Origin of the sequence: Microbaculum marinum (assembly GCF_037855135.1) — a bacterium.
Classification (GTDB): domain Bacteria; phylum Pseudomonadota; class Alphaproteobacteria; order Rhizobiales; family Tepidamorphaceae; genus Microbaculum; species Microbaculum marinum.
In genome coordinates, this window is the sequence record NZ_JAZHOF010000004.1 from 172,288 (window position 1) to 228,928 (window position 56,641).

At 66.0% G+C, this 56,641-nt stretch carries 54 protein-coding genes (1 of these 54 cut by a window edge); 29 read left to right on the forward strand and 25 right to left on the reverse strand.

Annotated elements, in window-relative coordinates:
- The first annotated feature begins 498 nt into the window (after positions 1-498).
- The 5 genes from V3328_RS10840 (at position 499) to V3328_RS10860 (ending at position 5,261) form a co-directional block, all read left to right on the forward strand.
- On the forward strand, positions 499-1,206 hold the full coding sequence (locus V3328_RS10840; RefSeq protein ID WP_340329672.1) for a GntR family transcriptional regulator: 708 nt from the start codon (positions 499-501) through the stop codon (positions 1,204-1,206).
- Positions 1,207-1,297: 91 nt separating this feature from the next.
- Positions 1,298-2,284: a Bug family tripartite tricarboxylate transporter substrate binding protein gene (locus V3328_RS10845; RefSeq protein WP_340329673.1), complete on the forward strand. Its 987-nt coding sequence runs from the start codon at positions 1,298-1,300 to the stop codon at positions 2,282-2,284.
- 67 nt (positions 2,285-2,351) lie between these two features.
- Positions 2,352-2,804 (forward strand): tripartite tricarboxylate transporter TctB family protein, encoded by a 453-nt coding sequence (locus tag V3328_RS10850; RefSeq protein ID WP_340329674.1) that lies wholly within the window; start codon positions 2,352-2,354, stop codon positions 2,802-2,804.
- Positions 2,804-4,294, forward strand: a complete 1,491-nt coding sequence (locus V3328_RS10855; RefSeq protein WP_340329675.1) for a tripartite tricarboxylate transporter permease — start codon at positions 2,804-2,806, stop codon at positions 4,292-4,294. The genes V3328_RS10850 and V3328_RS10855 overlap by 1 nt, the downstream gene beginning before the upstream one ends.
- Before the next feature lie 61 nt (positions 4,295-4,355).
- Entirely contained in the window at positions 4,356-5,261 is a 906-nt protein-coding gene (locus V3328_RS10860) for a cupin domain-containing protein (protein WP_340329676.1), read from the forward strand.
- A 119-nt stretch (positions 5,262-5,380) separates the two neighbouring features.
- On the opposite strand, the gene V3328_RS10865 is transcribed toward V3328_RS10860, so the two are convergent.
- Entirely contained in the window at positions 5,381-6,172 is a 792-nt protein-coding gene (locus V3328_RS10865) for an SDR family NAD(P)-dependent oxidoreductase (RefSeq protein WP_340329677.1), read from the reverse strand.
- A 222-nt stretch (positions 6,173-6,394) separates the two neighbouring features.
- On the opposite strand from V3328_RS10865, the gene V3328_RS10870 reads away from it, so the two are divergent.
- Together V3328_RS10870 and V3328_RS10875 are read left to right on the forward strand one after the other, a co-directional pair.
- Positions 6,395-7,180 (forward strand): alpha/beta fold hydrolase, encoded by a 786-nt coding sequence (locus V3328_RS10870; RefSeq protein WP_340329678.1) that lies wholly within the window; start codon positions 6,395-6,397, stop codon positions 7,178-7,180.
- Positions 7,177-8,346 (forward strand): LLM class flavin-dependent oxidoreductase, encoded by a 1,170-nt coding sequence (locus V3328_RS10875; protein WP_340329679.1) that lies wholly within the window; start codon positions 7,177-7,179, stop codon positions 8,344-8,346. Before V3328_RS10870 ends, V3328_RS10875 begins: the two co-directional genes overlap by 4 nt.
- Before the next feature lie 74 nt (positions 8,347-8,420).
- Here V3328_RS10875 and V3328_RS10880 read toward each other — a convergent pair whose 3' ends face one another.
- Entirely contained in the window at positions 8,421-9,125 is a 705-nt protein-coding gene (locus V3328_RS10880) for a GntR family transcriptional regulator (protein WP_340329680.1), read from the reverse strand.
- A 264-nt stretch (positions 9,126-9,389) separates the two neighbouring features.
- Here V3328_RS10880 and V3328_RS10885 point away from each other — a divergent pair, with 264 nt between their 5' ends.
- The 6 genes from V3328_RS10885 to V3328_RS10910 all read left to right on the forward strand — a co-directional run bounded on the left by V3328_RS10885 (position 9,390) and on the right by V3328_RS10910 (position 15,737).
- Positions 9,390-10,259, forward strand: a complete 870-nt coding sequence (locus tag V3328_RS10885; protein ID WP_340329681.1) for an SDR family NAD(P)-dependent oxidoreductase — start codon at positions 9,390-9,392, stop codon at positions 10,257-10,259.
- Positions 10,256-10,879: an NADPH-dependent FMN reductase gene (locus V3328_RS10890; protein WP_340329682.1), complete on the forward strand. Its 624-nt coding sequence runs from the start codon at positions 10,256-10,258 to the stop codon at positions 10,877-10,879. Before V3328_RS10885 ends, V3328_RS10890 begins: the two co-directional genes overlap by 4 nt.
- Positions 10,880-10,959: 80 nt before the next feature.
- Positions 10,960-11,934, forward strand: coding sequence for a TAXI family TRAP transporter solute-binding subunit (locus tag V3328_RS10895; RefSeq protein WP_340329683.1), 975 nt, complete (start codon positions 10,960-10,962; stop codon positions 11,932-11,934).
- A 43-nt stretch (positions 11,935-11,977) separates the two neighbouring features.
- Positions 11,978-13,939 carry a TRAP transporter permease gene (locus tag V3328_RS10900; protein ID WP_340329684.1) on the forward strand — a complete coding sequence of 654 codons (1,962 nt, stop codon included), beginning with the start codon at positions 11,978-11,980 and terminating at the stop codon, positions 13,937-13,939.
- A 22-nt stretch (positions 13,940-13,961) separates the two neighbouring features.
- Positions 13,962-14,678, forward strand: a complete 717-nt coding sequence (locus tag V3328_RS10905) for an alpha/beta fold hydrolase (RefSeq protein ID WP_340329685.1) — start codon at positions 13,962-13,964, stop codon at positions 14,676-14,678.
- Between the two features lie 18 nt (positions 14,679-14,696).
- Positions 14,697-15,737 (forward strand): uroporphyrinogen decarboxylase family protein, encoded by a 1,041-nt coding sequence (locus tag V3328_RS10910; RefSeq protein WP_340329686.1) that lies wholly within the window; start codon positions 14,697-14,699, stop codon positions 15,735-15,737.
- A gap of 113 nt (positions 15,738-15,850) precedes the next feature.
- On the opposite strand, the gene V3328_RS10915 is transcribed toward V3328_RS10910, so the two are convergent.
- The 3 genes from V3328_RS10915 to gtdA all read right to left on the reverse strand — a co-directional run bounded on the left by V3328_RS10915 (position 15,851) and on the right by gtdA (position 18,432).
- Positions 15,851-16,351, reverse strand: a complete 501-nt coding sequence (locus V3328_RS10915; RefSeq protein ID WP_340329687.1) for a MarR family winged helix-turn-helix transcriptional regulator — start codon at positions 16,349-16,351, stop codon at positions 15,851-15,853.
- A complete protein-coding gene (locus V3328_RS10920; protein WP_340329688.1) occupies positions 16,348-17,205 on the reverse strand; it encodes a fumarylacetoacetate hydrolase family protein in 858 nt (285 codons plus the stop codon). The genes V3328_RS10915 and V3328_RS10920 overlap by 4 nt, the downstream gene beginning before the upstream one ends.
- Positions 17,206-17,376: 171 nt before the next feature.
- Entirely contained in the window at positions 17,377-18,432 is a 1,056-nt protein-coding gene (gtdA, locus tag V3328_RS10925) for a gentisate 1,2-dioxygenase (protein ID WP_340329689.1), read from the reverse strand.
- A 189-nt stretch (positions 18,433-18,621) separates the two neighbouring features.
- On the opposite strand from gtdA, the gene V3328_RS10930 reads away from it, so the two are divergent.
- Positions 18,622-19,830, forward strand: a complete 1,209-nt coding sequence (locus V3328_RS10930; protein WP_340329690.1) for an FAD-dependent oxidoreductase — start codon at positions 18,622-18,624, stop codon at positions 19,828-19,830.
- Positions 19,831-19,862: 32 nt separating this feature from the next.
- On the opposite strand, the gene V3328_RS10935 is transcribed toward V3328_RS10930, so the two are convergent.
- Positions 19,863-20,732, reverse strand: a complete 870-nt coding sequence (locus tag V3328_RS10935) for an amidohydrolase family protein (protein ID WP_340329691.1) — start codon at positions 20,730-20,732, stop codon at positions 19,863-19,865.
- Between the two features lie 155 nt (positions 20,733-20,887).
- On the opposite strand from V3328_RS10935, the gene V3328_RS10940 reads away from it, so the two are divergent.
- The gene (locus V3328_RS10940; RefSeq protein ID WP_340329692.1) at positions 20,888-21,778 is read left to right on the forward strand and encodes an NAD(P)-dependent oxidoreductase; all 891 of its coding nucleotides are present in this window, start codon (positions 20,888-20,890) and stop codon (positions 21,776-21,778) included.
- Positions 21,779-21,805: 27 nt separating this feature from the next.
- On the opposite strand, the gene V3328_RS10945 is transcribed toward V3328_RS10940, so the two are convergent.
- The 4 genes from V3328_RS10945 to V3328_RS10960 form a co-directional block, all read right to left on the reverse strand.
- Positions 21,806-22,870 (reverse strand): 4-oxalomesaconate tautomerase, encoded by a 1,065-nt coding sequence (locus V3328_RS10945; protein WP_340329693.1) that lies wholly within the window; start codon positions 22,868-22,870, stop codon positions 21,806-21,808.
- 17 nt (positions 22,871-22,887) lie between these two features.
- Positions 22,888-23,562 (reverse strand): 4-carboxy-4-hydroxy-2-oxoadipate aldolase/oxaloacetate decarboxylase, encoded by a 675-nt coding sequence (locus V3328_RS10950; protein ID WP_340329694.1) that lies wholly within the window; start codon positions 23,560-23,562, stop codon positions 22,888-22,890.
- Positions 23,562-24,293: a PIG-L deacetylase family protein gene (locus tag V3328_RS10955; protein ID WP_340329695.1), complete on the reverse strand. Its 732-nt coding sequence runs from the start codon at positions 24,291-24,293 to the stop codon at positions 23,562-23,564. Before V3328_RS10955 ends, V3328_RS10950 begins: the two co-directional genes overlap by 1 nt.
- 161 nt (positions 24,294-24,454) lie before the next feature.
- On the reverse strand, positions 24,455-25,426 hold the full coding sequence (locus V3328_RS10960) for a catechol 2,3-dioxygenase (RefSeq protein ID WP_340329696.1): 972 nt from the start codon (positions 25,424-25,426) through the stop codon (positions 24,455-24,457).
- Between the two features lie 216 nt (positions 25,427-25,642).
- Between V3328_RS10960 and V3328_RS10965 the strand changes: the two genes are divergently transcribed.
- Positions 25,643-26,113 (forward strand): DUF1801 domain-containing protein, encoded by a 471-nt coding sequence (locus tag V3328_RS10965; protein ID WP_340329697.1) that lies wholly within the window; start codon positions 25,643-25,645, stop codon positions 26,111-26,113.
- Here V3328_RS10965 and araD read toward each other — a convergent pair.
- The 3 genes from araD to V3328_RS10980 all read right to left on the reverse strand — a co-directional run bounded on the left by araD (position 26,110) and on the right by V3328_RS10980 (position 29,594).
- Positions 26,110-27,831: an L-arabinonate dehydratase gene (araD, locus tag V3328_RS10970; protein WP_340329698.1), complete on the reverse strand. Its 1,722-nt coding sequence runs from the start codon at positions 27,829-27,831 to the stop codon at positions 26,110-26,112. The two genes, V3328_RS10965 and araD, sit on opposite strands and share 4 nt — an antisense overlap.
- Before the next feature lie 223 nt (positions 27,832-28,054).
- Positions 28,055-28,864, reverse strand: coding sequence for an MBL fold metallo-hydrolase (locus tag V3328_RS10975; RefSeq protein WP_340329699.1), 810 nt, complete (start codon positions 28,862-28,864; stop codon positions 28,055-28,057).
- Between the two features lie 4 nt (positions 28,865-28,868).
- Positions 28,869-29,594, reverse strand: a complete 726-nt coding sequence (locus V3328_RS10980; protein WP_340329700.1) for a ribonuclease activity regulator RraA — start codon at positions 29,592-29,594, stop codon at positions 28,869-28,871.
- 442 nt (positions 29,595-30,036) lie between these two features.
- Here V3328_RS10980 and V3328_RS10985 point away from each other — a divergent pair, with 442 nt between their 5' ends.
- The 3 genes from V3328_RS10985 (at position 30,037) to V3328_RS10995 (ending at position 33,033) form a co-directional block, all read left to right on the forward strand.
- Positions 30,037-31,017, forward strand: a complete 981-nt coding sequence (locus V3328_RS10985) for a C4-dicarboxylate TRAP transporter substrate-binding protein (RefSeq protein WP_340329701.1) — start codon at positions 30,037-30,039, stop codon at positions 31,015-31,017.
- A 235-nt stretch (positions 31,018-31,252) separates the two neighbouring features.
- Entirely contained in the window at positions 31,253-31,753 is a 501-nt protein-coding gene (locus V3328_RS10990) for a TRAP transporter small permease (RefSeq protein WP_340329702.1), read from the forward strand.
- Positions 31,753-33,033 (forward strand): TRAP transporter large permease, encoded by a 1,281-nt coding sequence (locus tag V3328_RS10995; RefSeq protein ID WP_340329703.1) that lies wholly within the window; start codon positions 31,753-31,755, stop codon positions 33,031-33,033. The genes V3328_RS10990 and V3328_RS10995 overlap by 1 nt, the downstream gene beginning before the upstream one ends.
- Before the next feature lie 366 nt (positions 33,034-33,399).
- Here the strand turns inward: V3328_RS10995 and V3328_RS11000 are convergent, their stop codons facing one another.
- The 4 genes from V3328_RS11000 to V3328_RS11015 form a co-directional block, all read right to left on the reverse strand.
- Complete coding sequence (locus V3328_RS11000; protein WP_340329704.1) at positions 33,400-34,149, reverse strand: GntR family transcriptional regulator; 750 nt, start codon at positions 34,147-34,149, stop codon at positions 33,400-33,402.
- Positions 34,150-34,340: 191 nt separating this feature from the next.
- Positions 34,341-35,294 (reverse strand): methylenetetrahydrofolate reductase, encoded by a 954-nt coding sequence (locus tag V3328_RS11005; protein ID WP_340329705.1) that lies wholly within the window; start codon positions 35,292-35,294, stop codon positions 34,341-34,343.
- Between the two features lie 96 nt (positions 35,295-35,390).
- On the reverse strand, positions 35,391-35,981 hold the full coding sequence (locus tag V3328_RS11010) for a carboxymuconolactone decarboxylase family protein (protein WP_340329706.1): 591 nt from the start codon (positions 35,979-35,981) through the stop codon (positions 35,391-35,393).
- Between the two features lie 42 nt (positions 35,982-36,023).
- Positions 36,024-38,054: an oxidoreductase gene (locus V3328_RS11015; protein ID WP_340329707.1), complete on the reverse strand. Its 2,031-nt coding sequence runs from the start codon at positions 38,052-38,054 to the stop codon at positions 36,024-36,026.
- 207 nt (positions 38,055-38,261) lie between these two features.
- Between V3328_RS11015 and V3328_RS11020 the strand changes: the two genes are divergently transcribed.
- Positions 38,262-39,437: a fumarylacetoacetate hydrolase family protein gene (locus tag V3328_RS11020; RefSeq protein WP_340329708.1), complete on the forward strand. Its 1,176-nt coding sequence runs from the start codon at positions 38,262-38,264 to the stop codon at positions 39,435-39,437.
- A gap of 188 nt (positions 39,438-39,625) precedes the next feature.
- On the opposite strand, the gene V3328_RS11025 is transcribed toward V3328_RS11020, so the two are convergent.
- The 8 genes from V3328_RS11025 to V3328_RS11060 all read right to left on the reverse strand — a co-directional run bounded on the left by V3328_RS11025 (position 39,626) and on the right by V3328_RS11060 (position 48,285).
- The gene (locus V3328_RS11025) at positions 39,626-40,606 is read right to left on the reverse strand and encodes a 2-dehydropantoate 2-reductase (RefSeq protein WP_340329709.1); all 981 of its coding nucleotides are present in this window, start codon (positions 40,604-40,606) and stop codon (positions 39,626-39,628) included.
- A 252-nt stretch (positions 40,607-40,858) separates the two neighbouring features.
- Entirely contained in the window at positions 40,859-42,385 is a 1,527-nt protein-coding gene (locus tag V3328_RS11030; protein ID WP_340329710.1) for an acyl--CoA ligase, read from the reverse strand.
- 143 nt (positions 42,386-42,528) lie between these two features.
- Complete coding sequence (locus V3328_RS11035; RefSeq protein WP_340329711.1) at positions 42,529-43,311, reverse strand: SDR family NAD(P)-dependent oxidoreductase; 783 nt, start codon at positions 43,309-43,311, stop codon at positions 42,529-42,531.
- Positions 43,312-43,338: 27 nt separating this feature from the next.
- A complete protein-coding gene (locus tag V3328_RS11040; protein WP_340329712.1) occupies positions 43,339-43,914 on the reverse strand; it encodes a methylated-DNA--[protein]-cysteine S-methyltransferase in 576 nt (191 codons plus the stop codon).
- Between the two features lie 69 nt (positions 43,915-43,983).
- The gene (locus V3328_RS11045) at positions 43,984-44,616 is read right to left on the reverse strand and encodes a flavin reductase family protein (RefSeq protein WP_340329713.1); all 633 of its coding nucleotides are present in this window, start codon (positions 44,614-44,616) and stop codon (positions 43,984-43,986) included.
- A 194-nt stretch (positions 44,617-44,810) separates the two neighbouring features.
- Positions 44,811-46,286 carry an amidohydrolase family protein gene (locus V3328_RS11050; protein ID WP_340329714.1) on the reverse strand — a complete coding sequence of 492 codons (1,476 nt, stop codon included), beginning with the start codon at positions 46,284-46,286 and terminating at the stop codon, positions 44,811-44,813.
- A 314-nt stretch (positions 46,287-46,600) separates the two neighbouring features.
- Positions 46,601-47,431, reverse strand: coding sequence for an IclR family transcriptional regulator domain-containing protein (locus V3328_RS11055; RefSeq protein ID WP_340329715.1), 831 nt, complete (start codon positions 47,429-47,431; stop codon positions 46,601-46,603).
- Positions 47,431-48,285: a dioxygenase family protein gene (locus tag V3328_RS11060; RefSeq protein ID WP_340329716.1), complete on the reverse strand. Its 855-nt coding sequence runs from the start codon at positions 48,283-48,285 to the stop codon at positions 47,431-47,433. Before V3328_RS11060 ends, V3328_RS11055 begins: the two co-directional genes overlap by 1 nt.
- A gap of 153 nt (positions 48,286-48,438) precedes the next feature.
- Here V3328_RS11060 and V3328_RS11065 point away from each other — a divergent pair, with 153 nt between their 5' ends.
- The 9 genes from V3328_RS11065 to V3328_RS11105 form a co-directional block, all read left to right on the forward strand.
- Entirely contained in the window at positions 48,439-49,260 is an 822-nt protein-coding gene (locus V3328_RS11065) for a citryl-CoA lyase (protein ID WP_340329717.1), read from the forward strand.
- 8 nt (positions 49,261-49,268) lie between these two features.
- A complete protein-coding gene (locus V3328_RS11070; RefSeq protein ID WP_340329718.1) occupies positions 49,269-50,420 on the forward strand; it encodes a CaiB/BaiF CoA transferase family protein in 1,152 nt (383 codons plus the stop codon).
- Between the two features lie 66 nt (positions 50,421-50,486).
- The gene (locus V3328_RS11075; protein ID WP_340329719.1) at positions 50,487-51,464 is read left to right on the forward strand and encodes a Bug family tripartite tricarboxylate transporter substrate binding protein; all 978 of its coding nucleotides are present in this window, start codon (positions 50,487-50,489) and stop codon (positions 51,462-51,464) included.
- A 73-nt stretch (positions 51,465-51,537) separates the two neighbouring features.
- The gene (locus tag V3328_RS11080; protein WP_340329720.1) at positions 51,538-51,999 is read left to right on the forward strand and encodes a tripartite tricarboxylate transporter TctB family protein; all 462 of its coding nucleotides are present in this window, start codon (positions 51,538-51,540) and stop codon (positions 51,997-51,999) included.
- A 3-nt stretch (positions 52,000-52,002) separates the two neighbouring features.
- Positions 52,003-53,550 (forward strand): tripartite tricarboxylate transporter permease, encoded by a 1,548-nt coding sequence (locus tag V3328_RS11085; RefSeq protein WP_340329721.1) that lies wholly within the window; start codon positions 52,003-52,005, stop codon positions 53,548-53,550.
- Position 53,551: 1 nt separating this feature from the next.
- On the forward strand, positions 53,552-53,947 hold the full coding sequence (locus V3328_RS11090) for a YciI family protein (RefSeq protein ID WP_340329722.1): 396 nt from the start codon (positions 53,552-53,554) through the stop codon (positions 53,945-53,947).
- Positions 53,948-53,989: 42 nt separating this feature from the next.
- Positions 53,990-55,063 carry a C4-dicarboxylate TRAP transporter substrate-binding protein gene (locus tag V3328_RS11095; RefSeq protein WP_340329723.1) on the forward strand — a complete coding sequence of 358 codons (1,074 nt, stop codon included), beginning with the start codon at positions 53,990-53,992 and terminating at the stop codon, positions 55,061-55,063.
- A 102-nt stretch (positions 55,064-55,165) separates the two neighbouring features.
- Positions 55,166-55,669: a TRAP transporter small permease subunit gene (locus tag V3328_RS11100; RefSeq protein ID WP_340329724.1), complete on the forward strand. Its 504-nt coding sequence runs from the start codon at positions 55,166-55,168 to the stop codon at positions 55,667-55,669.
- A 7-nt stretch (positions 55,670-55,676) separates the two neighbouring features.
- Positions 55,677-56,641, forward strand: partial view of a TRAP transporter large permease gene (locus V3328_RS11105; RefSeq protein WP_340329725.1) — the 5' portion only. Its footprint extends 358 nt past the window's final position; 965 of the gene's 1,323 nt are visible here — the first part of the coding sequence; its start codon is at positions 55,677-55,679; the stop codon falls past the right edge of the window.

A 56,641-nucleotide genomic window follows, 5' to 3' on the forward strand; every position in this document is an offset into this window, starting at 1 on the left:
GGCGCAGCCGCCGCATTGGGCGCAGCAGCGCCCCACTCCGACTGATCGGCAGCAGGCGCGGCACCGCCCGGCTGGGCCCCGGGTCAAGCCCGGGGCATATTCTGAGAATTGGCAAAAGCCCGCCCCACCCCGCAGCCTACATCCCGGCCCCCGCGCCGGGATCCAGCGCAAAGCCCCGCCGCAGCCGCCGCCTCGATTGGCGGAACCCTCCAGTCCCGCCGAACTCCAACCCGCTCCGGTTGCCGTCGCCGCCTCCCTCGCCCGCATCTATTTCACTGCCTGAAAATGACGCCCGCCGTCCGCCGGATCGCGCTCCCGGGCGCTCACCGAACGATATTCAATATGATATCGGATCGACGGCCTCCGGCTGCGGGGCTGCGCCGGGGCCGGAGTTGGGGAGCTTCGGCGCAGCCCCGCGCCGCGGGTGCCCGCCGCAACGATCCGGCAGGTCGATGAAAGAACAATCGGGCGCCGCCGACAGGCGCCGCGGGAGGCAAGGTGCCGAGGCAACAGGAACTGGATGAGGTCGCGGAGGCCGGGCGCGCCCCGTCCGAAAGGATATCGATCCAGAGCGCCGCGCTGGCCGACAAGGTCTACGACCTGATCCTCGAGCAGTTGATTTCGCTCAGGATCCCGCCGGGCGCCCGCATCACCGTCGACGAACTGGTCCGCCAGTACGGCGTCTCGCAGACGCCGATCCGGGAGGCGCTGAGCCGGCTGGAATCGCACGGCCTCGTCACCAAGACCCACAGGATCGGCTATCGCACCGCCCCGCAGTTCACCAGGGAGCAGCTCCACGACCTCTACGAGATCCGGATGCTGCTGGAGCCGGCGGCGGCCCGAAAGGCGGCCGTGAACATCGACCCGGGCGAACTGGACGAACTTGCCGACCTGATCGCCGAGATGCAGCGCGAGACGACGCTCCTCAGCCAGCCGAAATACGGGCGCTTCGCGCGCCACGACGGCGCCTTCCATGCCTGCATAGCGAGCGCCAGCAAGAACGACCTGATCGCCGACGCCGTGTCGCGGCTGCACTCGCAGGTCCACATGTTCCGGCATTTCTACAATACCTCGGTCACCGACGCCGCTCTGCTGGAGCATCAGGCGATCGCCGCCGCGATCGCCGCGCGCGACGCCGGCAAGGCCGAGGAATGCATGCGCGCGCATATCGAGGAGTCCTGGAGACGTCTGGAGAAGGGATTCTGAACCTGCGCACGCGGATCGGGGAGAACGCCCGTATCGAAGACGGATCCCGGACGGGATTCGTCACCACAACACAACAAGGAGGACTTCCATCATGAGCACCCGAATTGCGAAACTGCTGAAAGGACTGGTCGCGTCGGCCTTCGCCGTGACCATGTCCGCGTCGCTGGCCGTCGCGGAATATCCCGAGAAGACCATCAGCTTCGTCGTGCCGTTCCCGGCCGGCGGTTCCACCGACATCGCCGCCCGCCTGCTCGGCGAGCAGTTGTCGGAGCGTCTCGGCCAGACCATCGTCATCGAGAACAAGCCCGGCGCCAGCGGCCTCATCGGCGCCTCGGCGGTGGCCCGCTCGGATCCGGACGGCTACACCTTCCTCGTCACCAGCGACGGCATCCACTCCGCCGCCGCGACCGGCGACGCCAACTTCGACCTGCTGACCGACCTCGTCCCGGTCAGCCAGATCGTCGGCGGAACCCTGATCCTCGTCGGCAGCAAGAGCGCCCCGTTCGACACCATCGAAGGCTTCGTCGAAACCGCCAAGGGCAGCGACGACAAGGTCAACGTCGCCATCAACGCGGCGCTGGGCAGCGCCCACATGGTGTTCGAGAACTTCAGGCGCGAGGCGGGCATCGACTACCAGCCGGTCTACTACGCCGGCGAGTCCCCGTCGCTTGCGGCCCTGGTGTCCGGCGAGGCGCAGGTCGGCATCATCTCCGGTCCGGCGGCCCGCACCCAGATCGAGGACGGCCAGGTCGTCGGACTCGCGGTGACGACTGCCGATCGCTTCGGCCTCGCCCCGGAAATCCCCACCGTGGGCGAGACGGTGGTTCCGGGCTTCGGCAAGGGCTACTCCACCGTCATGTTCGCGCCGAAGGGCACCCCCTCCGAGATCGTCGAGAAGATGGCGAGCGAGATCGCCGACATCGTCAACGACCCGGCCATGGCGGACAAGCTGCTTGAACTGGGCCTGGCGCCGATCGGCAGCACGCCGCAGGCCTATGCCGAAATCGTTCCGGCCGAGTTCGCCCGCAACCAGGAAATCATCAAGGACCTGCGCGAGAAGGGCCTCGTCGACAAGTAGGCGGCAACGCCGAAACTGCCCGGCCGCCCCGGCGGCCGGGCCCGTTTCTCTGGTTGGAAGCAGATCCGTGCAACTGAAGATCCAGAGCTATCGCCGGCTTTATGCCGGATCCTTGATCGTCGTCATCGGCCTGGCCGGCGTGTTCCTGGCGTCGGACCTGCGGTTCGGCACCATGGCGTCGATGGGTCCGGGATTCCTGCCGACCGTCTGCGGCTGGCTGATCGCCGCGCTCGGCATTGTCGTGCTCGCCATGATGTTCCGCGACGACGTGGAGATCGTCGACCCGCCGGTGGCCCGGCCGGTCATCATGATCTTCCTGTCGGTCGGCCTGTTCGCCCTGCTGATCGAGCACGCCGGTCTCGGCCTCACCGTCTTCCTGACCGCCTTCGTGGCGAGCTATGCCGGCCGGGCGCGGTTCGTCGAGACGCTGCTCCTCGCCTTCGGAACGGCGGTCGCCACCACGGTGCTGTTCGTCGTCATCCTGGGCCTGCCGCTGCGCATCTGGCCGGAGCTGTCCTGATGGACTCCATCCTCTTCGGGTTCGTCCAGATCCTGACCTACGACAATGTCCTGTGGTGCCTGATCGGCGCGCTGGTGGGCACCCTGATCGGCGTGCTGCCGGGCCTCGGGCCGCTCGCCACCATGGCGATCCTGCTGCCGATGACCTTCAGCCTGCCGCCGCTCGGGGCGCTGGTGATGCTGGCCGGCGTCTACTACGGCTCCCAGTACGGCGGCTCGACGACCGCGATCCTGGTCAACCTGCCAGGCGAGTCCTCCTCGGTGGTGACCTGTATCGACGGCCACGAGATGACCAAGCAGGGGCGCGCCGGCGAGGCGTTGTTCGTTGCCGCGACCGGCTCGTTCGCCGCCGGCTGCATCGCCACGCTGGTGATCGCGGTGGCCGCGCCGGCGATCGGCCAGTTCGCCCAGCAGTTCGCCTCTCCCGAATACGCCGCGCTGCTGATCTTCGGGCTGATCGCCGCCGTCGTGATCGCCTCGGGGTCGGCCATCGAAGCTTTCGTCGTCGTGCTGATCGGCGTCCTGCTCGGCTTCGTGGGGACCGACGTCAATTCCGGCGTCGACCGCTTCACGCTCGGCCAGATGGAATTGCTCGACGGCCTGCAGTTCGTGCCGCTGGCGCTCGGCTTCTTCGGCATCCCGGAGATCATCAGCAACCTCGAGACCCCCGAGCACCGCCACGTCATCACCCCGAAGGTCGGCAGCATCTGGCCGCGCTGGCCGCAGATCCGCCCGGCGATTACACCCGTCCTGCGCGGCACCGGGCTCGGCAGCGTGCTCGGCTTCCTGCCCGGCGGCGGCGCGCTCCTGAGCGCCTTCGTCTCCTACTCGGTGGAAAAGCGGATCGCCAGGGATCCCGGCCGCTTCGGCCACGGCGCGGTGGAAGGCGTGGCCGGCCCGGAAGCGGCCAACAATGCCGGCGCCCAGACCTCGTTCATTCCGCTGCTGACGCTGGGCATTCCGTCGAACCCGGTGATGGCCGTCATGATGGGCGCGATGATCCTGCATGGCATCCAGCCGGGGCCGCAGGTCATCTCCCGCCAGCCGGACCTGTTCTGGGGCCTGGTCGCCAGCATGTGGCTCGGCAACCTGATGCTGCTCGTCATCAACCTGCCGCTGATCGGCATCTGGGTGAAACTGCTGACGGTGCCCTACCGGCTGCTGTTCCCGGTGATCGTGGTGATCTCCTGCATCGGCATCTACAGCGTCAACAATTCGGCCTTCGACGTCTTCACCGCGATGATCTTCGGTGCGCTCGGCTACACCTTCTTCAAGCTCAAGCTCCAGCCGGCGCCGCTGCTGCTCGGCTTCATCGTAGGGCCGCTGCTGGAGGAAAACCTGCGGCGCGCCCTCGTCGTTTCGCGCGGCGACCCGACCGTCTTCTTCGACCGGCCGATCAGCGGCACCCTGATGGTCGGCGCCATCGTCCTGCTGCTCGTCCTGCTGCTGCCGTCGATCCGGCGCGTCCGCGACGTCGCGCTCAAGGAATGACCGCCGGAATGACCGCCGGCATGGCCGACCATCACCACCTCGCACAGGGACATCGACCATCATGACCGCAGGTTCCGATCCGCGCGCCGGGATCAAGGACATCCTCACCGACGGCAAGCCCGTTCCGACCGCGTTCCAGGTCGCCGACTACATGAAGTTCTACGAGACTCCGCCCTCCGAGCGGACGGACCTGCAGTCGACCTGGTACGGCCGCGGCCAGAACTTCATCGTCGCCTACACGGTTGCCGAAGACGGCGCGGTGCTGGAGGGTCCGGGTCAGTCCGACGAGTACATGGTGGTGCTTCCCGACCGGGAGACGGCCGCGATGCTGACCAGCGGCGGCGAGGACCACGAGATCGCCGGCTACACCCTCACGATCGTGCCGCCCGGCGCCAGCAGCCTTGCCGTCCGCAAGGGCGGCGTCATCGTCCGGATCTTCTCCTCGCAGGCCCCGGGCCTGGCCGATCTCTGCCTCAACCGGGACACCTACGCCACCCCCGATCCGAACGTCGCCCCCTACGCGCCGTGGCCGGCTCCGCGCGACGGCTACCGGGTGCGGGTCTACGACCTCAATATTCCCCCCGTCGCCGGTCGCTTCGGCCGGATCTTCCAGTCCTCGAACCTGATGGTGAACGTCTTCTACCCGCAGGGCCCGCGCGACGTCACGAAGATGTCGCCGCACCACCACGACGACTTCCAGCAGGGCTGGATGATCCTCGAGGGCGAATGCGTCCACCACGTCCGCTGGCCGTGGACCGCCGACCTCAGGATCTGGCGCGACGACGAGCACGTGCGCTGCGGCGGGCCTTCGCTCGCCGTGGTGCCGCCGCCCTCGCTCCACACCACCCAGATGACCGGCGAGCGAAACGTCCTGCTCGACATATTCTCCCCGCCGAGGACCGATTTCGTGGAACAGGGCTGGGTGCTGAACCACGACGAGTACCGGTTGCCGGAAGGCGGCGACTGAGGGCGACGGGCGCACACCCACCCTCTGGTCGGCCGCGAAACTGTGCTGGCACAGGCCTGACGGTGTCCTGGCGCAGCGACGGCACACTCATGACGCAGTGACGGCACACTCCCGGCAGGTCAGTCCGCCGTCGCGCCGCCGTCGATCGGGATGGTCACACCGGTCATGAAACTCGACGCCGGCGAGGCGAGCAGCAGCACCAGGCCCTTCATCTCGTCGACATGGGCGATCCGGTCCAGCGGCACCCCCGCCCTGAACATCCTCTCGACCTCCGGATCGTTGATCCGGCCGCCGCCGATATTGGTGCGGAACGGCCCCGGCGCGATGCCGGTGACCAGCACGTTGTGCTGCGCGAGTTCCATTGCCGATTGCCGTACAAGATTGACAACGCTGGCTTTTGTCGCCGCATAGGCATAGCCGCACAGTGGCTCGGCCATCAGTCCGGCAATCGACGAGACGGCGATGATCCGGCCCTCGCGGCGTGGAATCATGTGCGCGGCAGCAGCCCGGATGGTGACGAAAGTGGCGGTCAGGTTGACGTCGATCACGCGCTGCCAGCGGTTCATGTCGACCGCCTGCATCCGCCCCTCCGGCACCGTGAAGCCCGGGCCGGCGCTCATGCCGGCGTTGGCGATGGCGATGTCGAGTCTCCCGTAAGTCTCTGCGACAGCGTCGATTTCAGCCGCCAGGCGGTCGGTGTCGGCGACGTCGACGAGCCGGCCCTCGACATCCAGACCTTGGTCGCGCAGCCGCTCGACGGACTGCCTGAGTCCGTCCTCGTCGAAATCGAAGAGCGACACCGTCGCCCCGTTCGCCGCCAGCACCTCCGCCATTGACAGCCCGAGGCCGCCCGCCGCGCCGGTCACGATGGCCACCCGACCCGTCAGGTCGAACAGGTCCTCAGCCTTCATTGTGAATCCTCCCTCTCGTCGTTGCCGGCAATCTGACACCTCGAATGGTATGCAATAATGACAGGGGCCAAGATAAGCGACGAAGATTTTCCCGCATTTCCGGCAATATTGTAACGGCCTGATTCTGTGACTGGCATCATACCGCGTCTTTGGTATACCATCCCTGCAAACACGATGCCGACCCGGCCGGGTCCGCGCGAAACGAAAGAGGAGGCACGCCCGATGCCGTTTCGGGATTCCACCGAGACCATAGCAGGCTGCAACACCCACTTCATGCGCGGCGGAACAGGCGCGCCGCTGCTGTTCCTGCACGGGGCGAACGGTGCCGCGCACTGGCTGCCCTTCATGGAGGCCTTGTCGGAACGCTACGAGGTGATCGTCCCCGAGCACCCGGGCTACGGCGCCTCGGAGATGCCGGAGTGGCTCGACAATATCGGCGACCTCGCCTTCTTCTACCTCGACGTCATCGACCACCTCGGGCTCGACAAGGTGAATCTCGTCGGCCAGTCGATCGGCGGCTGGATCGCCCTGGAGCTTGCGGTCCGCAACGACACCGGGCTGGCCTCGCTGATCGTAAACGCCCCACCCGGCATCCGGATTCCGGGACTGCGCAAGGCCGACATCTTCCTGTGGTCGCCAGAGGAAACCGTGCGCAACCTGTTCCAGGACCAGTCGTTTTCGGAACAGGCCCTGGCCGCCGCGCCGACCACCGACGAGGGGCAAATGGTGGTGCTGAAGAACCGGCTGACCACCGCCAAGATCGCCTGGCAGCCGCGGCTCTACAATCCGGACCTGGAGAAGTGGCTGCACCGGATTTCGGTGCCGACGCTGGTCACATGGGGCGAGCAGGACAAGCTGATCCCGAAGGAATACGGGCCGGCGCTCGCCGGCATGATCCCCGGCGCGATCAGCGAGACCTTCGCCGACTGCGGCCACCTGCCATACGTCGAGAAGGCTGACGCATTCGTCGCCCGCGTTTCCAGCTTCATCGAGGAGTCCGCCCGATGAAATTCTATTTCATGCACTTGATGCCGTACGCCGACCTCGATCTCGACTACGACCAGAAATACAATTCGGCCTGGATCACGCTGCCCAATTCCTACTACGACCCGAAGAAGGGGCACGTCCTCTACAACCGCTATCTCGACGAGCTCGAATATGCCGACCAACTCGGCTTCGACGGCATCTGCGTCAACGAGCATCACCAGAACGCCTACGGCCTGATGCCGATCCCGGCCGTGACCGCCGGCGCCCTGTCGCGGCGCACCAGGAACGTCAAGATCGCCGTGCTCGGCCGCGCCCTGCCGCTCTTGAACAACCCGCTGGTGGTGGCCGAAGAGTTCACCATGCTCGACAACATCACCGGCGGCCGCCTGATCGCAGGCTTCGTGCGCGGTATCGGCGCCGAATACCACGCCTGGGGCGTCAACCCGGCAGAATCGCACGGACGCTTCCACGAGGCCCACGACCTGATCGTCCGCGCCTGGACGGAGCCGGGCCCGTTCACCTTCGAGGGCAAGTACTACGACTTCGAATACGTCAACACCTGGCCGCGCCCCTACCAGCAGCCGCGCCCGCCGATCTGGATCCCGTCGCAGGGCTCCAGCGAAACCATCGAATGGGCGGCCGATCCGAGCCGCAAGTACACCTATCTGCAGACCTTCACGCCCGCGGCGATGCTCGCCAAGTACATGAAGATGTACAAGGAAGTGGCGGAAGGCTACGGCTACGAGGCGTCCGAGGAGCAGCTCGGCTGGTCGGTGCCGCTCTACGTGGCGGAGACCGACGAGATCGCGATGCGCGAGGCGAAGCCGCACATCGAGACCTTCCTCAACAAGTTCCTGCGGATGCCGAAGGAAATGCTGCTGCCGCCCGGCTACCTGTCGCTGAAGTCGATGATGGGCGTCATGAAGGCCAAGGGCGCGATCGGCGGCCACCAGACGATCGATTCCGTCATGGAGAAGGGCATGTTCATCTGCGGCAGCCCGGCGACGGTGCGCGAGAAGCTCGAGCAGTACCAGAAGGAGATCGGCTTCGGCCACCTGCTGACGCTGCTGCAGTTCGGCACCCTGCCGGCCGAGCTGACGCGCAAGAACATCGAGATCTACGCCAAGGAAGTGATGCCCTACCTGCGCGACAAGACGGCGGCTCCTGTGGCCGCGGCCGGCGCGTAGCCCGGCTTGCGGCCGTCGATCCCAATGCCGCGCGCTTTCCTCGACCGTGAAGAGCCGGGGCCGAGCAGATCGCGCTAGCTGTCGTCACCGACCACCAGCAGGGAGAACAGGTGGGAGCTCATCGCCGCTTCGGCCCAGTGTGGATTGCGCATCTTCAGCGCCGCGATGATCTCGTGGTGCTGCGCGTGCGTCCGGCGGGTGCGGTCGTCGACGGGTTCGATATACGAGTTGAAGATCGACGCCGGCAATTCCAGCGAGGAGGCGAGGATCTTTTCCAGTCTGGGGCTGTCGGCGGCGTGGGCGATGACCGCGTGAAACTCGGTGTTGAGATCGTCGAAGCCTTCCAGATGGGCGTTCCAGCCGAGCCGCTCGAACGACTCTTCCATCCGCACCTCGAGGTCCTCCAGCCTGGCGATGTCGGCCGCGCTGATGCGCGTCGCCGCCCGTCCCGCCGCGTGGCCCTCAAAGATTGCCCGTAGACGGAACACTTCCGCGACATCCTTGGAGGAGAAGTGCGAAACGAAGCCGCGCTTGTAGCGCTGCAGGACCACGAGCCCCTCGCCGCTCAACCGGCTCAGCGCCTCGCGCACGGGTGTGCGGCTGACCCCGATCTTCTCGGCCAGCATCGCCTCCTGCAGCATGTCGCCGGAGCGCAGCACGCCCGTGATGATGTCGCGCCTGATCTGGCGATAGGCGATGTCGACCGCGCGACTCATGCCCTCGTCGCGCTCGCCCCCTTTCCCGCGCCCTTCCGGCCGCTGTTCCGACGCCTCAGTCACGTGCCGCTGCTCCGAGCTCGCCTCTGCCGAATCTGCCACTACTGCTACAGACCCTCGCCAGCGTCCACAACACGGGGGCGCCGTGGTCGTCATTGGTATACGAAAAGCACCGCATCCATGCCAAATGACCAGCGATTTCGTTGACAATAGCTCATTTGGTATACAAAAATGCGCCTGAGAAATCCGGCTGATCCCGACGCCCGGGCTTGAACTTTCCGCCCGTTGCGCGTCCACTCAAATCGGATCGCGACCGCAGGAGTGGCTATGTTCGACCCGGCAGGAAAAACGGCGTTCGTCACCGGCGCCGGCTCGGGTATCGGTCTGGGGATCGCCCGCCGCCTCGCACGCGCCGGCGCCCGCGTCGCGATGTGCGACATCCGCGCCGAGGCCCTCGAAGCCGCCCGTCAGGAAGTCTCCGGGATCAGCCGCAACTTCTCGGGCGACGAGGCGCTCGGCATCGTGGTCGACGTATCGGACCAGTCGTCGGTCGAGGCCGCGGCGGACGAGGCTGAAGCCCGCTTCGGCGAAGTCGACCTCGTGGTCAACAACGCCGGCGTTGCGATGCACGGTGTCAAAATAGAGGACGTGGCGCTCTCCGACTGGGACTGGGCGCTCGGCGTGAACGTCTATGGCGTCATTCACGGCATCCGCACCTTCGTGCCGCGCCTCAAGGCGCGCGGCAGCGGCCACGTCGTCAATACGGCATCGATCGGTGGCCTGCAGGTCAACCAAACGTTCCTGACGGGACCCTATTCGACGACGAAGTTCGCGGTCGTGGCGATTTCCGAGGCGCTCCGCAGCGAGTTGGAGGGGACCGGCGTCGGCGTCTCGGTGCTCTGCCCGATGGCGGTGGCCACCGATATCCATCTGTCCGCCCGCAGCCGTCCGGAACGGCTGGGAGGGCCCCATGAACGCCCGCAGGACCACTTCATGGGCGACTTGATCAAGGATGGCCAGTCGCCCGACCAGGTGGGCGACCGTCTCGTCGCGGCACTCCGCAACGGCGACTTCTACGTGTTCACACACCCGGAGACGCGGCGCTGGATCGAGGCGCGCCATGCCCGCATCATCGAAGGGTTCGATCAGCTCGACGCATACCTGGAAGATCGTTCGAACCGAAAGGGTGCGGCATGATCGGGCATCACCGTCCATACATCGTCGGCATCGGCGGGACGCCGCGCCTCGGCTCCACCGCCGAGATGGCACTGCGGCACTGTCTGAAGGCAGCGGAGGCACTCGGCGCCGACACCGAGCTGATTTCCGGCCCGGCCCTGGAACTGGCCATCTTCGATCCCGGCAATCCGCACCGTCCTCCCGCGGCGCGCCGGCTCGTGCAGGCAATCCGCCGCGCCGACGGAGTCATGCTGTCGTCCCCCGCCTATCACGGCACGCTGTCGGGCTTCATCAAGAACGCCCTAGACTATGTCGAGGATCTGCGCGACGGGCCGGCACCCTATCTCGAAGGGCGCGCGGTCGGCTGCATCGTCTGCGCCGACGGGACGCAGGCGATCGGCACGGCACTGGTCACGCTGCGCTCGATCATCCACTCGCTGCGCGGCTGGCCGACGCCATTCGCCGCCACCGTGAATGCGGCCGCCAAACCGTTTGCCGGCGGCGGCCCGCTCGACGAGCAGCTCGCCGCACAACTTGCCAAGGTGGCCGGGCAGGTGATGGAATTTGCCGAGATGCGCCGTCAGTACGACAGTTCACGGCGAGCGCCGGACGACCTGAGGGTGCGCGCACCGGCGGGCTGACCGCAAGACCCGAATGTCACGCCAGGGCCCAGCGGACGCGAAGATCCGCGGGCAGATCAAGCAACACATGGGAGGAATACATGCGACTTTTCCGACTGAACATCCTTGCCGGCCTTGCCGGATTGACCGTGGCCGGACTGCTCTCGGCCACCGCCTGGGCTCAGCCCGTAGCAATCTCGACGCTGCCGCCCGGCGCCATCAACAATGTCCAGGCGCAGGCGATCGCCAAGGTGATCCAGGAGAATTCCGACCTGCAGATGCGGGTCGTCACCTTCAACTCGCCGGCCGCCATCATGGGCGCGGCGCAGAACGCGCAGGCGGAGTTCGCCTTCACCTCGAACGACGAGGCCGGCACGGCGGTGCGCGGGCAGGACGAGCACGAGGGCAAGCCGATGTCGGACCTCCGGCTGGCCGCCTCCATCTTTCCGTTCAAGGTCGGCATCGCCGTGAGGAAGGATTCCGACATCAAGTCGGTGGCCGACCTGAAGGGAAAGCGCTTCGCGACAGGCTGGCAGGGCTTCAAGCAGGGCATCCCGCTGTTCAACGCCATGCTGGCGACGGAGGGCCTGAGCCTCGATGACGCCGACGCTGTGCCGGCCACGAACCTGCTCCGCGCAGCCGACGACTTCAAGGCGGGCAAGACCGATGCCTTCATCTTCGCCGTCGGCGCGCCGAAGGTCGCCGAGATCGACTCCGCGGTCGGCGGCATCCGCTGGCTGAATCTCGACGACTCGCCGGAAGCCCAGGAGCGGATGGCTGCGGTGCGGCCCGAGTACCACGTCAAGGAGCAGAAGCCGCTGCCGCACCTGGTCGGCGTCGAAGGCCCCACCAACCTGATGGAGTACTATATCGTCCTGCTGACCAACAAGGATGTCTCCGAAGACGTCGTCTACGAGGCGGTGAAGGCGCTCTACAACAACAAGGAGGGTCTCGTCGCCGGGCACCCCTCGTTCAATGCGTTCACGGCCGAGGGCATGGCCGTTCCGCAGCCGGGCATGGAATACCACCCCGGCGCCATCAGGTTCTTCAAGGAAGCGGGCATCTGGAAGGACTGATCCCGCATCTCCCGACAATCGGCATGGCCGCACGCAGGGGCGAATGAGCCAGGACCCGACCCAGATCGACGTGCCGCTGGCCTCGCCTGCGGTGCGTCTGACCGAGAAGACGCTCGGCGCCCTGCTGGCCCTCGTCGCGCTGGCCTGGGCCGCCGATGCGTATCGCATGGTCGGCATGATGTTCCTGGCCGAGCAGTTTCTCGCCGTCGTGCTGGGTCTCGCCCTCGCGGCGGTCTTCGTCCGCTACCCGTTTCGGCGCGACCGGCCGCGCCGGACGCTGCCGTGGTACGACGCGGTGCTGGCGGCCCTCGGTCTGGCCACCGGGCTCTACGTCGCCTGGAGTTACCCCACCATCATCGAGATGTTCTTCGATCTGCCGATCGACGGTCTGATCTGCTCCTGGATCCTGTTCGTGCTCTGTATCGAGGGACTGCGGCGGGCGGTCGGCATGCCGCTCGTCGTCATCGTTCTGGTGTTCACCGCCTATGCACTGGTCGGGCACCTCGTCCCCGGTGCGCTGCAGACGCGTCAGGTGCAGATCAACCGGATGATCCTGTATCTGGGCATGGATACCAGCGGCCTGTTCGGTCTCGTCATGCTGGTCGGCGTCACCATCGTCATTCCGTTCATCTTCTTCGGCCAGTTGCTGTTCAACTCCGGCGGCTCCGCGTTCTTCAACGACCTGTCGCTGGCGCTGATGGGCCGCTTTCGTGGCGGCGCCGCAAAGATATCGGTGACCGCCTCCAGCCTGTTCGGATCGATCTCGGGCATCGTCGTCTCCAACATCCTGGCGACGGGCGTCATCACCATACCGCTGATGAAGAAGGCCGGCTTCAGCGCCCGCCAGGCGGCGGCCATCGAGGCGACGGCCTCGACAGGCGGCCAGTTGATGCCTCCGGTGATGGGCGCGGTCGCCTTCCTGATGGCGGACTTCCTGCAGGTTCCCTATACGGAGATCGTGATCGCGGCCCTCGTCCCGTCGCTGCTCTACTACGTCGCGATCTTCATCCAGGCCGACCTCGAGGCCGCAAAGCTCGGCATCAAGCGCGTGCCGGAGGCCCAGATACCGCGGCTGCGCACGGTCTTGCGAAAGGGCTGGTTCTTCGTCCTGCCGTTCGCGGCCCTGGTCTATTCACTGTTCTGGCTCAACGACGCGCCAGAACTGGCGGCCCTGTATGCCTGCGTCACCGTCCTCGTGCTTGGCCTCGTGGCCGGCTACGACGGCGAGCGCATGAAGCCCGGCAAGATCTGGGAGTGCGTCGTTGCGACCGGCATCAACTCGCTGGACATCCTGATGATCGCGGCGGCAGCCGGGTTCATCATGGGCATCCTGCAGACAACGGGGCTCGGCTTCGCGCTGACCCTGTTCCTGGTCAAGCTCGGCGCCGGCAGCATTCTCGCGCTGCTGGTGATAGCGGCGCTGCTGTGCATCGTCCTCGGCATGGGGATGCCGACGCTCGGAGTATACGTGCTGCTCGCCGTGCTGATCGCACCGTCGCTGGTGGAGGTCGGCATCTCGCCGCTCGCCGCCCACATGTTCATCCTCTACCTCGGCATGATGTCGATGATCACGCCTCCGGTCGCCATTGCCGCGTTCTTCGCGGCAAGCCTCGCCGGCGCCGAACCAATGCGTACCGGCTTCACCGCCATGCGCTTCGGCTGGACGGCCTATATCGTGCCGTTCCTGTTCGTGTTCTCCCCGGCGCTGCTGCTGCAGGGGGGCGCATCGATCGCAACCATGGTCGCCGTCGCCTCGGCCGTTGCGGGTGTCTGGATCGTCTCGGCCGGCATGATCGGCTACTTCATGCGCCCGCTCGGCCCGGTCTCCCGGGCAGGCTTCATCATCGGCGGCGCCTGTCTGCTGGTGCCGGCGGAAATCGGTGCCTGGGCGGCGTGGACGGACTTCGGCGGCCTGGTTCTTTCCGTTGTCGTGGTGGTGTTCGAATACATGACGACGCGCCGCCTACGCGGCCCGGAGCAGGCTGCTTCCGGTACCCGTGGGTAATCCGGCAAGACAGAGGCAGACCGTGTCGCAGATCGTCCTCGTTCATGGTGCCTGGCATGGCGGCTGGTGCTGGAACCAGGTGGCGGGGCGCCTCCGCGCGCTCGGCCACGACGTACATGCTCCGACGCTGACCGGCCTGTGCGAACGCATTCACCTGGCCACACCGGCTGTCTGCCTGACCACCCATATCGACGACATCCTCAACCATATCCGCTTCAACGAACTCGACGGGATCGTGCTTGTCGGCCACTCCTACGGAGGCGCCGTCATCACCGGTGTCGCGTCTGCGTTGGGATCGCGGATCCGGGCGCTGGTCTATCTCGACGCGTTCAACATCGAATCCTCCGGAACGGCTCTGTTCGATCACTCGCCGGATTGGCGCGTCCAGGAACTGACAGAGGCGGCAGAGGCCTACAACGGCTGGCAAATCCCCTGCGACATGCTGATCCCGTTCTGGTCGAGCAGGCCGGCCGAGCGGGAGATGCTGAAGAAGCTGACGACGCCGAGCCCGATGGGCTGCTTCACCGAAAAGGTGACGCTGACCGGGGCGGAGAAATCGATCGCCGACCGCACCTATCTGATCTGCGAAGAGTACCGGCCGTCACCATTCTGGCCCTTCTACGAGCGCTACAGCAAGGATCCGGTCTGGCGAACCGCCCGTCTGCCCTCTATGCATGACGCGATGATCACGATTCCCGATCGGGTTACGCACGAAATCGACCTCATCGCCAGTCGCTGAACAACCGGAGGACCGCTCATGGCCAACGTCAACACGCTTCTGCCCACCTCGCTCGTGGGCTCCTACGCTCAGCCGGACTGGCTCCTGGACAAGGCGAACCTCCGGGGTCGGTTCCCCCCGCGCGTGCGAGCGCTGGAAATATGGCGGGTTGCCCCGGAATTTCTCGAGGAGGCCCAGGACGACGCGACGCTCATCGCCATTCGCGACCAGGAGCGCGCCGGCCTCGATATCATCACCGACGGCGAGACGCGGCGGGAAAGCTACTCGAACCGCTTCGCCACGGCGCTTGAAGGAGTCGACATCGACAACCCCGGGACCGCGCTCGACCGCTCCGGCCATCCCAATCCGGTGCCACGGGTCACCGGCAAGATCCGCCGCATGCACCCCGTCGAGGTGCGCGACACCGAGTTCCTCCGCGCCAACACCGACCGGCGCATCAAGATGACGATCCCGGGTCCCTTCACGATGTCGCAGCAGGCGCAGAACGACTACTACGACAGCCCGGCCGAGATGGCGATGGACTACGCCAAGGCCGTCAACGAGGAGATTCGCGACCTGTTCGCTGCCGGCGCCGACATCGTGCAGATCGACGAGCCATATATGCAGGCGCGCGCCGAGACGGCCCGCGAATACGGCCTCGACGCCCTTAATGCCGCGCTCGACGGCATCACCGGCGAAACCGCCGTCCATATCTGCTTCGGCTATGCCGCGATTATCCACGAACGGCCGGAGGGCTATTCGTTCCTGCCGGAATTCGCCAAGAGTCCGGTCCAGGACGTCTCCATCGAAACGGCGCAGTCGAATCTGGACTGCAAGATCCTCGAGACGCTGCCCGACAAGCGGATCATCCTGGGCGTCCTCGACCTGTCCACGAACGAGATCGAAACGCCCGAGGAGGTCGCGGCCCGGATCCGCCGCGCGCTGCCGCATGTCTCCGCCGAGCGCATCGTCGTCGCCCCCGACTGCGGCCTGAAGTACCTGACCCGCGACGTTGCCTACAACAAGATGGTCGCAATGGTCGAAGGCGCGGCGATCGTGCGCAAGGAACTTGCCGGCTGAGGCAGCCGGCGCGTCACAGGGCGGGGACTTTCTCCGCCATTCGAGAGTGATGACGGGGCCCGGTCCGAACGGGCTTCCGTCAACGTCTTTGCCTGTCCCGGAGCAGGCCGAATTCAGCCCGCGCCGTCGACGGCGCCCTCGCCGCTGGCGAGGGCCTTCTCGAGCAACGCCAGCAATCCTCCCCGCTCCTGGTCGTTCAGCCCCGACAGGAGATCGGCTTCATGCCGGCGGCTTTCCTCGGCGATCACACCGGCGGTCTCCTCGCCCTTCTGCGTGAGGCGCAGGGCGAACGCCCGGCCATCGCTCGTGGAGCGGGTGCGTTCCACGAGCCCTGCCTCCAGCAGCGGCGAGATTGCCTGCTGCAGCGTCGGCGCTTCCACCCGCAAGAGCCTCGCCAGGGCGACCTGGGTCAGCCCCGGATTCTCGCCGATCAGCAGCAGGATTCCGCCTTGAACCGGCGTCACACCGATTTCGAGCCGGCGGAACCAGCGGCCCCAGTGCGCGACGAACAGACCCTGCAGCCGACGCAGCCGGTACCCCACTAGTCCATCGAGCGCCGTCAGCGATTCCGCGGCCGGCTTGTCGTCACGCAGCTTCCGGGCCGCCTCGCTCAAGAGCCCCGCACCATGACGGTCATCTCGCCAACGCCCTCGACATATGCATCTATCCGGTCGCCCGGCTCGACGGGAGCGACCCCTTCGGGCGTGCCCGTCAGGATCACGTCGCCCGGATGGAGGGTATATGCCCGTGAAGCATATGCGATGAGCTTCGGGATATCGAAGATGAGGAGCGAGCTGTTCGACTTCTGCCTCGGCTCGCCGTTGATCATCAGCCGCAGATCGAGGTGTCCGGGATCGGCGAGTTCGTCCGCCGTCACGACCCAGGGACCGAGCACGGTGAAGGTGTCAAGCGACTTGCGGTAGCTTCGGTCCTCGGTGCCGCGGATCGTCATGTCGAGGCCGATCATGTAGCCCGCGACGTGGTCGTAGGCCTCGTCCTCGCTGATCCGGAAGCCCTCCCTGCCGATCACCAGCGCCAGTTCCACCTCGTGGTCGATGCGCCTGTCGGGCCAGTCGGCGACGACGCCCTCGCCCGCGCCGACCAGCGAACTCGGTGCCTTCAGGAACACGCCGTAGTCGGCGATCGTCTTCACGTGCGAGCCGAAATTGATGCCGGCATCGGCACGGGACTCGTCAAGGTGAAGCTGATAGTTGACAGGCGCCGCTACGATCTTCCCCGGATTGGCGATCGGGCTCAGCAGCTTCACGTCTTTCACCGGCTTCGACGGCGCATCCGCGGCAATGCGCTCCATCTCCGGCCTCAGGCTCTCGAAATGCAGCATGAACTGGTCACCGTGCGGCAGCGGCCAACGGATCTCGGGGAGCACGTCGAGAGCGGCGGTAACGTCACGGATCTGGTCGCCCTCGACCACGCCCAGACGGTTGTCGTCAAAACGGCAGAATCGCATTGATCTTCCCTGGTCTCTATCGCCCGCAACGGGCATGCGATGGATGTCTTTGTTGAAGCGCCTTCAATCGTCGGCGGATCGCCGCGAACGAAGAAGGTCATGGTCAGGCGGTTGCCGGGTCTCCGGGAGAGCGGCGGCCGCCAATGCCGCCACTCTCGCCCTTTTGGCGGTTCAGTTCGGCGACCGGCGATCCTCGCGGTAGAAGCCGAGCTTCTCGTGCACCACGCGATCGGAAAAACAGAAGAGGAAACAGTCCTCGCTCGCCTTGAAGCTCCGCCAGGACCAGGCAGGGATCGCAAGCACATCGCGCTTGGAGAACTGGAAGGTCCGGTCGCCAATGGTCGCGGTACCGCTGCCCTCGCCGACGCACATGACGATGCCGTCCGTCGATCGCATCGGCGCGGTCTCGAACCCCTTCTTCAGATGCGTCATCCACGTCGCCATCGTCGGCATCGCCCAGCCGCCGTCGATCGGATTCGCATAGCGCAGCGTGGTTCCCACATGCGGATCCGGCTCCTCGCCCCTGGCGGCCGTGACGAGGGCCTCGCGGGCGCGCTCGTAGGGATAGTTGAAGATCGGCGTCGTCAGCCCGTAGCGGCTTTCCGCCTCCAGCGGCAGCATGCCGTCGCCGAATCGGCCGAGCGAATCTCCCTCCGGCCGCGTCAGGGTCTGGCGCTTGTCGTTGTAGCCTTCGGAGAAACCGGTCTCGAAGAAGGAGACCATCGGCAGGTCGAGACCGTCCAGCCAGGCACAGGGCTCGGTGCCCTCGTTGCCGTGGTCATGGTAGGCCCAGGCCGGTGTGATGACGAAATCGCCGGCCCGCATGGTGGTGCGTTCGCCGCCGACGGCCGTGAATGCGCCCTCTCCCTCCAGCATGAACCGCAGCGCCGATGCGGTATGGCGATGGGCCGGCGCCGTCTCCCCGGGCATGATGAGCTGCATGCCGGAGTAGAGCGTCGAGGTCGTCCGCGACTGACCGACGAACGAGGGGTTCTCGAATACGAGCACGCGGCGCTCGGCCTCTTCGGCAGTCAGCAGGTTGCCGGATTCCATGAGGAGCGGCCGGACATCCGAATACCGCCATTGGAAGGGAACCGCCTTGGAGGTCGGTTCGTTCGGCATGAGTCCCTTCAGCACCTCCCAGAGCGGGGCCAGGTTCTTCGGCCCCAACCGGTCGTAGAAGTCCTGGCGCTTGGCCCGTGTGGCGTCGTCGACGGCCTGTTCCATGGTGTCCTCCCGAGGGTTGTCTGGCCGCCGTCACACGCACGCACTTGCGGCTTGGCGAGCGGGCTCGATATGATAAGGTATCCTAACTAAAATGCCGCGAGCGGGCAAGCACCGTGAAGACGGCAGGTCGAATGGAGGAATCAGGGGAAATGACCGCTGAGCATCCGGGTCAGGCAAGAGCGTCGGCCTGTGCCTGACCGGCTTCCCATCGTCGTAGCGGGCGGAGGGCCGGGCGGCATGGCTGTTGCCGTGGCACTCGCACAATCGGCGTTCGACGTCGTCGTCATCGAGCGCGAGCCGGAATTCCCGGTGGACCTCAGGGCCGGCTCGTTCCATCCGCCGACCGTCGAGATGTTCGATGCACTTGGCGTCGGAGAGGCCATGCGCGAGGCAGGGATCAAGGTTCCGGTCTGGCAGGTCCGCGACAGGCGCGCCGGGGTAATCGCCGAATTCGATCTCGGCCTGCTGAAGAACGACACTCCCTATCCCTACCGGCTGCATGTCGAACAGCACAGGCTGACGCGCTTCCTTGGCGCGCGCTCCGATGATCTTCCGAATCTGGACCTGCGATTCTCGACGGAGTTCGTGTCATACGAGCAGCACGATGATCGCATCCTCGTCACCATCCACGGTCCGGGCGGCACCGAGACGATCGACGCGGGCTATCTGATCGGTGCGGATGGCGGACGCAGCGGCGTTCGCAAGCAGATGGGCGTCGAATTCGAGGGCTTCACCTGGCCGGAGCGCTATCTGGTCGCTTCCTGCGTTTACGACCTGGCCCGTCACGGCTTCGCCATGAACGCCTACATCGCCGATCCGGTGGAGTGGGCGGCGATCTTCAAGATGCCGCACAATGGCCCGCCGGGGCTCTGGCGGCTCGCCATCCCGGTCCAGCCGGAGACGCCAGACGATATCGCGCTGTCGCTTCCGTTCGTCCGGGAGCGGCTGCACGGGTTCCAGCCGGGACTGGGCGATGCCGAGATCCCCTACCATTCGATCTACCGGGTGCATCAGCGCGTCGCGAAGACCTTCCGAGCGGGGCGGGTCGTGCTGTTGGGGGATGCCGCCCACATCAATAATCCGCTCGGTGCAATGGGGCTGAACAGTGCCGTCCACGACGCCGTGAACCTCGCCGCGAAGCTCCGGGAGATCCGCGACGGCGGCGACGCCGACGCGCTGCTGGAACGCTACGTCCGCCAGCGCCGCGGCGTTACCATCGAGTTCGTCCAGGCGATGTCGATCCGCAACAAGCGCCTGCTCGAGGAGCGTGACCCCGAGGTGCGCAAGCAGCGGCTGGACGAATTGCGCAAGACCGCCGCCGACCCGAAAGCCGCGTACACGCACCTGCTCGGCACATCGATGATCGCAAGCCTCAGACGGGCGGCGGCGATCGAGTAGACCCCGCGCGTGGCAGACACCGCTTTGCGACGTCACTCCGCCCAGTACAACCGCGTCGGATTGTCGACCAGCAGCGCCTGCATCAGTGCGGCTGTAGGCGCCATCAGCGGCAAGAGGTCGACCAGTGCGCCGTCGTCGGGCATGTTCTTCCTGATGTTGGGATGGGGCCAGTCGGTGCCCCACAGCACCCGGTCGGGAAAGGTCTCGACCAGGGTGCGCGCGAAGGGGACCGCATCGTGGTATGGCGGGCCGGCGCGCGACACCCGCTCGGCGCCGCACACCTTCACCCAGAAGCGCTCGTCCTCCATCAGGTCGAGCAGCAGCCGGAACGGCTCCTGATCGAGCCCCCGGCTCGCGTCGACCCGGCCCATGTGATCGATGATCATAGGCACGGGAATGTCGCGCAGGAACGGCGCAAGGTCCGGCAACTTGCTCGCGTCGAAATGGACGACCGCGTGCCAGCCGAGGTCGGCGATCCTGCCGACGGTCGTGCGCACGGCATCGGGATCGGCGTCCGCGCCCAGATGCGAAACAAAATTGAACCTGACGCCGCGCACCCCGCACGCGTCGAGCGCCTTCAGGTCGGCAACGGAGGTCTCCGGCCTCACCATCGCGACTCCCCGCACACGCTCCGGGTCGGCTGCGATCATGTCGAGCATCGCCGCGTTGTCTGTGCCGTGGCAGCTTGCCTGAACGAGGACGGTACGCGCGATCCCGAGCTTTGCGTGCAGTGCGGACAGCGTCTCCTTGGGTGCGTCGACCGGCGTGTAGGTGCGCTCCTCGGCGAAGGGAAACCGCGCCGCCGGGCCGAACACGTGGCAGTGGGCGTCGCAGGCGTTCTCCGGCAGGACGACATCGGGCGTCTTCGGATCGGGATGAAAGGACAGGCTTTCGCGGGTCATTGCGGTTTGCCTCGCGGCGGATCGATGCAATCGCCGTAGCCCGGATCGAATGCCGGCGCAATCCGGCCGATGAACGGCACTCCCTTCCGCGATTGCGCTTTGCTCCAGCCGGGCTAGGAATACGTGGAGCTGATTCAACCATGGGACGCGTGAGGATGCGCATCGGATTCATCGGCTTCGGCGAGGCGGCACGCGCCTTCGTCGACACGCTTGGGAAGGGAAATGGCAGGTCGGAAGGAAAACACTTCACGACCTATGACGTCCTGTTCGACACCGAAGGCATGGACGGGATTACCGCGAACATCGCCCGCTCGCGCAACGTCCATCCCCTCGCCCATCCCGCCGACGTCGCCGACGAGGCGGACTGGGTGTTTTCCGCGGTCACCGCCGCCTCGAGCCTCGACGCCGCCGAGGCGATCGCTCCGCACCTCCGCGCGCGCCAGGTCTTCATCGACATCAATTCCGTGTCGCCCGGCCGAAAGCGCACATCTGCGGATCTGATCGCGGCAAGCGGCGCCACCTATGTCGATATGGCCGTCATGGCGCCGGTTCATCCGCGCGGTCACAGGACGCCGGCGCTTCTTGCGGGAAAAGGCGCGACGGCACTCGCGGCGGAGTTCGAGCGGCTCGGCTTCGATTTCGACGTCGTCGGTTCCGAAGTCGGTGCGGCCACGGCGATCAAGATGGTGCGCAGCCTCTTCGTGAAGGGGCTGGAGGCGATAACGGTCGAGATGCTGCTCGCGGCCAGGCTGTCGGGCTGCTACGACCGCGTCGTCCCCTCTCTGGCGGCGACCTATCCAGGACTTAACTGGGAGACGTTTGCCGACTACGAGATCGAACGGGTCTCGCGACACGGCGTACGACGCGGCGCCGAAATGGAGGAGGCGGCCGTCACCCTCCGCGAACTCGGCCTGAGCGGCGATATCGCAGCGGCTGTCGCCGCGACGCAGACGCGGATCGGTTCGCTCGGCTTCGCGCCGAAGGGAGAAACGGAAGCCGATGTCGGGGCGTTGCTGGCGGCGATGGGGCTCAAGCTGCCGGGCTAGCTCGACGCCGGTTTCTTCGGAAAGCCTTCAGTCCCCGAACACCACGCCGTCGAACAGCTTGCGCGCGGTGCGAAGGATCGCCGCCCGCCGGACGTTCCCAGCCTCATCTATGTTCGCCACCACCGTCATCTCGCCGGTCGGATGCTCTACCGACAGTGTCTTCTCCCGGCCAGACGGAATGCTGGCAAGCTCGGCTGCCGGACTTCCCGGCAGCAGGCAGGCCGTCGCCACGCTGACGGCACCGAGCACACCGATCGAGGAATGGCAACGATGTGGGATGAAGGTGCGCGTCGAGATCGCGCCGCCCGCCCTCGGAGCGGAGACCATTGTCATTTTCGGCACCGACTTCTGCGACACGTCGCCGAGGTTCATCATCGGCCCGGCCTTCAGCCGGATCGCCTCGAGCCTGTCGCGCAAACCGACATTCTCCTCGAGGTCCTTCGGCGCCTCGTCGCCGGTGACACCGAGATCGGACGCACGCATCACGACCACCGGCATGCCGTTGTCGATGAGCGTCACCTCGATGTCGTCGACCACGTCGACGGCATTGCCGGTCGGCAGGAGTGCCCCGCAGGACGAACCCGCTGTGTCCTCGAACGCGATCGGGATCGGTGCCGACGTACCCGGCACGCCGTCGATACGGGCTGTTCCGTCGTAGTTCACGGTGCCAGCCGGCGTCTCGACGGTGGCAACCGCGACCTGACCGGTGTTCTCCATGAAGATCCGCACCTCGGTACGCTCGTCACCCGCCCCTACCAGCCCGCGCTCGATCGCGAACGGCCCGACGCCGGCGAGAATATTGCCGCAGTTCTGCGCATCGGTGACGATCGGCTGGTCGACGAAGACCTGCAGGAACAGATAGTCGACGTCGGTGTCCGGCCGTTCCGACGGTTTGACCACTGCTACCTTTGAGGTCAGCGGATCGGCCCCGCCGAGTCCGTCGATCTGGCGCGCGTCCGGCGACCCCATCAGCCGTAGCAGAAAGGCGTCTCGCTGCCGCGAATCGGGTGGAAGGTCGGAGGCGAGGAAATAGCCGCCCTTCGACGTGCCGCCGCGCATCCACATGCAGCGGATGCCGTCAGGGTGCTTCATGGCCGAAGGCATGTCCGTCACACATACTTCAGTCCCTTCGCCTTGAGACGGTCCCGGAAGCCGTAGATGTCGAGGCCGAGTTCGCCGGCCATCAGGCGCTTGCGGGTCTCCGCTTCCCTGGCTTCGCGCGCGCGAGACGCCGTGACGGCCTCCGGCACCTGTTCGCGCGCCACGACGCAGACTCCATCGTCGTCGGCCACGATCGCATCGCCCGGATCGATGGCGGCGCCGGCGCAGACCACCGGCACGTTGATCGAACCGATCGTCTCCTTGACCGTGCCCTGCGCCGAGACCGCCTTCGACCAAACCGGAAAACCGATCTCCGTGAGGTCGCGTACGTCGCGCACGCCGGCGTCGATGATCAGCCCCCTAACGCCCCGCGCCATGAGGGAGCGGGCCAGAAGCTCGCCGAAATAGCCGTCCTCGCAGGGGCTCGTCGGCGCGACGACGAGGATGTCACCCTCCCCGCACTGTTCCACGGCGACGTGCAGCATCCAGTTGTCGCCGGGGGGGATCGATACGGTGACGGCAGACCCCGCGATTCTGGCGCCGGCATAGATCGGCCGCAGATACGCGGCCAGCATGCCGGTCCGGCCAATCGCCTCGTGCACGGTTGCGACGCCGCACTCGGCAAGTTCCGCCAGCGCCACCCTGTCGGCCCGCTCGATGTTCTGGACCACGATACCCGGCATCACAGCTCATCCACGGTTCTGGGGAAAATGGACTGGAAGGCCTCGGCATACCTGGCCGCCCGCCCTCCCGCCTGGCCGCCGGAATTGCGCCGAAACTGGTTGGCGCGGTTCTCGGCGACGTTGGTATAGTACTCCCACAGGTGCTGCTGGCCTTCCATGCACTCGATGGCCGCCCGCTTCTGGTCCCAGACATCGGTGATGTCGAGGATCGTATCCGGCTTCCATCCGCACTGCTCGGTCTGGTGCGGCTCGAACAGATAGAGTTGTGGCGCGCCGAGCACCTTCTGACCCGGATTGTGCCCCCAGGCCTGCGCGACCATCCGGCACTCGAGCGCCACCCTGGTCGCATAGGGATGGTCCGTGTTGTAGGGGTCGTCCATGGAGTGCGACAGCATGAAGGTCGGCTGAACCGCCCGGATCGTATCGACCAGGCGGAACTTGGCCTCCCGGTCGAGCTCGAGGGGATAGTCGCCGAGATCGAAGAACTGGATGTCGTGGGCGTCGAGGGCCCTGGCGGCGGCTTCGGCCTCCTTGCGCCGCTCCGCCTTCACATGCTCGAGGGTGGCACCGTCCTGTTTCCACAGCTTGGCGCTTTCGCCGCGCTCGCCGTAGGACAGGCAGACGATGGTGACGTCATAGCCACGCTTCTGGTGCAGGGCGATCGCTCCGCCGCAGCGCCAGACAAAGTCGGCGGAATGGGCGGAGACGACGAGTGCTGTCTTGCTGGCCATGGGCGCTTCCTGATTGTCGCTCGGTGCCGATATCAGCGCCGGTGGCGGGAATTTTCAAGTCATTCGCGTCCATTGGGCGGGCCACCGCACACAAGGACCTCATCCTGAGAAGGCCGCGCAAGTAGTGTCTCGAATGATGGCGCGAAGGCTGCCCGCCTTCCCTACTCCGCCACTTCCCCCGGCGGTGTGCCGTGGGTGTGGAAGGATTCGATGGTCTTGAGGCCCCAGGCCTGGCCTTTCCTGCGCTCTGTCTCGGTCCAGGTTATGGTCGGCCAGTCCGGCCGCAGGATCAGACGGGCGCCGGCGTTGGCGACCTCGACCCGGTTGCCCGCCGGCTCGTACACGTAGAGAAAGAACGTTCCCTGGATCGCGTGCTTGTGCGGTCCCGTCTCGATGAAGACGCCGTTCTCGAGGAAGATGTCGGCAGCCCTCAGCACGTCCTCGCGCTGGTCGACGGCGTAGGTCACGTGGTGAAAGCGCGCCGGGATGCCGGTGTGGTCCTCGGTATAGGCGATATCGTAGGACTTGTTGTTGACGGTGAACCAGCAGCCGCCGAGCCGGCCGTTGTCGAGCTGGATCTGCTCGGTGACGCGGCTGCCGAGGGCCGTCGTCATGAAGTCGCGGATCCTGGAAACGTCGGTCGCCAGCAGGTTCAGGTGGTCGAGCCGGCGCACGGCAACCCCGCGGCCGTGATAGCGCTGGTGGATATTCTTCAGCGCCGGCTTCTCCGACTCCGGCGGCTGGTAGTCCCGAGTGTCGTAGTAGAGTTCGAAGATGTGGCCGTCCGGATCTCGGAACCGGTACGCGCGGCCATGGCCGAGGTCGCCGTCGACCCAGCCGATGCCGCAGCCCATCGCCTCGATAACCTTCACCCGCCGCTCGAGCGCCTGCGGTGACGAGGTGCGGTAGCCCACGTGGCCCATGCCGGTCGACGCCGAAGCGGTCAGCTTCAGGGTGTGGAACTCGTAATCGTCCCAGGCCCGCAGGTAGACGGACTCGCCCTCCCGGCCGCTCTCCGTCAGGCCATAGACGTCGACGAAGAAATCGAGGCTTTCCTCGGGCTTGTTGGTGAGAATCTCGACATGGCCCAGATGGGCGACGTCAAAGCAGGGTTCCTTGGTCGTATCGGTCATGTCGGCGTCCGGGTTCAGGGAAATCGACGGCAATCTTCAGCCTCGCCGTCCGAGGTGAATACTTCCAGTCATACGAGAGGGGATTGCGCAAAGGCAATCGATTGACGTCGCCGCCACCGTCCTGCCAACTCGGAATGATCACCTGGCGACGAATCGCGATCTCGACCAGGCAAACGTGCCGGTTCGGCAGCAACGTCACGTAGCGAGGAACAGTGCATGGCCGGGGAGAAGTCCGGAACAGGCAACGGAGACAGGCAACCCTCGGGAGCCGGGGACGGGAAGACCGTCGTTCTCTTGTCGGGAGGCAATCCGCAGATCCCGAAGGGAGACGGCGATGCTCCGGTCCAGGCCTACATTGCCGCAATGCCAGGCTGGACGAACGGGCTTGGCGTTCGCCTCGATGCGCTGATCGTGCAGACCGTGCCTTGCGTGCAAAAGGCGATCAGATGGAACTCCCCCTTCTATGGCGTCGAAGACCAGGGCTGGTTCCTCTCGTTCCACGTGTTCACCCGCTACGTCAAAGTCACGTTCTTCAACGGACTGTCCCTTCGACCGGTGCCGCCCGGAGGAACCGAGCGCAGCAAGGACGCGCGTTGGATCGACATCTACGAGGACGATGCGTTCGACGAGGCGCAAATGGAAGACTGGATCCGGCAGGCGGCAGCACTTCCAGGCTGGCGTCCCTAGTGGATCTCGGGCTCCGGAACGCCCTTCCTGCCATCGAGGAAGTCGAAGTCGCAGCCTTCGTGAGCCTGGCCGACATGGCGGGCGAACATATGGTTGTAGCCGCGCGGATAGTCCCGGTCCGGCGGCTGCCACTCGGCGAGCCGCGCGGCAATTTCCGCGTCGGTCAATTTGACCTCGATCTGGCGATTCTCGACGTCCACGGAAATGATGTCTCCCGTTCGGACGGCCGCCAGTGGCCCGCCGATGTGGGATTCGGGCGAGACGTGAAGTATGCAGGCGCCGTAGCTGGTGCCGCTCATGCGGGCGTCGGAAATCCGCAGCATGTCGCGGACGCCCTGCTCCAGCAGCTTCTTCGGCAGCGGCAGCATGCCCCATTCCGGCATGCCGGGGCCGCCGACCGGGCCCGCGTTCTGCAGGACCAGCACCGTGTCCGCAGTGACGTCGAGATCGTCACGATTTATCTGGGCCGCCATCTCGTTGTAGTCGCGGAAGACCAGCGCCGGCCCCTCATGCCTGAGCAGTCGCGGATCGGCCGCCGACGGCTTCATGACGCAGCCTTCCGGCGCCAGGTTTCCGAACAGCACCGCGGTCGCACCGGCGGCATACACAGGCCGGTTGAGCGGACGAATGACGTCGTCGTCATAGACTTCGGCGTCGGCGATGTTCTCGCCGAGGGTACGGCCGTTCACGGTCGCCGCGTCCAGCTTCAGCTTATCGCGGATCGTGGAGAGGAAGCCGGGCAGGCCACCGGCATAGTAGAAGTCTTCCATCAGCTTGCTGCCCGAAGGCTGCAGGTTCACGGTCACCGGCATCTCGCGCGACGCCTCGTCGATGTCGGCAAGATCGAGCGGTACGCCGGCGCGGCGCGCCAGGGCGATCAGGTGGATGATCGCATTGGTCGAGCCGCCGAGCCCCATCTGGGTCATCAGGGCGTTGTCGAAGGAGCCGCGGCTGAGGATGTCCGAGGGCTTGCGGTCTGACCAGATCATCTCGACGGCCATTTCGCCGGTGGCCGACGCCATGCGCGGGTGGCTGGCATCCGGTGCGGGGATGGAGCTTGCGCCCGGCAGGGTGAACCCGAGGGATTCCGCCAGCGCCGTCAGGGTCGATGCCGTGCCCATCGTCATGCAATGGCCGAAGGAGCGGGCGATCCCGGCCTCCATCTCCTTCCACTGGGCGTCGCTGATGTTCCCGGCCGTCTTTTCGGCCCAGTACTTCCAGACGTCCGAACCCGACCCCAGCACCTTGCCCTTCCAGTTGCCGCGCAGCATGGGCCCGGCCGGCAGGAATATCGCCGGGATATCCATCGAGATCGCGCCCATCAGCAGCGCCGGCGTGGTCTTGTCGCAGCCGCCCATCAGCACGGCGCCGTCAATCGGATGCGAGCGCAGCAGTTCCTCGGTCTCCATCGCCAGCAGGTTGCGGTAGAGCATCGTCGTGGGCTTGACCATCGGCTCCGACAGCGACAGCGCCGGCAGTTCGACGGGAAAGCCGCCGGCCTGGATTATGCCCCGCTTCACGTCCTCGACGCGGGCCTGGAAATGGAAGTGGCAGGGATTGATGCCGCTCCAGGTGTTGACGATGCCGACGATGGGCTTGCCGACGAACTCCTCGTGGCGGTAACCCATCTGCAGCATCCGGGAACGATGCCCGAAGGCCCTGAGGTCCTGGACGCCGAACCAGCGGTGGCTGCGCAGTTCTTCCGGCTTCTTCTTCAAGTCTGGGTTCCTCTAGCAAGTTCCGTCCGAACAGCCGCCGCTTTCGGGGGCGGCGCCGGGCCATCGTCGCGCTCTCCCCTCTCCGCCGTCATCCCGGCCGAAGCGCGGTAGCGCGCAGAGCCGGGATCGGAGAGCGACCGCACCTGCCTCGGCTCCCCGCTCCCGGATAGCCGCCTTGCGGCTTCCGGGATGACGATGGATAGGCAAGACCTCGCCTCAACGCTCATCCCGACCATCCGCGTCCTCCCTCGCCCATGACGTACACGAACGGCGTCTCGTATTCGGGCAGCCGGTACTTTTCGCCGACGCCCTGGATGGTCAGCGAAGCGCGGAACATGTGCGGCGGACAGGTATTGTCGGCAAACATGTCGTAGTGGCACGGGAAGGCGAGCTCCGGGTCCACCTCTCGGACGAGTTCGGCGGCTTCCCAGTGGCTGAGGTTGGAGAAGCCGCCGTTGATGCAGACCGCCATCAGCTGGGGCTCGAACTTCCTTGCGTATCGCAGCAACCCCACCGGGGCGGAATCGCCGGTGACGTAGAAACGCGGGCCGCCGTCGACCTGGAAGACGAAACCCATGTGGTTGAGATCGGTGTCGTCGGTCGGCAATGCATAGGTGCCGGTGATGGTGATGTCGCCGATGGCGAACACCTGGTTGGGAAAGGTGACCTCGCGCTCGGCCTCGCCGACCCCCGCCCTGGCGAAGACCGCCTGGGTTTCCGCCGGCCCCGCGAACCGTGTCGTACCAGCCTTGTGACTGCCCTCGATGGTGACCGGGCAGGCATGGTCGATATGGCTGTGGGTGCACAGGAACAGGTCGACCTTCAGGTTTTCGGGATCGATGAAGATCGGAAGGCGTCGCGCGCTGTCGATGCCCGGACGACGACCCGCGTTGATGTCGGACAGGTAGGGGTCGACGGCAATCGTCGTGCCGCCCGGCGACTTGATCACCCAGCCGTTCTGGCCGAGGAACCAGATCGCGATGCCGCGGGCTGGCACGTCGAACGCGTCGATATCCTGCATCAACGCGGACATGCGCCTATCGCCCCTTCTTCTTGCGCCATGCGGCGAAGGCCTCGAGGTTCGATTTGTCGGTCGCGGGATAAAGCCCGACGATGGACTGACCGTTCTGCACACGCTCGGTGACGAAGTCCTCGTAGGCGGTCATCTCGTGGGCTTCCTCGGCGATCTCGTTGGCCAGATGCGCGGGAATCACGACCACGCCCTCGCCGTCGCCCACGACGATGTCGCCGGGGTAGACCGGGACCTTGCCGCAGCCGATCGGTACGTTCAGATCGACGGCGTGGTTTCTCACGAGGTTCGTCGGCGCCGACGGCTTCGCGTGGTAGGCCGGGATCGCCATGGCGGCGATCTCCGGCGTGTCGCGAAAGCCGCCGTCGGTGACTATTCCGGCGACGCCGCGCACCATCAATCGGGTGATCAGAATGCCGCCGGCGGACGCCGCCTCGGCGTCACCGCGGGAATCGATGACCATCACATGGCCGGGCGGGCAGGCCTCAATGCCCTTGCGCTGCGGATGTGCGGGATCGAGGAACACGTCGATCGTGTCGATGTCCTCGCGCGCCGGGATGTAGCGCAGCGTATAGGCCTCGCCAACCAGATTGGCGCCCGGATTGATCCGGATCGGGCCCTGCATGAATGTGTTGCGCAAACCACGCTTGAACAAGGCGGTGGTCAGGGTCGCGGTGCTGACGCCCCGCAGTTTCTCACGGTTCCCGTCGGTCAGGCTGCTCGATTGCGTCATGTCATTCTTCGCCCCGGTTTGGTCTCGCGGTCCACGCCCCGGTCCGGCCGGTCGCACCGGCCGGTTCTCCCGGGAACTGCACCATAGCAGCACGCACGCTGGAAGCGCCCCCGTCTGGTCCGGGCAATGGTGCAGTCACGAGCGTCTCCTCATCGGCCACCCTTCGCGGCGGCTCCCGTATACATTGTCGTCTGGATGCCGCAGCGGCGCTCGATGCGCAATACCGCCTTGACGTAACGAGACACTAATATATTAATATTCAAGCTGGTCGCGTCAACCGGATGGCGCGGTCGTGGACCCCGGCCATCGGCGGCGTGGCTGCTGCGGAAATCAGATCGGGGACAATCGAGGAAACAGGGTAACCGTCGGAAATCCGGCGTTTCCCGCAGCGCCCGATCGTGGCCCGCTCCGCGAAAGGCGCCCATCCTAAAGGGAGGACGACATGCGCATATCAGGAGTCTTTTGCCGCGCTGCACTGCTCGTAATGGCGACGGCACCGATGTCGGCCAATGCGGCGGACTACACCTTGCGGCTCGGCACGGTGCTCGCACCGGGCGACCCGCTGGTCGTGGGCGCCGAAGCGATGAAGAAGGCTGTCGAGGAACGGACCGGCGGCAAGGTCGAGGTGCAGATCTTCCCGAGTTCGCAGCTCGGCGACACACAGGACATGATGGACCAGGCGCAGGCCGGCGCCAACGTCGGCACCTTCGTCGAGGCCTCCCGCGTCTCTGTGTTCGTGCCGCAGTTCAACGTGCTCGTCGCCCCCTACGTGTTCGACAGCGTCAACGAACTTGTCGACCTCGTCGATTCGCCGACCTTCGCCGCCTGGAACAAGGAGCTGGAGGAGAAGACGGGCCTCACGCTGCTATCCTTCAACTGGTATCAAGGCGCCCGCAACATGCTGACCAAGAAGCCGATATCGACGCCGGCGGACCTGGAAGGCGTGCGGGTGCGCACGATCGGGCAGCCGCTGTGGATCGAGACGATCGGCGCCATGGGCGCGGTTCCGACGCCGCTCGCCTGGGCCGAGGTCTATCCCTCGCTGCAGACCGGCGTCATCGACGGTGCCGAAGCGCAGCCGTCGGCGATCTGGGGCGCCAAGCTCTACGAGGTCGTCAGCGACGTCACCGTCACCGAGCATATCTACCTGATGAGCGGCCTGCTGGTCAGCGCGAAGTGGCTCGCCTCGCTGCCTGAGGATCTGCGCACAATCGTCGAGGAAGAAGCCCGGAAGGCGGGGGCCGCGGTGCTGCAGTCGAATGTCGACCAGGAAAGCAAGATCTTCGCCGATATCGAGAAGGAAGGCGTGAAGGTCCACAAGATCGATACCGCGCCGTTCCGCGAAGCCGTGCAGCCTGTCTACGAGAAACTCGGCCTCACCGAGATGATCACCGAGACCAAGAAGACGATGGGCAAGCAGTAGCGTCGATGCGCTCCACGCGGGCCGACCGCGTGGAGCGTTCCGCGAAGCGCTCGGCGATACCGGGTCAGGCGCAGGCAGGCCGACCGGCCACCCGAAGAAGCGCGATTAGCCGGACGCAGGCCCGCCCGATGAACATTCCGTCACCGAAGATCGGGCCGCGAGCCGATCTGCCCCACGGATGCCCGACTTCCCCGTACATGCGGTACGATGCGGCAAGGCCGGGCGCGAGGTTGTCATGATCAGGACGCTGCTTTTCTGGCTGCGGCGCGTCGAGCGCGGCGTCGCGGCTAGCCTGCTGCTCTCGATATTCGTGCTCGTCTTCATTGCCACGGCCGGCCGCTACTTCGGCCATCCGGTCATCTGGGCGATCGAGGTGACCCAGGCGATGTTCGTCTGGCTGTGCCTGCTGGCGGCCGACGTGACGTTGCAGAACTACGGCCATTTCAGCGTTCCGGCGATTGCCGACCTGCTGTCGAAACGGGCGCGTCGCCTGCTCGAGACGTTTAACGGCCTCGTCGTGATGGCCCTGCTCGGATTTCTTGCCTGGCACGGTCTCCGGTTCGCCGAGATGAAGAGCCTGCGGCCGCTGCCGATGACGGGTATCAGCGAAGGCCTGGCCACCGCCGCCCTGCCGGTCGGGTTCGCGCTGATGTTCATCACGCTTCTCGAACAGACCATCCTGCGGTGGACCGCACACGGCTCGGAAGAGACCCACCGCTCGCGGGACGTCATGTGATGCTCATTCTCGTCGGCGTCATCTTTTTCGTTCTCCTGTTCATCAACATTCCCGTCGCATTCGCCCTGGCGCTCGCCTCGATCCCGGTCTTCCTGGTCAGCGACTACATGCCGCCGACGGTCGCCCTGCAGCGTATGTACGGGGTCACCCTTTCCTACCCGCTGCTCGCCGTGCCGTTCTTCATCCTCGCGGGTAACCTGATGAACACGACCGGCATCACGGTTCGCCTGCTCGAGTTCTCTCGCCTGCTGACGGGCTGGATGATCGGCGGTCTCGCCCAGGTCTCGATCGTGCTGTCGGCACTCATGGGCGGCATCTCGGGCGCCGCCGTCGCCGATGCCGCGATGGAAGCCCGCCTGCTCGGCCCCACCATGATCGAGCGCGGCTACTCGAAAGGCTTCACCGCCAGCGTGATCGCCTTCTCGTCGGTCATAACCGCCACCATTCCACCGTCGATCGGCCTGATCCTGTTCGGCTTCGTAAACGAGGTGTCGATCGGCCGGCTGCTGCTCGGCGGCGTCGTGCCCGGCATCCTGATGACGGCGACCCTGATGGTCGTGACCCGGATGGTGGCGAAGAAGAGCGGCTACCGGCCCGAGCTTCCGGAACTGCCGTCGAGGCGGGAAGTCGCACAAAGCTTCCGCCGCTGCTTCTGGGCGCTGATGTTCCCGGTCTTCCTGCTCGCAGGATTCCGCTTCGGCTTCTTTACCGCCACGGAGGCGGGCGCCGTCGTCGTCGCCTACGCGCTCGCCGTCGGCGTCTTCATCTATCGGGAAATGAGCTGGAAGGACTTCGTCCAGGCGCTGAACCACTCGGTCGTCGACATCGGCATGGTGATGCTGATCATCATCCTGTCGGCGGTGGTCGGGCATGCCTTCATCATCGAGCAGGCCCCGCAGGAAATTACCCAAGGGCTCGCGGACCTCGGCGGCAGCGCCTACCTGACACTGCTGATCGTGCTGGCGGCGCTGTTCGTCGCGGGCATGATCATGGAAGCGACCGTGAACGTGCTTCTCCTGACTCCGCTGCTCCTGCCCTCGCTGGTCGCCCAGGGCTTCGATCCCGTCCACGTCGGCGTGATCATGACGGTCCTGATCACCTTCGGCGGCAACACGCCGCCGATCGGCGTGATCATGTACACGGTCTGCGGCATCCTGAAGGTCAGCTTCGGCCAGTTCGTACGCGCCTCCTGGCCGTTCATCGTCGCCATGGTGATCCTGTTCCTGGTCATGGCAATGATCCCTCAGACGGTTCTGCTGCTGCCGGACCTGCTGATGTAGGGGCGGCGCTTAAGACGAGGCGCCCTTTGGGCGCCTACCCCCCTCTCCACCTCTCCCCCACAAGGGGGGAGAGGGGCGCAAGGTGCAGCGTTCGAGCAATGCTGCCAACTTTGATGGGGGCAGCCGGCACCGGGCCATCGAACACGACGGGCGGATGCTCAGACAATCCCTCTCCCCCCTTTGTGGGGGAGAGATGGAGAGGGGGGTACCCGGCGCCGAAGGTCGGCTCGATGCCGGCGTTCGGTGCCCCCGATGGCGCGGACAATCGTTTCTTTGGCAGCCGCCGCCCGGCCCTCGGCTTCGGGCCTCGGGCGTTCGCCCCTGCGAAAGCGCTGCTTTCGCTGCCGGCTTCGCCGGCACCGGGGCTCACCCCTTCAGATATCCGGGATACCGCTCGCGCAGTTCCTCGACGCTGGCAATCGTGCCCGACAGGTGGGCGCGCAGCGCATTCTGGGCGGCGCCGGGATCGCCCTTCCTGATTGCCTCCAGTATCGCGCGATGCTCGACGACGACGCTTTGCGCCTTGCCGGGCGTGGGCAGGTGCAGGTGGCGCAGCCGGTCGAGATGACCGCTGCGACTGCGGATCACCGACCACAGTCCGGGCACGCCCGCGATCTGCAGCATGGTCCGGTGCATTTCCCGGTCGGTATCGGCGAAGCCCCAAATATCGTCCCGCCGCAGGTCTTGCTCCTGGCGGTCGATCAACGCCTCGATCGGCTCGAGATCGGGTTCCGAAATCCCGCAGGCCAGCATCCGCACGGTTTCCATCTCGACGGACAGCCTCAGGAACTGCGCCTCACTGACGCTTTGCAGGTCGATCTGCGAGACCAGTGTCGCCGACTGCGGAAAGGTGTCGACCAGCCCCTCTTCCTCCAGCCTCAGGAGTGCTTCCCGGACAGGAGTCTGGCTCACGCCGAAGCGTTCGGCGAGGACCGCGCGCGCAAGTGTGGCGCCCGGCGGGATCGCCAGCGATATGATGGCCGAGCGAAGCTGGTCGTAGACCTGGGCGGCCGCCGGTTTCTTTCGGTCGATCTGCACGTCGGCAAAAGGATCCGCGGCCCCAACGGGCCGCGTCGGTTCGGCACTTTCCAGCATGGGCGCGACGATCTCGGACATCTGAACTGCTCTCGAATACTAATATATCAATATGGGAGTGCTTCATAGTCCGCTCTGGCTTCTGCTGCATTGGAGCGGTCTGCTGCGGCCGGACTGCCAAAGGGCGTGCCGGAGGCGCGCGTTCGGTGGTCCTAAGTACCCGAGAAATGACCCTGCCGGACCGAATGATCGGCCGGCGCAGGCCGCCCCGGCTACCGCCGCTTCGTCAATCCGGACCGGTCTATCACTTCCGGGATCGAGGACTCGTTGAGCGGCGCCATGATGTGGGCGCCGGAAACGCCGGGAATCTCCGAAAGCTGCTGCAGCAGTTCGGCACAGATCGCCCGCCCCTCGGCCTTCGGATCGCCGGCCTTGTCCATGCGATCGACGATTGCGTCGGGAATGGTGACGCCGAACAGCTTTTCCTTCATCCAGCGTGCAGACTTCGCGGAGGCGAGCGGAGCGACGCCGATCAGCACGTAAAGCTTCTCGGTGAGACCGAAATCGGCCAGCCGCGCGGTGTAGCGCCGAACCACCTCCGGATCCATGCAGAACTGCGTCTGAACGAACTGGGTTCCGGCGTCGACCTTGGCCATCAGGCCCTTGGGCTCCCAGTCGGCCGGCGGATCGATGGGCGCATCGGCGCCGCCGATGAAGAACGGAGCGTCGCCCTGGACGGCGCGGCCGGAGGGCAGTTCCTTGCGGTCGCGGATGCCGATCGCGGTTTCGGTCAGGGCGCGTGAATCGAGATCGAAGACGGCCTTCGCGTCGGGCTGATCTCCAGCGCTCGGGTCATCGCCGCGCAGGATGAGAAGGTTGCGGATCCCGAGGGCGGCGGCGCCGAGCAGATCGCTCTGCAACGCAATCCGATTGCGGTCGCGGCAGGTGAGCTGGAGGATCGGCTCGATGCCATGCTCGTGCAGGATCGCAGCCGCCGCCAGCGAGCACATGTGAGCCCGCGCGCCGGCACCGTCGGTTACGTTGACCGCATCGGCCAGCCCGTGCAGGTCGCGGGCCTTGTCCATCAGCAGATGCGCCTCTGTTCCGGCCGGCGGGACCACTTCGGCGGTGATCGCGAAATGTCCGGCTTCCAGGACCTGCTTCAGCCGGCTGGTGGTGTCCTTCCCCTCGCCTGTGCCGACGTGCCATCCCTGTTCGAGCGTCATGGGGTGTCTTTCCTCTTGTACGCGCCGAATCCTGCCCGTTCGGTGCAATGGAATTCAGATCGCGTTCCGCAAGGACGAGTCAAGCACGCCCAGCGTTCAGTCAGGGGGGAACTCGGAGCGGAAGCCTTCCTTCGTGAGCCCATCGGGCAGCTTCGCTGCGATCCGGGGGTCGAGGTCGAGGTCCCACGTGTTGATCATGAAGCCGAGGATCAGGTACATGCCGGTGATCGCCATCAGATCCATCACCTGCCGCACGGAATAGTGCTCGCGCAGGCGCGCCTGCAGGCCCGGCGACAGGGCGCGCTCCGTCACCAGCGCATCCACCGCCTCGATCAGCAGCGCCTCGCTTTCCTCCCAGCCCGGAGCCCTGGCGCCGTGCTTCACACGCTCGATCTCGTCGGCTGCGATACCGCACGCCATGGCGCGCTCGACATGGGACGCCCACTCGTACCAGGCCTTCAGGTGGACCGCGGTGCGCAGGATGACCAGTTCGCCCTTGCGCCGGCCGAGGTCGCCGCCCTGGACGGAGTAGTTGCGGAAGTTCCACCAGGCTTCCAGCAGCTTCGGATGGTGGGCCATCAGGGCGTGGACATTGAGCGGCTCCCCGTTCATGTCGTCGACGATGTGCCGCAACGTTTCATCCCACTCCGACGGCGGCAACGGCACGACGCGCAGATCCTCGCTCACTTCCGCTCTCCCGTGATGTCTGGCTGCCGCCGCCCTGCGGGTTCAGGCCGGTACGACCACAACCCTGTCGCGCAGTGACGGCGGGGCGGTTCCAGGTCCCAGTTCACGGCCTGCCTTGTGCCCCGAATAGACCGCTGCGGCAATGATCGAGGGCTGGCCGCAGTCACCGATGCGATGGAGCGTGCCGGTCAGCGCCCGGTCCCGTTTCAGGGCATGGTAGAGCGAGTCCTCCGGTTCCCGCGAGGTCACCAGAACGATGGCATCGGCGGCGATCCGGGACTGCCCGTCGGAATAGACGCAGTCCAGCGTTGCGGCCTCGCCATCGAACCCGGAAACCGCCTTGCTCACGACGATCTCGACCCCGAGAGCGATCAGGCGGCGCTGGGTCGGGACGAGTTCCTGCGTGGCATGGCTCCAGGAGCCCGCTCTTCCCTCTGTCGTCACGTAGGTGACCCTGGCGCCGGAAGCGACCAGCTGCTCCGCGAGGACCGGTCCCATGTAGTAGTGGTCGTCGTCGAACAGCACGATGCGACCGTCCGCAACTGTCCCTTCCATGATGTCGTCAGGCGTCAGCACGCCGGCGACATCTAGGCTTGGCACCGGCGCCTGGTGCCACCGGCCGGTCCCGTCGCGCCGCCACCGGGCCCCCGTCGCGATCAGGACGTGGTCGGCGCCGAACTCGGCGACATCGGCGGCCGACATCTCGCTGCCGAGATAGAGCGACACGTTCGGCAGCCTGGTGAACTGCCCGAGCCGGTAGTCGCGTACGCGCGCCCATTCGGCGAGGCCCGGCAGGCGGCTCTCGCGCGTCACGCGGCCGCCCGGCTCGCCGGCCTTGTCGGCGAGTGAAACGGTGAAGCCGCGCCTGCCGAGCACGTGCGCCGCTTCGAGGCCGGCCGGTCCGGCGCCGACGATCAGGACGGTGCCCTCGCCAGCGGCATCGATGCGCTCGGGATGCCAGCCGCGCCGCCATTCCTCGCCCATCGTCGGGTTCTGGGTGCAGCGGATGGGGGCGCCGCGGGTATTGCCGGCGTAGCAGATGTTGCAGCCGATGCATTCGCGGATATCCTCGCCGCGGCCTTCGCGCACCTTTGTCGGCAGGAAGGGATCGGCAATCGACGGCCGTGCCGCACCGACGAAATCGACCACGCCGCGCCTGACCTGGGACAGCATCGTATCCGGCGAGGTGAAGCGTCCGACGCTGACGACTGGCTTGCCCGTCAGCGCCCTGACATAGGCAACGGATTCTTCGAGCGCCCCCTCCCGCGTGAACCGCGAGGAGCCCATCTCGTCGTCATACTCCGCAACGACGAGATCCCACAGGTCCGGCAGCGGACCGAGCATCCCGATCAGATCGCGCGCCTCGTCGGCGTCGAGATGGTTCTCGCCATGGCCGTCGGCCGACATCCGGACCGCCACGGCACAGCGGTCGCCGACCGCCTCGCAGGTTTCCTCGATCAGTTCCCGGACGAGCCGGGCCCGGTTCTCCAGACTGCCGCCGTACTCGTCGGTCCGGGTGTTGAGGCTGCGCGACAGGAACTCCGCCAGCAGATAGCCGTGCGTCGGATAGACGTAGACGACGTCGAACCCGGCGTCCCTGGCACGCAGGGCGGCGGCGCGGTGCGATGCCCGCAGCGCCCGGATGTCTGACCTGTCCATCGGCATCGACTGGACCGGATCGGTGCGGCTCGGCATCGAGCGCACGCCGAGCGTCGGCGCTCGGGTCAGGAGATTGGAGACATAACTGCCGCCGTGCCAGAGCTCGAGCCCGGCGAGCGCGCCATGTTCGTGAACCGCATCGGCCATCAGCGACAGGTTGCGGACGTCGTCCTCGTCCCAGATGGTGGCATAGGGATAGGGCGTGTCGTCGGAGCTCTGGTCGATGGAGCAGTACTCCGTGCAGACGACGCCCCAGCCGCCCTCCGCCTTCATGCCGCGCATGGCTGCGAGCGTCTGCGGCCGCGCATAGCCCATGCCTGTGCAGTGCGGCACCTGGTAGAAGCGGTTCGGCGCGGTCACCGGCCCGATGCGCACGCTTTCGAACAGCAGATCGTATCGCCCGGCTTCCGACATGACTTCAACGCCGCACCTTCGGTCGCAATTGACTGAACATTCAGTCAGTAACATGGCCGCCCCCGCGGGTCGAGCGCCGCCCCGCCTGGCCACTGCAAATCGCCGTGCAACGTCGGCATTGCACGCCCGCGGCCATTCGGTATCGCGTCCCGCGCCGGTCGATGCTAACTGTTTGCGCAATCATCACGCCTGAGGAAACGCAATCCGATGACGCTCGACAGTTCCGCCGCATTCGCCCTGCCAGACGATTCCGACGAGGCCTTGCTGGTTGGGCGGGCATGGCGTCCCGAGATGGCCGGTCCGTCCGTCGTCGTGGTCCGTGGCCCAGCGGTCGTCGACATCTCGAAGACCGCCCCGACGATGCGCGACCTGTGCGAGATGACGGATCCCGCAGACGTCGCCCGCACGGCGGCGGGCGATGAAGTCGGCGCGCTGTCGGATATCCTCGCCAACACACCGCGGGCACAGCGCGACTCCGCACGTCCCTGGCTGATCGCGCCGGTCGACCTGCAGGCGGTCAAGGCGGCCGGAGTGACCTTCGCGGTGTCGATGCTGGAGCGGGTGATCGAGGAACAGGCCGCCGGCAAGCCGGAACGCGCCGCCGAGATCCGCGCGGTGATCGGCGAGACGATCGGCTCCGACCTGTCGAAGCTGGTGCCGGGTTCCGAGGAGGCGATGAACCTCAAGGCCTTCCTCATCGAGAAGGGCGCCTGGTCGCAATATCTCGAAGTCGGCATCGGACCGGACGCCGAGGTCTTCTCCAAGTGCCAGCCGATGGCAGCGGTCGGCCATCTTGCCGAAATCGGCATTCATCCGCGTTCGACCTGGAACAACCCCGAGCCGGAGGTCGTGCTCGCCGTCGCCAGTACAGGCGCGATCGTCGGGGCGTGCCTGGGCAACGACGTAAACTTGCGCGATTTCGAAGGGCGCTCCGCCCTGCTCCTGTCGAAGGCCAAGGACAACAATGCCAGCGCCTCGCTCGGCCCGTTCATCCGCCTGTTCGACGGCAACTTCACCCTGGACGACGTCCGCAGCGCCACCATCGCGCTCGACGTTGCGGGAGAGGACGGCTTCCGTCTGAAAGGCGAGAGCGACCTCGCCCAGATCAGCCGCGATCCGGCCGACATCGTCGCCCAGACGATTGGCCGCAATCACCAGTACCCCGACGGGTTCGTCCTCTATCTCGGCACCATGTTCGCTCCGATCGAGGACCGCGACACCCCGGGCCAGGGCTTCACCCACAAGGTCGGAGACGTCGTCACCATCGGCTCGCCGCATCTCGGCAGGCTGTCGAACCGCGTCGTCCACTGTCCGGAGGCCGAGCCCTGGACGTTCGGCACCGCTACGCTGATGCGCAACCTTGCCGCACGGAAGCTGATTTAGGGTTCGTTAACCCTGTTTGTTCAGAAACGAGACCTTTTGTAAACTCAACCGATTCAATGACTTATAATTTTTTGATGACAGATTTATCGGGCCGCGTTAACAATCCGGATTAATGCTCCACACGCAATGCGCGTGCCCATTTCCCGGCCCGGCCGGGGCCGTGCGAACCGCCAGACGTCCGGTACAAGTCAGGCCGGATAGCAGCCGGCCTCACGCGCCCTGAGCTTGATCAGTGCCAGCACGGTGTCGATCGTCGGCGTCGGGATGTCGGTCAGCCCTCCCATTTCCTGCACCGCGCCGACGAGCGCATCGATCTCCATCGGGCGACCGCGCTCGAGGTCCTGCAGCATCGACGTCTTGTGGGCCCCGACGGCGGCGCCGCCGTCGATGCGCCTGTCGACGTCGATCGGGAACTTGACCCCGAGCGTCTCGGCGATCTGCTGCGCCTCGACCATCATGGCGCGGGCGACGGCGCGGGTGCCGGGATCCGTGCACAGCACGTCCAGCGTCGCTCCCGTCAGCGCGCTGATCGGGTTGAACGACAGGTTGCCCCACAGCTTCACCCAGATCTCGTCGCGGATGCGGGGCCGGACGGGCGCCCGCAGGCCGGACGCCGACAGAACCTTCGCCAGTGCCTCGGCCCGTTGGGATTTCTCGCCCGAAGGTTCGCCGAGGGAAAACCGGTTGCCCTCGACATGATGGATGACGCCCGGCTCGGGCACGTCGGCGGCAGGATAGACGACGCATCCGAGCACCCGCTCCGGCCCGATCCCGTCCCATTGCACGTTGCCTGGATCGACGGTCTCGAGGCGGCGATCCTCGTAGTCGCCGTCCAGCTTGTAGAAGTACCACCAGGGAACGCCGTTGACCGCCGTAACCACCGTCGTCTGCGGACCGAGCAGCGGCTGCATGCGGTCAACGATGGCGGGAACGGAATGCGCCTTCAGCGTGATGATCACGTAGTCCTGCACGCCGAGGTCCGAGGGGTCCTCGGAGGCGCGCACCGACACGGTTTCGCTTCCACCGTCCTCGATCAGCCTCAGCCCCTTCGACCGCATCGCCTCCAGATGCGGCCCGCGCGCGATCAGGCCGACGTCCGCCCCCGCGGTGCTAAGTTTTGCCCCCATGTACCCGCCGATCGCGCCGGCGCCGTAGATGCAGATCTTCATCTCATTCGTCCCACGCCGCCTTATCCGTATTGGCCGCTCCCAACAACACGCCAAAGCGTTTGCCGCCACCTCTCCCATTGGGAGAGGTCGGAGCGCGCCAGCGATTCGGGTGAGGGGTTAGAGCGGGAGCTGCGTCCATCGAAACCCCCTCACCCGACGGCTGCGCCGTCGACCTCTCCCCGCCGGGGAGAGGTGGAAGCACGTCGAGTCGCAGACTTGGTGATGTCAATTGCACTGTCTCCAATGAGCGCCTCACCCCGTCAACCCCAGCTTCTCGGCAAGGCCGATGCGCTGCAGCTTGCCGGTGGCCCCTTTCGGAATTTCCGGCAGGATCACCACCTTGCGCGGCACCTTGAAGTCCGCGAGGTGTCTGGCGGCGAAATCCCGGATGTCCCGTTCGCTCGCCTCCTGCCCCTCGCGCAGCACGACTGCCGCGGCGACGTCCTCGCCGAGCTTGGCGTGCGGCATTGCGAAGGTAACGACCTGCTGGACCGCCGGATGGTCCATCAGCACCTCGTCCACCTCCAGCGGACTGATCTTCTCGCCGCCGCGATTGATGATCTCCTTCAGCCGCCCGGTGATGCGCAGATACCCTTCGTCGTCGAACACGCCCTGGTCCCCGGTGCGGAACCAGCGGCGCCCCTCGACCTCGAAGAAGGAGGACGCATTGGCGGCGTCGTTCGCCTCGTAGCCCGGCGTCACGTTCGGACCGCTGATGACGACCTCGCCTGTCGCGCCGTACTCGAGGATGCGGTTGTCATGGACATCGGCGGTCCGCACCAGCGGGCCTGCCTCGATGCCGACAGAGCCCGCCTTGTGCGGCAGCGGCGGCAGCGGGTTCGATGTCATCTGGTGCGTCGCCTCGGTCATGCCGTAGCTCTCGATCACCGGCGCCGCCAGCGTTTCTTCCAGCGCGGTCATCACCTGCGGCGGCAGCGAGGCCGAGGACGACCGCACGAAGCGCAGCTTGTTGCGTTCCACGATCTCCCTGTTGCGCTCGGCGCGCGCCAGGATCGTCTGGTGCATGGTCGGCACCGCCGTGTACCAGGTCGGTTTCACCGCATCCAGCCAGCCGAAGAAGGACAGCGCGTTGAAGCCCGGCGTACACCATGTCGCGCCGCCGGCGGCGAGCGAGCTCAGCGTCGCGGCAATCAGGCCGTGGATATGGAACAGCGGCATGATGTTGAGGCAGCAGTCTTCGGGCGTCAGTTCCAGCGTCGTGCCGATATGCCGGGCGGACGCGGCGAGGTTACGCTGCAGGAGCGGTACGATCTTCGGCCGCGAGGTCGTCCCCGACGTATGCAGCACCAGCGCGACATCGTCGGGATCGGCATATTCCGGGGCGGCTCCGGCCGCGCCGGTTTCGAGCTCGAACCATCCGGCGGGGCTGGCCGGATCGTGCGTCAGCCTGATCACCTGCACGCCGTGACGTTCGGCCACGGGCAATGCCGGGCCGTCATAGTCCGCCGCCACCACCAGCGCCCTGGCCTTCAGGTCGGTAATGTAGAAGTCGAACTCGTCCTCCCGGTAGGCGGGGTTCAGCGGCGCGGTCGTCACGCCCTGTGCCATCGTCATGAAGGCGGCGGCCATTTCCGGACCGTTCGGCAGCACGATCGCGACCCGGTCTCCGGGCCCGATGCCGATGCCGTTCAGCGCCCCGAGCGCCTGCGCGGTCAGGTCGCGTAGTCCGCCATGGGTCAGCCACGGCCGGTCAGGCGCCCCGAGCGCGTGCAGGTCGTCCGCGTGGGCTGCCAGCAGGTCCCGGATGGTGTCGCTCAATGCTTTGCTCCCGAACGTCGTCAATTGCAGATTGCCGGATCTATACAGGACACGGCGGGGTCAGTGTCAGCCCCTGCCGGTTCCGGCGACGGGAAAACAGTGTTGGCCAAACCGCAAGGAACATCCGTTTCCCGCCGCGGCGCCTATTCGCCGGAGGCCGGCTCCCGTCCCCTGAGCGCCGGCAGACCGACGCCGGCGGCCGAGAAGCCGCCATCAGCACCGAGCACCTGCCCGGTGATATAGCTTGCCGCATCGCTGCACAGGAACACGATCGCCTGGGCGATCTCCTCCTCCCGGCCGTAGCGATTGAGCGGGATCGCGTCGTGGTAGGCCGCGCGGATCTCCGGCGTGTGCACTGCCAGGGCCAGTTTGGTGTCGACCGGACCCGGGGCGACTGCGTTGACGCGAATTCCCAGTTCCCCCAGTTCGACGGCCTGCTGCAAGGTGAGATGCGCGAGCGCCGCCTTCGAGGTTCCGTAGGCCACGCGCAGGGTGCTGGCCCGCACGCCGGAAATCGAGGTGACGTTGACCACCGCGCCACGGCGCCTGGCGAGCATGTCGGTGAATGCCTGGGTCATCAGGAACGGACCGTCGAGGTTGGTCGCCATCACCGCCCGCCAGCGCTCGAAGGTGGCCTGCCGGATCGGACCGAAGTCGGCAACGCCGGCGTTGTTCACCAGCGCCCGAAGCCCACCGAAATGCTCCGCGACTTGCTGCTCGATGCGCAGGACCTGATCGGGATCGGAAACATCCGCAACGATCGCGCGGACATGGTCGAGTTTTCCAGCGGTCCGGTGCAGTTCGTCGCCGTCGATGTCGACCATCGCGACCTGCCAGCCGGTCTCCAGGAACAGTTTGGTCGTTGCCAGTCCGATACCGCGCGCCGCACCGGTGACGAGGGCCTTCGGTCTCGCTTCGACACTCATGCCTGCTGCCTGTTTCCCGGCGCCAGTTCAGGCCCTTGCCCGATAGTCGAAATTCGGGTCGTCGTCGAAGAGCATCCGCGGGCCGGAGCGATGGCGGCGCTCGATCGACAGCATCTTGAGTTTGGTATCTATCCCGCCCGGCGCCGAAAATCCGCCGGTCCTGCCGCCGGCTGCCAGCACCCGGTGACAGGGGACCATGATCGGCCACGGATTCTCGCCGAGGGCCTTGCCGACGGCCCGCGCTGCACCCGGTTCGCCGAGGCGATTGGCGATATCGCCATATGTCAGGGTTTCGCCGGGAGGTATCGTCAGCGCGACCTCGTAGACGCGCCGGTTGAACTCGGATACCCCGCGCTCATCGTACCGCACCATCGAGAAGTCGCGCAGCTCCCCTTCGAGCAGCGCGACGATATCGGCGATGACCCCGCGGACGTTCGCATCGGGTTCCGCATCGACCGCTCCCGGCGCCTTGCGCAGGAGACGGGTCCGGGTTTCGGTATCGCTGCGCTCCGGCAACTGCACGGCGACGATGCCCTGATCGCCCCAGGCGATCCCGCAGCGCCCGACGGCGGCGTCGAACAATGTGAAGCCGATCGATTCCATCCTTGGAACGTAGCACGAACGCCGGACGAGCGCCGCCCGATTATTGCTCCGGTTGGGCCGGTGTCGAGCCTACTCGGCCGCTTCCACCTCGTCCTTGCTCAGGCGCGGCATCTCGAACAGATCGGTCGTGCGCGCATACCAGCCGCCCCCATGCATGCGGCCGATCAGATCGAGCTTGGGCGTATCGACATAGAGACGCTCGGCATCGAGCATCATCTCGTCCTGGATATGGACGACGAGGACCCGTCCGACGAAGATGTAGCGGGAATTCCCGAGCTCGACCGTATGGGCGAGCTCGCATTCATATCCGGCCGGGCTCTCGGCAATCCTTGGCGGCGCGATTTTCGTGGACGGCGCCGGCGTCAGGCCCGCCTTTTCCAGTTCGCTGATGCCCGGCCCGAAATCCGCCCCGCCGACATTCATCTTGTGGCGGTTCTCGTAGTTCACGAAATTCACGACGAACTGCTTTGTCGCCAGGATATTGGCGGCGCTGTCCTTGTGGATGTCGTCGGCACGCGAACTGATCCCGACGCAGACCATGGGCGGATTGGGCGACATCACGTTGAAATAGGAAAACGGCGCGGCGTTGGTCCTGCCCTCGGCATCCATGGTTACGAGCCAGCCGATCGGGCGCGGGACCGTCGTCGAGTTCAGCAGCTTCGAGCAGTCGGTGCCCTTCAGTTCGGAGAGATCGAATTCCATGTTGCCAAAGTTCCCCAATGCGCCTGACACGGTGTTATCCCGCGACGCTGTAGGACGCGCGCGCGTCAAACACAAGCTGAGCTAGTTAGGGCCGCCGGCCTCACGGACAAGCGCGGCAGATGACGGCGTCAGTCCGGCCGCCCCGTTTCACGGATACGCCAGGCAATGTCCGGGTCCGTCGGGGGCAATCCCTGTCAGTCGCGGAAGAGATCCTGCTGCACACCGGCAACCTCGAACAGGTAGTCCCGCGACGCCTCCAGTTCCCGGCGAAGCTTCGGAACGTCGGCGTCGAGCAGCCTGCCGCGCCACTTGCGGATCCTTCCTGCCACGAGCACCGTATCGACGTTGCTGCGCTCCATCAGGGTCACCACCGCGCCGGGCACGTTGTTCAGCGGCGCGACGTTGATGGCTTCCGCGTCCAGCAGGATGATGTCGGCCTCCTTGCCCGGCGTCAGGGTCCCGGTCTTCGCGTCGAGCTTCAGGGCCTTTGCGCCCTCCACTGTGGCGAAGCGGATCACATCCCGGCAGGTCAGCAGCTCGGGCAGGTCCTCCATGCCCTCGAGAGCCGCCTGGTTGACGATCGAGCGCTGCAGGGTCATCGCCGATCGCATCTGCGTGAAGAAATCGGCCGTTAACGTGCATTCGACGTCCGAGGAAAGCGACGGCTGCACGCCCATCTCGAGGGTCTTCATAATCGGCGGCAGGCCGTGTCGCATCATCATCTCGATCGGCACTGCCAGCGACACGGACGCCCCGGCATCCTTCGTCGCCTGCCAACCCGCGTCGGACATGCCGGTCATATGGATGAATAAGTTGTCGGGGCCGAATTGTCCCGCCTTCGCCAGTTCGTCGAAGGTCGGCTGCATGCCGAAGCTGCCGACGATGTGGACGGCGATCGGGATCTCCAGTTCGCGACCGATCTTCCAGGTCTCCTCGTAGCCCGGCAGGTAGATCTCCCCGCCCATAACCATCGTCAGCAGTTGGTCGTCGGAGGAGAAGTACTGCTCCCTGATCCGCCTGGCGTCTCCCGGATACCTGGACGCGTCGCCGTGCCCCTCGAAATAGCCGAAGGCCGTGCGCCGGCCGGAGTCCCTGATGCCCTGGATCGCCGCATCCGAATGCTCCGGCGAATGGTGGATCTGGGACACGTCCATCACCGTTGTCACGCCCGCATCGAGCTGGCTGAGCGCGCCGAACACTTCGCTGATATGGACGTCCTCGGGCCGGTACTTCAGCGAAAAGTTGCCAAGCACGTACTCCGCGTAGTTGAACGCGCCATGCGGTTGCCCGTCGTTGAACAGAAGCGCGTTCGGCAACGCGCTGCGGATGGCCGTCTCGAACTGGTGGTGATGGGTGTCGATGAAGCCGGGCATGACGATCATGCCCGCCGCCTCGATCACCTCGGCGTCGCCGACATCGAGGTTCGGGCCGATCGCAACGATCCTGCTTCCCTCGATCAGGACATCGGCATTCTCGAAGTCGCCGACTTCGGGATCCATGCTCAGCACCGCGCCATTGCGAATCGCCACGCGCTTGCCGGCCGTTCCGGTATCCTGGGGCATGGCGCCGGCCTGCGCACTGGCTCCGCCAACCGTGCCAAGTCCCGCGCCGGCGGCGATCACACCGGTAGCGGCTGCGGCCTTGATGAAGTCGCGCCGGGTATCCGACATCTGGCCGGAAGCTTGCGACGCTGGGGAAGTGTGCCGGCTCCCGCTCTCGCCGGCCGACAGAGGGTCCTGAGAAATAAGGTCGGCGCCAGTGAAGCCCGAATGGTGCTGCTGGCCATGAGAGCAAAGCTCGCACATTTCGACATCCTCCCCGCTAGACGTCCGGCGGCTCCAGCGAGAAGTGCCGAACCAATTTTTCGTATTACGAAAAAATTTTCAGTTTCTGAAGAGTAATTCGGCGCAATTGGCAAGTCAAACCTTAACCCTCACGCATACCGGGTGAGCGGAAGTTCTATGCTTCGAGGATCAGCCTGCCTTCAGGGCGCACCGATAATATGAGCGACGGCGGGGTATCGGTTGAGGATATGGGAGATCCGCGCTGCGGCGGATCGAAGTTCCTGCAGGCGCTGCGTCACCAATCCTTCGGCGGTGATCATTCCCGAATAGCCGGACGTATTCAGCGCCGCGATGGTGCGCCCGCCCGCGCTCTTTATCGGCACCGCCAGGGCCGTAATGCCGTAGTCGAGCTGGTCGACGGTCGTCGCGTAGCTCTGCTTGCGCGCCAGTTCGACAAGGTCACGAAGGGCCTGTTTGTCGACGATCGTGGTCGAGGTCAGCGGAACCGGCTGCAACTCGGCGAAATAGCCGTCGAGGTCGGCCTCGTCCATTCCGGCCAGCAGCACCCGCCCCAGCGACGTGGCGAACGCCGGATAGCGCGCCCCCACCGAAGCCGTGGGGCGACGGGCACGCTGCTCCGAGTAGTGGGCGATATAGAGGACGTCGTAGCCCTGCAGGGTGGCAATAGAGGAGGCATCGCCGAACTTGCGCACGAACTGCTGCAGTTCCGGCTGCAGCACCTCGTCGACGCGCGCCGAGAAGTAGAAGGCCGAGCCAAGACTCATCACCTTCGGCCGCAGGTGGAATCGCTTGCTGGTCTGCCCGACGTAGCCGAGCGCCTGCAGCGTAAGCAGGCTGCGCCGCGCAGCCGACGGGCTGACGCCGACCCGCCGGGCGATCTCGCTCAGGGTCATCTCTGCATGCTCGGCGTCGAAGCATTCGAGGACGGCCAACCCCTTTGCCAGCCCCTCGACGAATTCGGCCGGGCGCTCCTCGGCCGACAGCCGGTCGCGCATGCCCGTGATCGTCATTATTCGCCCGGCGCCAGCACGAAGTCGAAACGGATCCTCGCGTCGGGCCTGCGCTCCAGTTCGAAGTCGAACGTCTCGTCCGGCTTGACGCGCTCGACCTTTGCGACGAGCGAGCGGCGGACGCCGAAGACGGCGTCGTTGTCGATGTACTCCGTGCCGTCGAAGAACACCTCGGTGGTGATGGCCCTCATTCCCGGTGCGCTGACGATGTAGTGCAGGTGGGCGGTCCGCCAGGCGTGGCGCTTGCCCGCCCTCAGCAGCTTGCCGACCGGCCCGTCATAGGGAACCGTGTAGGGCTTCGGCAGCACCGTCGTATAGTAGTAGCGCGCCTGGTCGTCGGTGGTGAACACCCCGCGCAGGTCGTACTTGTCCTGGCCTTCCTCCTGGATCGGATAGGTGCCGGCGCTGTCGGCCTGCCAGGTGTCGACGATCGCGCCAGGCAGCGGGTTGCCAAGCGTGTCGCGAACGATGCCGGTGCACAGCACGCAGGCGCCCGTGCGCTCGCCGCCGAGATCGCTTCCCAGTTCCTTGGTCGGCGCGTCCGGCAGGTAGAACGGCCCGAGATTGCTGCCCTCGGTCGCGCCGCCCCGCGTATTGATCATGTCCACCAGCGCCGAAAATCCGAGCACGTCCGACAGGAGGATGAACTCGTGGCGCTCCGGCGTGGAGATCTTCCCGCAGTCGTACAGGAAGTTCAGCGTGCCCATCCACTCCTCGTGGGTGAGGTTCGTCTCGCGCGTGAAGTCGTGAAGGTGGTCGAGCAGCTTCTCGAGCAGGAACTTGAACCGCTCGTCGTCGGCATGGAAGCTCTGCTTCACCGCCTCGGTGATCGTGAATTCGTTGACGTCTCGCATCAGCGCCCTCCTCCGGACTGGCGGGTCCGATTGTCCACAAAAGCGACGTCCACCGCCAGACAACCTGCCCGTTTTGGCCTTGACATCAGGCTAGGGGGAGTCCAACATTTCGGCAAGAGAAAAAAACTTCGCAATTAGAAAATTGAGGCGCTCATGCGAATAGGCAAGCAGGACGGGGCATTCACTGCGATTGCCACGTCGGATGCGGATTCGATCACCGTCCGCGGGCACGATCTGTGCAGCGAACTGATCGGCAAGATCGATTTCACCGACTACTTCTGGCTGCTCGTCACCGGTAAGACCCCGGACGACACCCAGCGCCTGCTCACCAACGCGTGCCTCGTGTCGATCGCCGAGCACGGGCTGGTTCCCAGCGTCCAGGCCGCACGGATGACGCTCGCTGCGGGCCCGGAGGCATGGCAGGGGGCGATGTCCGCCGGGCTGCTCGGCATGGGCACGGTCGTCGCCGGCAGTTCGGAAGTCGCCGGGCGCTTCCTCGTCGACCTGGTCGACGAGAGCAAGGAAAGCGGCCGCGACATCCGCGATGTCGCCCGCGCGCGCCTGGAGGAGCTGAAGGCGAACCGGCGCAAGGTTCCCGGCATCGGTCATCCCCAGCACAGCGCCGGCGATCCCCGCGCCAACGTGCTGCTCGAAATCGCCGACCAGAACGGCGCCTCCGGCGCCTACATCGATGCGCTGCGGGTCGTGGCGGAGATCGCCCCCGGAATCATGAACCGGCCGCTGCCGATCAACGTCTCCGGCGCCATCCCCGCGGTGATGCTGGACGCAGGCTGGCCGATCGAGGCGATGAAGGGCATCCCGCTGATCGCCCGCGCCGCCGGTCTCGTCGCCCATCTCTACGAGGAATCGCAACGCTCGATCGGCTTCATCATGTCCCACAAGGCCGACGAGGCGATCGCCTATGACGGTCCGCAGGCCGGATCCGCCGGTCCGCTCGGCAAGCCGGCATCGTGAGGCCGCAGATGGTCAAGATCCTCAGGGACATCCGCGTCGTCGAGCTGGGCACCTACATCACCGGACCCGCCGCCGGCATGCATCTGGCCGACCTCGGCGCCGACGTGATCAAGGTCGAACGGCCGGAGACCGGCGACCCCTTCAGGGCCTTCAAGGGCGGCCTCTACTCGCCGCACTTCCAGACCTACAACCGCAACAAGCGCTCGATTGCGCTGGACACCAAGAAGCCCGACGATCTCAAGGTCTTCCACGAGCTGATCGCCACGGCCGACGTGTTCATCCAGAACTTCCGGCCAGGCGTCGCCGAAAAGATCGGCGCCGGCGAAGCCGAGCTTCGGGAGCTGAACCCGGGCCTGATCTACTGCGCCATCACCGGGTTCGGCACGAGCGGCCCCTCGCGCGACCGGCCCACCTTCGACACGGTCGCCCAGGCCGCCAGCGGCTATCTGCGGCTGCTGACCCCGCCGACCAATCCCCGGGTCATCGGTCCCGCCATCGCCGATGCCGTCACCGGCCACTACGCCGCGCTGGGCATCGTCGCCGCGCTTCTGGAGAAGTCCCGGACCGGCAAGGGCCACCGCCTCGACATCTCGATGCTCGAGGCCATGGCCCACTTCAATCTCGACAGCTTCACGCACTGGTTCAGCGTCGGCGAGGTCATGGGACCGCTGAGCCGGCCGAGCGTGTCGCAGTCCTACACGTTCGAGTGCTCCGACGGGAAATGGGTGGCGATCCACATGTCCTCCCCGCCGAAGTTCTGGACAGGGCTGGTCGACGCCGTCGACATGCCCGAACTCGCCACCGATCCGCGCTTCGCCGAACGGCTCCAGCGCATCGAGCACCAGACCGACCTGATCGAGGTCCTCACACCGGTCTTCAAGACGCGGACGCGCGACGAATGGTGCGCGAGACTTCTGGAGAACGAAGTCCCGCACTCGCCGGCCTACGATTCCAACGAGGCGCTCGAGGATCCGCAGGCGAGGCACCTGCAGATCGAGGTCGCGGCGGAGCACCCGGAGATGGGGGAATTCCGCACCGTCCGACCACCCTACAGCTTCGACGGCCGGCCCGATCTCGACGTCATCGCGCCGCCGACGCTCGACGAGCACGGCCCCGCCATACGCGCGGAACTGGCCGCACGGCTGGAAGGGGCGAACTGACATCGACCGACGCGCGGCGTCAGGTCGCGAACACCTTTCGAAGAACACCAACAGGAGGAAAGACGTATGGCGTTTACGAGATCCCTGAAGATCCTGATCGGTCTGTCGGCATTGGCCGCGACCGCCGCTGCCGGCGGCGCCGGAGCCGCCGAGTTCCCGGATCGGCCGGTCACCATCGTGGTGCCGTTCGCGGCGGGCACGACGACGGACCTGGTCGCCCGCGTGGTGGGTGAGGGAATGTCGGAGAATCTCGGCCAACCCGTCGTGATCGAGAACCGCGCGGGTGCCGGCGGCAGCGTCGGAACCGACGAGGTCGTTCGCGCCGATGCCGACGGCTACACGCTGTCCATGGGCACGGTCGGAACGCTGGCGATCAACAAGTCGATCTTCCCCAACCTGCCTTACGACCCCGAGACCGATGTGACGCCGATCGCGTTCATCGGCTACACGCCGACGCTGCTCGTCGTGAACGCGGAGTCCGACTACAACACCCTTCAGGACCTGGTCGACGCCTCGAAGTCGGGAGACGGCGTGACCTTCGCCTCCGCCGGCAACGGCACCTCCGGCCATCTGGCCGGCGAACTCGTCAAGGAACGCAGCGGCGGCAATATGGTGCACGTACCCTTCCGCTCGGGCGCCGAAGGCCTTACTGCGGTTCTCTCCGGCGAGGTGGACTTCATGTTCTACCACCCGGTCGCGGCCCTGCCGAACATCGAGGCCGGAACGATGCGGGCGCTCGGCGTCAGCGGCGCGGAAGGCTCCTCGATCGCACCCGACGTACCGCCGATCGCGGACACCCACGAGGGGTTCGACCTGATCGCCTGGTTCCTCATGGCAGCCCCGGCCGACACGCCGCCGGAAATCGCCAAGCGCCTGAACGAGGCCGTCGAGGCCAGCCTCGCCTCGGACGCGGTCGTCGCGCACTTCAAGAAGAACGGCATCGAGTTCGGCTCGATCGAATACGCCGACCTCGGCACCTTCATCTCCGAGGAGATCGCCAAGTGGGGCGACATCGCCGAGGCGGCGAAGGCGGGCGTCGACTGAGCCAGACGGCAGGGTCCGGCCGGGCGGCTGCGTGCCGTCCGGCGTCCCCGGCCGCTCGATGCGGATGACCACGATGACAGCCAGGCGAAGTGCTGCGGATATCGGCTTCGCGATGTGCATCGTCGCGCTGGGGTGCTACGTCATATACGCGGGCACGCAGCTGCCGGTCGGCACCATCCGGCGGATCGGTCCCGGCTTCTTCCCGATCGGCATCGGCGCTCTCATTGCGGTCCTTGGTGTCGTCTGCGTCTTCGACCGTCCCAGCGGCGCGGCGCGCGACGACTTCAATCTCTACGGCCTCGCCTTCGTGTCGCTGGCGATCCTGGCCTTCGCCCTGTTGGTGGGAAGCGCGGGACTGTTCCCGGCAACGGCCGCGGCGGTGCTTCTGACAAACGTGGCGGGGAAGGAACGTGTCTCGCCGCTGGCGGTCCTGGGCACGATCGCGGGCCTGTGCGCCACCGGCTATGTCGTTTTCATCTATGCGCTGCGCCTGCCGGTGGACCCGTTCGCCGCCGGCCTGATTCCGGGCGGATAGCGCATGGAAATCCTGTCCAATCTCGCCCTCGGCGCCGAGACGGCCTTCCAGTTCGACGCGATCCTGTTCTGTTTCGTCGGCGTCTTCGTCGGCACCTTCGTCGGCGCCCTGCCCGGCATCGGTCCGCTCGCCGCAATCTCCGTCGCCCTGCCGCTGACGTTCGGGCTGCAGCCGACTGTCGCGCTGATCATGCTCGCAGGCATTTTCTACGGCGCCCAGTACGGCGGATCCGTCACGTCGATCCTGCTCAATCTCCCCGGCACCGCCTCGACCGCCGTAACGGCGCTGGACGGCTATCCGATGACGAAACGCGGGCGGGCGGGCCTCGCGCTGTTCATCAACGCCTTCGCCTCGTTCTGCGGCAGTTCCTTCGCGATCGTCCTCGTCATCGGCTTTGCGCCGCTCATCGCCTCGGTCGCGCTGACCTTCAACTCCACCGAATACTTCTCGGTGATGGTGCTCGGTCTCGTCGCGGCCTCGACCCTGAGCAACGGATCGACTGCGAAGGCGCTCGTCATGACGAGTCTGGGCCTGCTCCTCGGCCTCGTCGGCATGGATCTGAACTCGGGAACCATGCGCTTCACGTTCGGCGTGCTGGAACTCAGCGACGGCGTCAGCCTGGTGGCGGTCGCGATGGGCCTGTTCGGCGTGGCCGAGATCGTCTCCAAGATGACGTCGTCGGGCAGCCATGCGGCGCGGCCCCGGATCTCCGGGATCTCGATGCGCGCGATGCTGCCGTCGCGCGAAGAATTCGGCCGCTTGTGGGCGCCGATCCTGCGCGGCTCCGTCCTTGGCTCGGCTATCGGCGCGCTGCCTGGCGCGGGACCCACGATCGCCTCCTTCATGGCCTATGCCGCCGAGAAGAAATGGGCCCGGGACCCGGGCAAGTTCGGCCAGGGCGCCGTGGAGGGTGTGGCCGCCCCGGAGGCAGCCAACAATGCGTCCGTGCAGTCGGCCTTCATTCCGACCTTGAGCCTGGGCATTCCGGGCGACGTCGTGATGGCGATCCTGCTCGGTGCCATGATGATGCACGGAGTCGTTCCCGGACCGCAGTTCATTTCCTCCGAGCCGGCGATGTTCTGGGGACTGATCGTCAGCTTCTGGATCGGCAACGTCATGCTGCTGGTGCTGAACCTGCCCCTGATCGGCATCTACGTGAAGATCCTCTCGGTACCGGGCCGGATCCTCTATCCCGCGGTGATCTTCTTCATCTGCCTGGGATCCTACAGCGTCGCCAACAACGTCTTCGACATCTTCGTCACGCTCCTCTTCGGGGTCCTCGGCTATGTGCTGATCTGGTTCGAGTACAGTCCCGCACCGGTGCTGCTCGGCTTCATCCTCGGCCCGCTGATGGAGGAGAACCTCCGGCGCTCGCTGGTGATTGCCCATGGCGATCCGACCGTTTTCCTGGAGCGCCCGGTCAGCATGGCCCTGCTGTCGATATCGCTGCTGCTGATCGTCGTGCCGGCGGTGCGCTACGCGATCCGGCGCAGCGGCGGAAGCCGTTGGCGCGCGGGAACCGAAATTCAGGAATCCGAGGCGGGGAGATAGGATGACGGACTCGACTTCGATGCCGGTTGGCGACGTCCTGGCCGCGAGCAAGGGGATGCTGCAGAAGCAGCTCTATGCGATCTCGACGCGGCCCGTCGCCGGCCTCGGGCCGATACTCGAGAATATCGAGGCGCACCTCGCCTACCAGGTGAAGCTGGAGGAGGATGGTGTGATGTTCGCCGCCGGGCCGATCTGGACCGACGACGAGCAGCATTGGGAAGGCGAAGGGCTGGTCATCGTGCGTGCCGCCTCGCGGCAGGCGGCGATCGCCATTGCCGAAGCCGATCCCATGCACAAGAGTGGAGCCAGATCGTTCAGTGTCCGGCCGTGGATGATCAACGAAGGAAGTGTAACGATAACGATCAGCTACTCCGGCCAACATGTTGAAGTGAACTAGTCCATCGACTTACATCTGACTGGGAGGATGACTATGAGACCAATGCAATGGACTGCCGCCTTTCTCGGCCTGGGACTGCTTGCCGGCCCTGCCGCCGCGACGGAAGAAATCGACCTGACCATCGCGTCCAGCCATCCGCTGGTCGTGCCGTGGGTGGGGATGATCAAGTCCGTCTTCATGGAGGAGGTCGACAAGAAGCTCGCCGAAACGGGTGACTACAAGATCAACTGGAACGAGGCCTTCGGCGGCCAGCTCTACAAGGCCAACGCCACGCTGACGTCGGTCGAGGAAGGCATCACGGATCTCGGATGGGTCTTCAGCTATCTCGAAGGCGCCAAGATGCCGCTGAGCCAGGTCGCCGGCTATACGCCGTTCACGACCAACGACGCTCCCAAGCTGCTCGACACCATGACCGAGCTGATGGAGACCAACGAAGCGTTCAGGAACGAGTGGGAGCAGTACAATCTGGTCTTCCTCGGTGCCACCGCGGCCGACGACTACGATCTGTACACGAACTTCCCGATCAACAGTCTCGACGATCTCAAGGGCCGCAAGATCTCTGCACCGGGCATCCTCAGTTCCTGGTTGCGCGGCCTCGACGCCACCGCCGTCGACGGCGCCCTGACGACCTATTACACAGATATCCAGACCGGAGTTTCCGAGGGCACCCTGTCGATCGCGCTCGGCATCCTGCCGACCAAGGTCTACGAGGTCGCCCCCTACATCACCCGCGTCAACGCGGGGGTCGTCTTCTCGGGCGGCCTGGCGATCAACAAGGATACCTGGGACTCGCTGCCCGAAGAGGTCCAGAACGCCATGATCGAGGCCGGTTTGATCTACTCCAAGAAGCACGGCGTCGACCTGATGGAACGCCACGAGGGCGCCCTGAACAAGATGGTCGAGATCGGCAAGGACCAGAATCCGCCGGTGACCATCACCCCGCTGCCGCAGGCGGAACGCCAGAAGTGGGTCGAGGGCATGCCGAACATCGCCGCGGACTGGGCCGCCGAGGCCGAGGCGAAGGGTATTCCCGCCCGCGACTTCCTGAAGGCCTACATGGAAGGCCTGAAGGAGCGCGGCGAGACTCCGCAGCGCGACTGGACCGAAGGTCTCTGATCGCCTGAAACACCGGCTCCGCTGGCAATGGCGGAGCCGGCATCGCCCGGCGGCCGCACGCCGTCGGATCGAAGCGGGACGGACACCAGGGGGCAGACGGACATGGCGCGCCTGTGGGGCCGCATCGTCGACGGACTGGGAGCGCTCGGCTCCATCACGATCGCCGGACTGATGGCGCTGATCGTCGCCGATGTCATCGCCAGGAATTTCTTCAACGTCACCATCCCGGTGGTCGCCGAGATCGGCGCGCTGTCGGTCGTCATGATCCTGTTCCTGCAGCTTGCCACGACGGTCGCCCATAACCGCATGGCCAGGACGGAGTTCTTCGTCCACGCGATCGAACGGCGCTCTCCGCGCGCGGCCGGCGTCATCGAAGGCGTCTACGACCTGCTGGGCGCGACCGCCTGCGGCCTGATCGCCTGGTCCACGGTGGGAGTGCTCGCCAAGGATCTGAAGGCCCACGAGTTCATCGGCGTGCTGGGCGTCTTCACGCTCCCGGTCTGGCCGTTTCGCATCCTGATCATCGTCGGCGTCACCGCCGCGACCCTTCACTACCTCATGCGCGGCATTGCCCGCATCCTGAACCTCGGGCCGAAGGCGGCATGAGATCATCATGAGTCCCTTCGAAATCGGGTCCGCCGCAATCCTCGTCCTGCTCGTCCTGATCTACATCGGCGTGCCGATCGGCGTTGGCATGCTGATCGTCTCGATGGTCGCGGTCGCCGAGATGCGCGGCTTCACGGTGGCACTGCGCATGATCGGCGCGGTCGCCAACGACAGCACCCGCGAGTACCTGTTCGCAGTGGTGCCGCTGTTCGTGCTGATGGGCCTGCTGGTCACGATATCCGGGGTGGGCCGCGACACCTTCGACTTCTTCGAGCGGCTGCTGCGCAACGTGCGTGCCGGCCTCGGCATCGCCACCGTCTTCGCCAACGCCGTCTTCGCCTCGATCACCGGCATATCGATCGCCTCCGCGTCGGTGTTCGCCCGGGTCGCGGTGCCGGAGATGATCCGGCACGGCTATTCGCCGCGGTTTGCCACCGGGGTCGTGGCCGGGTCGTCGGTACTCGGCATGCTGATCCCGCCGTCGCTGCTGATGATCATCTACGCAGTGCTGGCCGAGGAATCGGTCGGCCGCATGTTCATCGCCGGCATCCTTCCCGGCCTTGTCCTGTCGATCGCCTACGCCGCGATGATCTATGCGATGGCGCATCTGCGGCCGAACCTGGTCTTCCGCAGCGGACGCGACACGCGCCCCGGCGACCTCGACGGCGCCGATCCGCGGCTGCACGTGATGCGTCGCGGCCTGCCGATCGTCTCGCTGGTCGTGCTGGTGCTGGGCGGGCTCTACACGGGCTGGTTCAATCCTACGGAAGCCGGCGCGGTCGGCGCCTTCGGAGCGCTCGTCATCGCCCTCCTGCGCCGCTCGATGTCGGGGCGCGACTTCTGGCGCGTGCTCGTCGAGACAGGGCAGGTGACCGTGTCGGTGCTGTTCCTGGTGATGGCGGCGACCTTCTTCTCGCGCATGCTGGCGCTGTCGGGCGTCCCCCGCACGATAGCCGACGGCCTGCTGTCGGG

Bases quoted from the DNA above. Each gene is read 5' to 3' on its own strand.
- V3328_RS10845 (WP_340329673.1), top strand. From the start codon at position 1,298: ATGAGCACCCGAATTGCGAAACTGCTGAAAGGACTGGTCGCGTCGGCC.
- V3328_RS10855 (WP_340329675.1), top strand. From the start codon at position 2,804: ATGGACTCCATCCTCTTCGGGTTCGTCCAGATCCTGACCTACGACAAT.
- V3328_RS10860 (WP_340329676.1), top strand. From the start codon at position 4,356: ATGACCGCAGGTTCCGATCCGCGCGCCGGGATCAAGGACATCCTCACC.
- V3328_RS10865 (WP_340329677.1), bottom strand. From the start codon at position 6,172: ATGAAGGCTGAGGACCTGTTCGACCTGACGGGTCGGGTGGCCATCGTG.
- V3328_RS10870 (WP_340329678.1), top strand. From the start codon at position 6,395: ATGCCGTTTCGGGATTCCACCGAGACCATAGCAGGCTGCAACACCCAC.
- V3328_RS10875 (WP_340329679.1), top strand. From the start codon at position 7,177: ATGAAATTCTATTTCATGCACTTGATGCCGTACGCCGACCTCGATCTC.
- V3328_RS10885 (WP_340329681.1), top strand. From the start codon at position 9,390: ATGTTCGACCCGGCAGGAAAAACGGCGTTCGTCACCGGCGCCGGCTCG.
- V3328_RS10890 (WP_340329682.1), top strand. From the start codon at position 10,256: ATGATCGGGCATCACCGTCCATACATCGTCGGCATCGGCGGGACGCCG.
- V3328_RS10895 (WP_340329683.1), top strand. From the start codon at position 10,960: ATGCGACTTTTCCGACTGAACATCCTTGCCGGCCTTGCCGGATTGACC.
- V3328_RS10900 (WP_340329684.1), top strand. From the start codon at position 11,978: ATGAGCCAGGACCCGACCCAGATCGACGTGCCGCTGGCCTCGCCTGCG.
- V3328_RS10910 (WP_340329686.1), top strand. From the start codon at position 14,697: ATGGCCAACGTCAACACGCTTCTGCCCACCTCGCTCGTGGGCTCCTAC.
- V3328_RS10920 (WP_340329688.1), bottom strand. From the start codon at position 17,205: ATGCGATTCTGCCGTTTTGACGACAACCGTCTGGGCGTGGTCGAGGGC.
- gtdA (WP_340329689.1), bottom strand. From the start codon at position 18,432: ATGGAACAGGCCGTCGACGACGCCACACGGGCCAAGCGCCAGGACTTC.
- V3328_RS10935 (WP_340329691.1), bottom strand. From the start codon at position 20,732: ATGACCCGCGAAAGCCTGTCCTTTCATCCCGATCCGAAGACGCCCGAT.
- V3328_RS10940 (WP_340329692.1), top strand. From the start codon at position 20,888: ATGCGCATCGGATTCATCGGCTTCGGCGAGGCGGCACGCGCCTTCGTC.
- V3328_RS10945 (WP_340329693.1), bottom strand. From the start codon at position 22,870: ATGAAGCACCCTGACGGCATCCGCTGCATGTGGATGCGCGGCGGCACG.
- V3328_RS10950 (WP_340329694.1), bottom strand. From the start codon at position 23,562: ATGCCGGGTATCGTGGTCCAGAACATCGAGCGGGCCGACAGGGTGGCG.
- V3328_RS10955 (WP_340329695.1), bottom strand. From the start codon at position 24,293: ATGGCCAGCAAGACAGCACTCGTCGTCTCCGCCCATTCCGCCGACTTT.
- V3328_RS10960 (WP_340329696.1), bottom strand. From the start codon at position 25,426: ATGACCGATACGACCAAGGAACCCTGCTTTGACGTCGCCCATCTGGGC.
- V3328_RS10965 (WP_340329697.1), top strand. From the start codon at position 25,643: ATGGCCGGGGAGAAGTCCGGAACAGGCAACGGAGACAGGCAACCCTCG.
- V3328_RS10975 (WP_340329699.1), bottom strand. From the start codon at position 28,864: ATGTCCGCGTTGATGCAGGATATCGACGCGTTCGACGTGCCAGCCCGC.
- V3328_RS10980 (WP_340329700.1), bottom strand. From the start codon at position 29,594: ATGACGCAATCGAGCAGCCTGACCGACGGGAACCGTGAGAAACTGCGG.
- V3328_RS10985 (WP_340329701.1), top strand. From the start codon at position 30,037: ATGCGCATATCAGGAGTCTTTTGCCGCGCTGCACTGCTCGTAATGGCG.
- V3328_RS10990 (WP_340329702.1), top strand. From the start codon at position 31,253: ATGATCAGGACGCTGCTTTTCTGGCTGCGGCGCGTCGAGCGCGGCGTC.
- V3328_RS10995 (WP_340329703.1), top strand. From the start codon at position 31,753: ATGCTCATTCTCGTCGGCGTCATCTTTTTCGTTCTCCTGTTCATCAAC.
- V3328_RS11000 (WP_340329704.1), bottom strand. From the start codon at position 34,149: ATGTCCGAGATCGTCGCGCCCATGCTGGAAAGTGCCGAACCGACGCGG.
- V3328_RS11005 (WP_340329705.1), bottom strand. From the start codon at position 35,294: ATGACGCTCGAACAGGGATGGCACGTCGGCACAGGCGAGGGGAAGGAC.
- V3328_RS11015 (WP_340329707.1), bottom strand. From the start codon at position 38,054: ATGTCGGAAGCCGGGCGATACGATCTGCTGTTCGAAAGCGTGCGCATC.
- V3328_RS11020 (WP_340329708.1), top strand. From the start codon at position 38,262: ATGACGCTCGACAGTTCCGCCGCATTCGCCCTGCCAGACGATTCCGAC.
- V3328_RS11025 (WP_340329709.1), bottom strand. From the start codon at position 40,606: ATGAAGATCTGCATCTACGGCGCCGGCGCGATCGGCGGGTACATGGGG.
- V3328_RS11035 (WP_340329711.1), bottom strand. From the start codon at position 43,311: ATGAGTGTCGAAGCGAGACCGAAGGCCCTCGTCACCGGTGCGGCGCGC.
- V3328_RS11040 (WP_340329712.1), bottom strand. From the start codon at position 43,914: ATGGAATCGATCGGCTTCACATTGTTCGACGCCGCCGTCGGGCGCTGC.
- V3328_RS11045 (WP_340329713.1), bottom strand. From the start codon at position 44,616: ATGGAATTCGATCTCTCCGAACTGAAGGGCACCGACTGCTCGAAGCTG.
- V3328_RS11050 (WP_340329714.1), bottom strand. From the start codon at position 46,286: ATGTCGGATACCCGGCGCGACTTCATCAAGGCCGCAGCCGCTACCGGT.
- V3328_RS11055 (WP_340329715.1), bottom strand. From the start codon at position 47,431: ATGACGATCACGGGCATGCGCGACCGGCTGTCGGCCGAGGAGCGCCCG.
- V3328_RS11060 (WP_340329716.1), bottom strand. From the start codon at position 48,285: ATGCGAGACGTCAACGAATTCACGATCACCGAGGCGGTGAAGCAGAGC.
- V3328_RS11065 (WP_340329717.1), top strand. From the start codon at position 48,439: ATGCGAATAGGCAAGCAGGACGGGGCATTCACTGCGATTGCCACGTCG.
- V3328_RS11070 (WP_340329718.1), top strand. From the start codon at position 49,269: ATGGTCAAGATCCTCAGGGACATCCGCGTCGTCGAGCTGGGCACCTAC.
- V3328_RS11075 (WP_340329719.1), top strand. From the start codon at position 50,487: ATGGCGTTTACGAGATCCCTGAAGATCCTGATCGGTCTGTCGGCATTG.
- V3328_RS11080 (WP_340329720.1), top strand. From the start codon at position 51,538: ATGACAGCCAGGCGAAGTGCTGCGGATATCGGCTTCGCGATGTGCATC.
- V3328_RS11085 (WP_340329721.1), top strand. From the start codon at position 52,003: ATGGAAATCCTGTCCAATCTCGCCCTCGGCGCCGAGACGGCCTTCCAG.
- V3328_RS11090 (WP_340329722.1), top strand. From the start codon at position 53,552: ATGACGGACTCGACTTCGATGCCGGTTGGCGACGTCCTGGCCGCGAGC.
- V3328_RS11095 (WP_340329723.1), top strand. From the start codon at position 53,990: ATGCAATGGACTGCCGCCTTTCTCGGCCTGGGACTGCTTGCCGGCCCT.
- V3328_RS11100 (WP_340329724.1), top strand. From the start codon at position 55,166: ATGGCGCGCCTGTGGGGCCGCATCGTCGACGGACTGGGAGCGCTCGGC.